59 protein-coding genes and 2 pseudogenes (1 of these 61 only partly in view) are annotated in these 57,221 nt (G+C 69.6%); 32 read left to right on the plus strand and 29 right to left on the minus strand.

The window, feature by feature from the left end:
- From OO68_RS36225 to OO68_RS42695, 14 genes are all read left to right on the plus strand, one after another.
- Positions 1-967 carry the 3' portion of an NUDIX hydrolase gene (locus OO68_RS36225; protein WP_033313624.1) on the plus strand. Its footprint begins 161 nt before the window's first position, so 967 of the gene's 1,128 nt are visible here — the last part of the coding sequence; its start codon lies beyond the left edge, outside the window; its stop codon occupies positions 965-967.
- Positions 968-1,024: 57 nt separating this feature from the next.
- Positions 1,025-2,515 carry an NUDIX domain-containing protein gene (locus tag OO68_RS36230; RefSeq protein ID WP_033313625.1) on the plus strand — a complete coding sequence of 497 codons (1,491 nt, stop codon included), beginning with the start codon at positions 1,025-1,027 and terminating at the stop codon, positions 2,513-2,515.
- Positions 2,512-3,780 carry a M15 family metallopeptidase gene (locus OO68_RS47995; RefSeq protein WP_245237310.1) on the plus strand — a complete coding sequence of 423 codons (1,269 nt, stop codon included), beginning with the start codon at positions 2,512-2,514 and terminating at the stop codon, positions 3,778-3,780. Before OO68_RS36230 ends, OO68_RS47995 begins: the two co-directional genes overlap by 4 nt.
- A 204-nt stretch (positions 3,781-3,984) precedes the next feature.
- Positions 3,985-4,812, plus strand: coding sequence for an NUDIX domain-containing protein (locus OO68_RS36240; RefSeq protein ID WP_033313626.1), 828 nt, complete (start codon positions 3,985-3,987; stop codon positions 4,810-4,812).
- A gap of 29 nt (positions 4,813-4,841) precedes the next feature.
- Entirely contained in the window at positions 4,842-5,990 is a 1,149-nt protein-coding gene (locus tag OO68_RS36245) for a hypothetical protein (RefSeq protein ID WP_245237313.1), read from the plus strand.
- The gene (locus OO68_RS36250) at positions 5,977-7,026 is read left to right on the plus strand and encodes an enolase C-terminal domain-like protein (protein ID WP_033313627.1); all 1,050 of its coding nucleotides are present in this window, start codon (positions 5,977-5,979) and stop codon (positions 7,024-7,026) included. Before OO68_RS36245 ends, OO68_RS36250 begins: the two co-directional genes overlap by 14 nt.
- The gene (locus OO68_RS36255) at positions 7,026-7,475 is read left to right on the plus strand and encodes a hypothetical protein (protein WP_033313630.1); all 450 of its coding nucleotides are present in this window, start codon (positions 7,026-7,028) and stop codon (positions 7,473-7,475) included. Before OO68_RS36250 ends, OO68_RS36255 begins: the two co-directional genes overlap by 1 nt.
- A complete protein-coding gene (locus tag OO68_RS36260; protein WP_245237315.1) occupies positions 7,472-8,173 on the plus strand; it encodes an HAD family hydrolase in 702 nt (233 codons plus the stop codon). Before OO68_RS36255 ends, OO68_RS36260 begins: the two co-directional genes overlap by 4 nt.
- Entirely contained in the window at positions 8,170-8,952 is a 783-nt protein-coding gene (locus OO68_RS36265; protein ID WP_033313631.1) for a class I SAM-dependent methyltransferase, read from the plus strand. The genes OO68_RS36260 and OO68_RS36265 overlap by 4 nt, the downstream gene beginning before the upstream one ends.
- 418 nt (positions 8,953-9,370) lie before the next feature.
- Complete coding sequence (locus tag OO68_RS48000; protein WP_245237317.1) at positions 9,371-9,799, plus strand: phytanoyl-CoA dioxygenase family protein; 429 nt, start codon at positions 9,371-9,373, stop codon at positions 9,797-9,799.
- Between the two features lie 14 nt (positions 9,800-9,813).
- The gene (locus tag OO68_RS36275) at positions 9,814-10,467 is read left to right on the plus strand and encodes an L-threonylcarbamoyladenylate synthase (protein ID WP_033313632.1); all 654 of its coding nucleotides are present in this window, start codon (positions 9,814-9,816) and stop codon (positions 10,465-10,467) included.
- The gene (locus tag OO68_RS36280; protein WP_051814932.1) at positions 10,457-12,577 is read left to right on the plus strand and encodes a phosphoketolase family protein; all 2,121 of its coding nucleotides are present in this window, start codon (positions 10,457-10,459) and stop codon (positions 12,575-12,577) included. The genes OO68_RS36275 and OO68_RS36280 overlap by 11 nt, the downstream gene beginning before the upstream one ends.
- On the plus strand, positions 12,574-13,425 hold the full coding sequence (locus tag OO68_RS36285) for a phytanoyl-CoA dioxygenase family protein (protein ID WP_033313633.1): 852 nt from the start codon (positions 12,574-12,576) through the stop codon (positions 13,423-13,425). Before OO68_RS36280 ends, OO68_RS36285 begins: the two co-directional genes overlap by 4 nt.
- A gap of 59 nt (positions 13,426-13,484) precedes the next feature.
- Positions 13,485-13,883 (plus strand): P-loop nucleotide/nucleoside kinase family protein, encoded by a 399-nt coding sequence (locus OO68_RS42695; protein WP_245237319.1) that lies wholly within the window; start codon positions 13,485-13,487, stop codon positions 13,881-13,883.
- 93 nt (positions 13,884-13,976) lie between these two features.
- Here the strand turns inward: OO68_RS42695 and OO68_RS36295 are convergent, their stop codons facing one another.
- The 4 genes from OO68_RS36295 to OO68_RS36310 all read right to left on the minus strand — a co-directional run bounded on the left by OO68_RS36295 (position 13,977) and on the right by OO68_RS36310 (position 17,608).
- Complete coding sequence (locus OO68_RS36295; RefSeq protein WP_033313635.1) at positions 13,977-15,425, minus strand: amidase family protein; 1,449 nt, start codon at positions 15,423-15,425, stop codon at positions 13,977-13,979.
- Positions 15,422-16,630: an MAB_1171c family putative transporter gene (locus OO68_RS36300; RefSeq protein WP_033313636.1), complete on the minus strand. Its 1,209-nt coding sequence runs from the start codon at positions 16,628-16,630 to the stop codon at positions 15,422-15,424. Before OO68_RS36300 ends, OO68_RS36295 begins: the two co-directional genes overlap by 4 nt.
- Complete coding sequence (locus OO68_RS36305; RefSeq protein WP_242435748.1) at positions 16,627-17,103, minus strand: hypothetical protein; 477 nt, start codon at positions 17,101-17,103, stop codon at positions 16,627-16,629. The genes OO68_RS36300 and OO68_RS36305 overlap by 4 nt, the downstream gene beginning before the upstream one ends.
- A 73-nt stretch (positions 17,104-17,176) precedes the next feature.
- Entirely contained in the window at positions 17,177-17,608 is a 432-nt protein-coding gene (locus OO68_RS36310; RefSeq protein WP_245237322.1) for an XRE family transcriptional regulator, read from the minus strand.
- An 887-nt stretch (positions 17,609-18,495) separates the two neighbouring features.
- On the opposite strand from OO68_RS36310, the gene OO68_RS36315 reads away from it, so the two are divergent.
- From OO68_RS36315 to OO68_RS36350, 8 genes are all read left to right on the plus strand, one after another.
- Positions 18,496-19,389 (plus strand): helix-turn-helix domain-containing protein, encoded by an 894-nt coding sequence (locus OO68_RS36315; RefSeq protein WP_033313637.1) that lies wholly within the window; start codon positions 18,496-18,498, stop codon positions 19,387-19,389.
- A 2-nt stretch (positions 19,390-19,391) separates the two neighbouring features.
- Positions 19,392-20,108, plus strand: coding sequence for a zinc finger domain-containing protein (locus OO68_RS36320; protein WP_033313638.1), 717 nt, complete (start codon positions 19,392-19,394; stop codon positions 20,106-20,108).
- Positions 20,109-20,264: 156 nt separating this feature from the next.
- Complete coding sequence (locus tag OO68_RS36325) at positions 20,265-20,906, plus strand: WhiB family transcriptional regulator (protein ID WP_033313639.1); 642 nt, start codon at positions 20,265-20,267, stop codon at positions 20,904-20,906.
- Positions 20,903-22,555, plus strand: a complete 1,653-nt coding sequence (locus OO68_RS36330; protein ID WP_033313640.1) for a hypothetical protein — start codon at positions 20,903-20,905, stop codon at positions 22,553-22,555. Before OO68_RS36325 ends, OO68_RS36330 begins: the two co-directional genes overlap by 4 nt.
- Entirely contained in the window at positions 22,552-22,743 is a 192-nt protein-coding gene (locus tag OO68_RS36335; RefSeq protein ID WP_033313643.1) for a hypothetical protein, read from the plus strand. The genes OO68_RS36330 and OO68_RS36335 overlap by 4 nt, the downstream gene beginning before the upstream one ends.
- An 85-nt stretch (positions 22,744-22,828) precedes the next feature.
- Positions 22,829-23,065 (plus strand): hypothetical protein, encoded by a 237-nt coding sequence (locus tag OO68_RS36340; RefSeq protein ID WP_033313644.1) that lies wholly within the window; start codon positions 22,829-22,831, stop codon positions 23,063-23,065.
- Positions 23,062-23,688 (plus strand): hypothetical protein, encoded by a 627-nt coding sequence (locus OO68_RS48005; protein ID WP_245237324.1) that lies wholly within the window; start codon positions 23,062-23,064, stop codon positions 23,686-23,688. Before OO68_RS36340 ends, OO68_RS48005 begins: the two co-directional genes overlap by 4 nt.
- On the plus strand, positions 23,685-25,424 hold the full coding sequence (locus tag OO68_RS36350; protein ID WP_033313645.1) for a relaxase/mobilization nuclease domain-containing protein: 1,740 nt from the start codon (positions 23,685-23,687) through the stop codon (positions 25,422-25,424). The genes OO68_RS48005 and OO68_RS36350 overlap by 4 nt, the downstream gene beginning before the upstream one ends.
- A 124-nt stretch (positions 25,425-25,548) precedes the next feature.
- Here OO68_RS36350 and OO68_RS36355 read toward each other — a convergent pair whose 3' ends face one another.
- Positions 25,549-25,911 carry a hypothetical protein gene (locus OO68_RS36355; protein ID WP_157852798.1) on the minus strand — a complete coding sequence of 121 codons (363 nt, stop codon included), beginning with the start codon at positions 25,909-25,911 and terminating at the stop codon, positions 25,549-25,551.
- A 310-nt stretch (positions 25,912-26,221) separates the two neighbouring features.
- Between OO68_RS36355 and OO68_RS36360 the strand changes: the two genes are divergently transcribed.
- Both OO68_RS36360 and OO68_RS36365 read left to right on the plus strand, forming a co-directional pair.
- Positions 26,222-26,665: a hypothetical protein gene (locus tag OO68_RS36360; RefSeq protein ID WP_033313649.1), complete on the plus strand. Its 444-nt coding sequence runs from the start codon at positions 26,222-26,224 to the stop codon at positions 26,663-26,665.
- Entirely contained in the window at positions 26,641-27,288 is a 648-nt protein-coding gene (locus OO68_RS36365; RefSeq protein ID WP_051814933.1) for a hypothetical protein, read from the plus strand. The genes OO68_RS36360 and OO68_RS36365 overlap by 25 nt, the downstream gene beginning before the upstream one ends.
- 534 nt (positions 27,289-27,822) lie before the next feature.
- On the opposite strand, the gene OO68_RS36370 is transcribed toward OO68_RS36365, so the two are convergent.
- From OO68_RS36370 to OO68_RS36380, 3 genes are all read right to left on the minus strand, one after another.
- On the minus strand, positions 27,823-28,608 hold the full coding sequence (locus tag OO68_RS36370; RefSeq protein WP_245237326.1) for an SPDY domain-containing protein: 786 nt from the start codon (positions 28,606-28,608) through the stop codon (positions 27,823-27,825).
- 50 nt (positions 28,609-28,658) lie between these two features.
- A complete protein-coding gene (locus tag OO68_RS36375) occupies positions 28,659-28,949 on the minus strand; it encodes a hypothetical protein (protein WP_033313651.1) in 291 nt (96 codons plus the stop codon).
- Positions 28,950-29,057: 108 nt separating this feature from the next.
- A complete protein-coding gene (locus tag OO68_RS36380) occupies positions 29,058-29,411 on the minus strand; it encodes an SPDY domain-containing protein (protein WP_033313652.1) in 354 nt (117 codons plus the stop codon).
- A gap of 394 nt (positions 29,412-29,805) precedes the next feature.
- On the opposite strand from OO68_RS36380, the gene OO68_RS36385 reads away from it, so the two are divergent.
- The 6 genes from OO68_RS36385 (at position 29,806) to OO68_RS36415 (ending at position 37,180) form a co-directional block, all read left to right on the plus strand.
- Complete coding sequence (locus tag OO68_RS36385; RefSeq protein ID WP_033313653.1) at positions 29,806-30,072, plus strand: hypothetical protein; 267 nt, start codon at positions 29,806-29,808, stop codon at positions 30,070-30,072.
- Entirely contained in the window at positions 30,069-30,644 is a 576-nt protein-coding gene (locus OO68_RS36390; protein ID WP_033313654.1) for an RNA polymerase sigma factor, read from the plus strand. Before OO68_RS36385 ends, OO68_RS36390 begins: the two co-directional genes overlap by 4 nt.
- A 242-nt stretch (positions 30,645-30,886) precedes the next feature.
- Positions 30,887-33,784 carry an ATP-binding protein gene (locus OO68_RS36395; RefSeq protein ID WP_033313747.1) on the plus strand — a complete coding sequence of 966 codons (2,898 nt, stop codon included), beginning with the start codon at positions 30,887-30,889 and terminating at the stop codon, positions 33,782-33,784.
- A 438-nt stretch (positions 33,785-34,222) separates the two neighbouring features.
- Complete coding sequence (locus OO68_RS36400; RefSeq protein ID WP_033313655.1) at positions 34,223-34,732, plus strand: hypothetical protein; 510 nt, start codon at positions 34,223-34,225, stop codon at positions 34,730-34,732.
- A 474-nt stretch (positions 34,733-35,206) separates the two neighbouring features.
- Positions 35,207-35,719: a hypothetical protein gene (locus tag OO68_RS46490; protein ID WP_157852799.1), complete on the plus strand. Its 513-nt coding sequence runs from the start codon at positions 35,207-35,209 to the stop codon at positions 35,717-35,719.
- Positions 35,720-36,916: 1,197 nt separating this feature from the next.
- The gene (locus OO68_RS36415) at positions 36,917-37,180 is read left to right on the plus strand and encodes a hypothetical protein (RefSeq protein ID WP_157852800.1); all 264 of its coding nucleotides are present in this window, start codon (positions 36,917-36,919) and stop codon (positions 37,178-37,180) included.
- 320 nt (positions 37,181-37,500) lie between these two features.
- Here OO68_RS36415 and OO68_RS36425 read toward each other — a convergent pair whose 3' ends face one another.
- Positions 37,501-37,734, minus strand: coding sequence for a hypothetical protein (locus OO68_RS36425; RefSeq protein ID WP_157852801.1), 234 nt, complete (start codon positions 37,732-37,734; stop codon positions 37,501-37,503).
- A gap of 158 nt (positions 37,735-37,892) precedes the next feature.
- Here OO68_RS36425 and OO68_RS36430 point away from each other — a divergent pair, with 158 nt between their 5' ends.
- A complete protein-coding gene (locus OO68_RS36430) occupies positions 37,893-38,072 on the plus strand; it encodes a hypothetical protein (RefSeq protein ID WP_033313662.1) in 180 nt (59 codons plus the stop codon).
- A gap of 155 nt (positions 38,073-38,227) precedes the next feature.
- Here the strand turns inward: OO68_RS36430 and OO68_RS43260 are convergent, their stop codons facing one another.
- From OO68_RS43260 to OO68_RS44795, 7 genes and pseudogenes are all read right to left on the minus strand, one after another.
- Positions 38,228-39,061 carry an alpha/beta fold hydrolase gene (locus tag OO68_RS43260; protein WP_051814934.1) on the minus strand — a complete coding sequence of 278 codons (834 nt, stop codon included), beginning with the start codon at positions 39,059-39,061 and terminating at the stop codon, positions 38,228-38,230.
- A gap of 554 nt (positions 39,062-39,615) precedes the next feature.
- On the minus strand, positions 39,616-39,795 hold the full coding sequence (locus tag OO68_RS46495) for a hypothetical protein (RefSeq protein ID WP_157852802.1): 180 nt from the start codon (positions 39,793-39,795) through the stop codon (positions 39,616-39,618).
- 357 nt (positions 39,796-40,152) lie between these two features.
- Complete coding sequence (locus tag OO68_RS36440) at positions 40,153-40,728, minus strand: YbhB/YbcL family Raf kinase inhibitor-like protein (protein WP_033313663.1); 576 nt, start codon at positions 40,726-40,728, stop codon at positions 40,153-40,155.
- A gap of 116 nt (positions 40,729-40,844) precedes the next feature.
- Positions 40,845-41,021, minus strand: a pseudogene (locus OO68_RS48010) (MBL fold metallo-hydrolase); the annotation flags it as partial.
- Between the two features lie 33 nt (positions 41,022-41,054).
- Entirely contained in the window at positions 41,055-42,392 is a 1,338-nt protein-coding gene (locus OO68_RS36445; protein WP_245237329.1) for an MFS transporter, read from the minus strand.
- Between the two features lie 118 nt (positions 42,393-42,510).
- A complete protein-coding gene (locus tag OO68_RS36450; protein ID WP_063739355.1) occupies positions 42,511-42,969 on the minus strand; it encodes a MarR family winged helix-turn-helix transcriptional regulator in 459 nt (152 codons plus the stop codon).
- A 600-nt stretch (positions 42,970-43,569) separates the two neighbouring features.
- Positions 43,570-45,159, minus strand: coding sequence for an SDR family oxidoreductase (locus OO68_RS44795; protein WP_078625680.1), 1,590 nt, complete (start codon positions 45,157-45,159; stop codon positions 43,570-43,572).
- 1,333 nt (positions 45,160-46,492) lie between these two features.
- Here OO68_RS44795 and OO68_RS36470 point away from each other — a divergent pair.
- Positions 46,493-47,242 carry a Crp/Fnr family transcriptional regulator gene (locus OO68_RS36470; RefSeq protein WP_033313667.1) on the plus strand — a complete coding sequence of 250 codons (750 nt, stop codon included), beginning with the start codon at positions 46,493-46,495 and terminating at the stop codon, positions 47,240-47,242.
- A 624-nt stretch (positions 47,243-47,866) separates the two neighbouring features.
- On the opposite strand, the gene OO68_RS36475 is transcribed toward OO68_RS36470, so the two are convergent.
- The 13 genes and pseudogenes from OO68_RS36475 to OO68_RS47030 form a co-directional block, all read right to left on the minus strand.
- Entirely contained in the window at positions 47,867-48,889 is a 1,023-nt protein-coding gene (locus OO68_RS36475) for a SpaA isopeptide-forming pilin-related protein (protein ID WP_033313669.1), read from the minus strand.
- A 116-nt stretch (positions 48,890-49,005) separates the two neighbouring features.
- Positions 49,006-49,536 carry an SPDY domain-containing protein gene (locus OO68_RS42705; RefSeq protein WP_245237331.1) on the minus strand — a complete coding sequence of 177 codons (531 nt, stop codon included), beginning with the start codon at positions 49,534-49,536 and terminating at the stop codon, positions 49,006-49,008.
- Between the two features lie 222 nt (positions 49,537-49,758).
- Positions 49,759-50,247, minus strand: a complete 489-nt coding sequence (locus tag OO68_RS36485; RefSeq protein WP_033313670.1) for a hypothetical protein — start codon at positions 50,245-50,247, stop codon at positions 49,759-49,761.
- Positions 50,248-50,276: 29 nt separating this feature from the next.
- The gene (locus tag OO68_RS36490; protein ID WP_033313672.1) at positions 50,277-51,146 is read right to left on the minus strand and encodes an SPDY domain-containing protein; all 870 of its coding nucleotides are present in this window, start codon (positions 51,144-51,146) and stop codon (positions 50,277-50,279) included.
- Positions 51,143-52,372 carry an ATP-grasp domain-containing protein gene (locus OO68_RS36495; RefSeq protein ID WP_245237332.1) on the minus strand — a complete coding sequence of 410 codons (1,230 nt, stop codon included), beginning with the start codon at positions 52,370-52,372 and terminating at the stop codon, positions 51,143-51,145. Before OO68_RS36495 ends, OO68_RS36490 begins: the two co-directional genes overlap by 4 nt.
- Before the next feature lie 52 nt (positions 52,373-52,424).
- Positions 52,425-52,721, minus strand: a complete 297-nt coding sequence (locus OO68_RS36500; protein WP_033313752.1) for a hypothetical protein — start codon at positions 52,719-52,721, stop codon at positions 52,425-52,427.
- A gap of 37 nt (positions 52,722-52,758) precedes the next feature.
- Positions 52,759-53,994 (minus strand): MFS transporter, encoded by a 1,236-nt coding sequence (locus OO68_RS36505; RefSeq protein ID WP_033313674.1) that lies wholly within the window; start codon positions 53,992-53,994, stop codon positions 52,759-52,761.
- A complete protein-coding gene (locus OO68_RS36510) occupies positions 53,991-54,470 on the minus strand; it encodes a hypothetical protein (RefSeq protein WP_033313675.1) in 480 nt (159 codons plus the stop codon). Before OO68_RS36510 ends, OO68_RS36505 begins: the two co-directional genes overlap by 4 nt.
- The gene (locus OO68_RS36515; RefSeq protein WP_033313676.1) at positions 54,467-55,309 is read right to left on the minus strand and encodes a winged helix-turn-helix transcriptional regulator; all 843 of its coding nucleotides are present in this window, start codon (positions 55,307-55,309) and stop codon (positions 54,467-54,469) included. The genes OO68_RS36510 and OO68_RS36515 overlap by 4 nt, the downstream gene beginning before the upstream one ends.
- 42 nt (positions 55,310-55,351) lie before the next feature.
- The gene (locus OO68_RS36520; protein ID WP_033313677.1) at positions 55,352-55,765 is read right to left on the minus strand and encodes a hypothetical protein; all 414 of its coding nucleotides are present in this window, start codon (positions 55,763-55,765) and stop codon (positions 55,352-55,354) included.
- A 10-nt stretch (positions 55,766-55,775) separates the two neighbouring features.
- Positions 55,776-56,220, minus strand: a pseudogene (locus tag OO68_RS42710) (hypothetical protein).
- Entirely contained in the window at positions 56,217-56,699 is a 483-nt protein-coding gene (locus OO68_RS36530) for a hypothetical protein (protein WP_033313678.1), read from the minus strand. Before OO68_RS36530 ends, OO68_RS42710 begins: the two are co-directional and overlap by 4 nt.
- 96 nt (positions 56,700-56,795) lie before the next feature.
- Positions 56,796-57,116, minus strand: a complete 321-nt coding sequence (locus OO68_RS47030; RefSeq protein WP_033313679.1) for an SH3 domain-containing protein — start codon at positions 57,114-57,116, stop codon at positions 56,796-56,798.
- Between the last annotated feature and the right edge of the window lie 105 nt (positions 57,117-57,221).

Consider the following 57,221-nt stretch of genomic DNA (forward strand, 5'->3'; position numbering starts at 1 on the left):
GCTGCCCGGAGGCGTCGTCGAACCCGGCGAACACCCGCACATCACCTGCCGACGCGAGATCACCGAGGAACTGGGCCTGACGGACCTGACCCTGTCAGCCGTGCTCGCCGTCCACTCCTTCTCCCCGCACCACCCCGACCTTCAGCCCGGCACGCACTGCCCCGGCGAGGTCCGGTTCGTCTTCGACGGAGGAACCCTCACCCCCGACCAGGTGGAGGCGATCCGCCTGCCGCGCAAGGAGCTGTCCGAGTTCGCCTTCTTGGAGACCCGAGACGCAGTGCAGCGGCTGCGCCCCGTGGACGGGCAGATTATGCTCGCCGCCTACCGTGCCCGGCTCGGGAACACCGCCACCGCTCACCTCGCCGACGGCCGGCACATCCTCGACGTCCCGGCGCTGGACCGTCATGACGTCCACGTCCGCTACCGGCCCTTGTGGGACAGCCCTCTCCACCGCGGCCCCGTCCCCGAGCGGCTGCCCGTGCAGCAAGCCTGGGCGTGGTGCTTCGTCCCCGACGGCCGGGTCGTCCTGGTGGCCGACCCCGGCCCGCGGGGTGCGCTGCCGATGCTGCCCGGCGGCACCGTGGAGACGACCGATGCGACGCCCGAGGACACCTTGCACCGCGAAGCCGCCGAGGAAGGCCAGCTCACCCTGGCCGATCCGGTGCGACTGGGCTGGGTGCTGGACGAGACCGGCGAGGTCTACGGCGGAGTGGGGTCCAACGCCCGGCTCCGCCTGGCCGCCCGTGTCAGCGGCATCGGGCCGACGGCCGTCGACCCCGCCTCCGGCCACCCCTTCGCCCGCCTGCTCGCCACCCCCGCCCAGGCAGCCGCCCTGCTGGGATGGGGCCCGCCCGGAGCGCGGCAAGCCCAGCTCGCGGCGGAGACGGCACGAGAGCGGTGGGGCCTGCCCACCACTCTCCCCGCCGCCATCGAGGAGATCCCGGCGGAGGGGATGCGGCTGACCTGACCCGAACGAGCATCCCGCCTCAACACGTCCCGCTCCACGCCCCTTTGAGGTAGCCCCATGCCGTTGTCGCACGACCACATCCGCACCACCGTCGAGACCTACCTCGCTCGCCACCCTCACGAGCGCGACCAGCTCGGCGGCCTCCTGGACGCCCTCGACCGTCCCACCGACATCGCCAGCCGCTCCACCTTCACCGGACACGTCACCTGCGGCGCGATCGTCGTCGACGCGCTCGGCCGTGTCCTGCACGTGCTGCACCTGGCGAGCGGGAAGGTTCTCGCCCCCGGCGGACACGCCGAGCCCGCCGACGAGTCCCTGGCAGGGGTGGCGCTGCGGGAGCTGCACGAGGAGACCGGGATCCCGCCCCAGGCCGTGACACCGTGGCCCGGCTACGAGGCCGTGCCGTTCGACATCGACATCCACGACATCGACGCCCGCCCGGGCAAAGGCGAACCCGGCCACCAGCACTTCGACCTCCGGTTCCTCTTCCGCCTGTGCACCACGACCGAGGTGCCGCTGGTGCTGCAGGAAGAAGAGGTCGGCGGCATCGAGTGGCGGCCCGTGGACCGGGTGTCCTCCCCCTCCCTGCGCGAGAAGCTGCTCAAGCTCACGCCGGAGACCGAACCGGAGAGAGCCAACGCCTCCGCCCTGATCTACAACGACCGCGGCGAGTACCTGCTCCACCTGCGCGACTACTTCCCCGGCCGGATCTGGGAGCCGGGCATGTGGTCCCTGCTGGGCGGTGGCCGAGAGCCCCAGGACGCCACCCTGGAAGACACCGTGCGGCGCGAGCTGGCCGAGGAAGCCAGCCTCGACATCGCCGACCTGACACCGTTCGGCACTGAGTACGCCTCCGACGACGCCGGCGCGACCGTGCCCATCGCCATCTACGCCGGCCGCTGGAACGGCGACCCCCGCGGCCTCCGCCTGACGGAGGGGGTGATGCTGGCCTGGTTCGCCCCCGACGACCTCCACCGCCTGCGCATCGCAGACACCACCAGCGACCTCGTACGGCGCCACGCCGCCAGCCGCCCGGCCAGCGCTCCCAGCACTGCGTCGCGGAGCGGACTCTCATCGCACGAGCGCCGCCCAGCTGCCCCGCACGGCACGGTCCTCAACGTCATTGGCGTCCACCTCTACCTGGAGCGGCCCGACGGGACGGTGCTGCTCGGGCTGCGCCACCCCGACTCCGCGTTCGCGCCGTCCACCTGGCACGTCCTGGCCGGCCACTGCGAGCAGGAGAGCGCCATCACCTGCCTGATCAGGGAGGCACGGGAGGAAGCCGGCCTGCTCATCGAGCGCCAGGACGTCGAACTCGTCCACGTCGTCCACCACATCGACCGCGCCGGGGACCGGCCCCGCATGGGCCTGTTCTTCCGCGCTCGCACCTGGACCGGCGAGCCGGAACTACGCGAGCCGGACAAGTGCACCCAGTGGAAGTTCTGGGACCCCGCCGCGCTGCCCGACAACCTCGTTTCCTACACCCGCCAAGCCATCGCAAAGATCCAGAACGGGGACCTGTACAGCGAGACGGGATGGCCCGCATGACCGGCACACCGAGCGGCGCACACCGTCGTGTGCCCACTGCAACTGCGGCCGGCCGTGAGGACACCCGCCTGGTGGTGATCCGCGGCAACTCGGCGTCAGGCAAGTCAAGCGTGGCCCAGGGCCTGCGAGATCACTACGGCCGCGGTATCGCGATCGTGGGCCAGGACGTGATCCGCCGGAACGTGCTCAGGGAACACGACACCGCGCGCGGCGCCAACATCGCCCTGCTGGGGAGGATCGCACGCGAAGCACTGAACGCCGGCTTTCACGTGGTGCTTGAGGGGATCCTGTACGCCGATCGCTACAGCCACATGATCACGTCTCTGGTACGGGACCACCGCGGCGTCTCCTACTGCTACTACCTGGACGTGCCGCTGGAATCGACGTTTGTCCGACACGCGTCGAAGGCGGATGCCGCGTACCTGGCGCAAGTCACCGACAGCCACCTCGCCTCCTGGTACCGCGAGCTGGATCTGCTGCCCGGCGGTCTGGAGACCGTGATCCCGGCCGACAGCACGCTGCAGGACACCATCGCGCGAATCGTGGGCGAAACCGACCTGGCCTCTGCCTTCCCAACCTCGCCGCCGCAGTGCAAGCCGTCGCAGGGAGACTCGATGAGCAGTCTGGTGTTGATGTCCGATCCGCAGGTCGCCGCGATCCCGGTGCGCGAGTGCGGGGAGCCGCTCGTCGACGTGCGTGACCACAGCTTCCGCGTCGATCCCCGCAAGCAAGATCCGCTAGGCGCGTTCGCCCACGTCCGCGAGGGCGTCCTAGCTCGGCTGGAGCACGCCCGCTCGCTCCTGCCCGCTGGCACCGACCTACTGTTCATCGAGGGCTACCGGCCGCTGACACTACAGCAGCGCTACTTCACCGAGTACCGGGACGAGCTGGCCGCCGCTCACCCCGACTGGACAGCTGAGCAGCTGTACCAGGCCGCCAGCCGGTACGTGTCACCACCGGAGATCGCGCCCCACTCCGCGGGCGCGGCCGTGGACGTAACCCTCGCCGACCAGGACGGTCACGAACTCGACCTCGGTACCCGCGTCAATGCCTCCCCCGAGGAGAGCGACGGTGCCTGCTTCACTCACGCCCCGAACGTCAGCGATCGTGCGCGCCACCACCGCATGCTGCTGCTCAACGCCATGGAGAACGCAGGCTTTACGAACTACCGAACCGAGTTCTGGCACTTCTCGGTAGCGGACCGGTACGACGCGTTGATGCGGCAGGAGCCGCACGCGCGCTACGGACCGATCGAACTGCCGTAGCGCGCTGGCATCCTCGTCCACTTCATCGCCACCCACGCCGATCCGAAACACAGGAGCGCGGGCACCGGACCCTGGCCCGGTTGGGATCCCAAGACCGCGACGGACGGAACGCATCGAACGGAGGCACGTGTGCCTGACGACACCCAGCAGGCGATCCCAGCCGTCCCTAGTCCGGCGACCGGAGGTGAACCACAAGAGCACCACATGCACCTGCTCGGGCGGTACTACCGCCAAGTGGAAGCAGGCCGCAAGACGATCGAAGTGAGGGTGGCCACCCCGCAGAAGCGCGCCGTCGCAGTCGGTGACACGGTCGTCTTCCACGACCGGGACACCGGGCGGGAACTCGACGTCATCGTTAAGCGGATCACCCCGTACCACTCCTTCGAGGATCTGCGCAGCTCGGAGGACACCGTGCGCATCGACCCGGACGGGCCGCCCGGAGAGCTGCTCGCCAACCTCCGCAGCATCTACCCGCCGGCCAAGGAAGCCCTCGGCGTTCTCGCCCTCGCATTCGACCACCGCCCTGCCCGGCCCGGCCGCCCCATGCCGATGACGCCCACGCAGTACGCGCAGACCGTCCCCCACCACACGGTGTACGGCTGCCTGTACATCCGCGACGAACACGACCGGCCGGTCCAGCTCCGCTCGGTCTACGGCTCGAGACTCTGGCAGTTCCCGGGCGGCAACTTGGACGCCCAAGGCGAGGACCCGCTGCAGACAGCACGGCGAGAGGCGGTCGAGGAGACGAGCCTCCAACTCGGTCTGGAAACGCCGAAGCTGCTCCTGACGCACTTCCTGCACGCCGGGCCGCGCCTGCCGCTGAACAAGGTGGGGCTCATCTTCGACGGAGGCCAGCTGACCGCCGACCAGCTCGGCCGGATCCGACTCGATCCCGCAGAGCACGACATGTGGGCCGTCCACGACCTCGCGACCTGGCAGGAGCTGATGGCGCCGCGCGCCTTCGCCCGCCTCGACGCCATCGAACGAGCCCGGCGCGGCGAGGGCCCCACCTACCTGATCACGCACACCTGATCCCCAGCACCTCCACCCAGGAGGCAACCGTGCCCGCCGAACTCAAGTTGGAGTCCTCCATGCCGCATCTCTCCATGCGCCGGTCGATATCCTCGGACGGCGCCGTCGGCACCGACCGCCTGCGTCATCTGGAGCAGGCTGCCTTGCGCCACGGAGTCCCCGTCGAGGACGTGCTGCTGATCGCCGTCAACCTGTACGGGATCACCTCCGACCAGGACCGTCACCGGGCCCGGGTCAACCTTCGCCTCGTGCGCCGCCCCGATGCCCCCTGGCAGATCATCGTCCCGCTGAACCAGCCGGCCAGCCCCTTCCGGCTCCGGAGCGACGAGCTGTCGCTGAACGGCGAGGTGGTCGCGCACGTCGGGCGCATCGATGCCGACGAGGCGGTCGGAGGGTACTTCCGCAACGACGGCCGCGCCGCGACCCTCAACCCCAACGCCCGCAGCCGGTGCGTCGGGTGCGGCTGGTGCCCCAACACCTTGGAGGCCGCCGCCGATCCGAGGATGCAGGAAGACCAGGGGCTCGACGCCCTGCTGCACGCCCTCGGCGAGCAGCATCCCCGCCGCAGCCTGGCCGAGCTGACCGAGGTCACCGTCTCCACCGGCTGTTTCGAGCGGGAGGAGGCGGCCGTCGCGCACCTAACCGCCCTGCGGCCCGCTCTGGAGCGGGCCGGCGTCAAGGCTCGGATCGGCTTCCTCACCTCCGTGCTGCGCAGCGACGAGGCATTCGAGACCATCGCGTCGAAGGTGTCACCGTTCGTGCTCAGGCTGACAGCCGAGCACTTCACCCGGCGGGAGGCACTGATGAAGGCGACCAAGGCCGACCTTCGGCCGGAGCAGATGCCGGGCCTGCTGATGCGGGCGCGGGCGGCGGGGCTGGACACCTCATACACGTACATCGTCGGGCTGGACCCGATGGAGGACCTCGTGCGCGGGGTGAACGCACTGGCGGGCGAGGTCACCGCGTTCCCGAACTTCCAGGTCTTCCAGGCGCACACGGTGATGATGCAGGGGATGCGGACGCCGGGCGCGGAGAGCCTGGAGTACTACCTGCAGGCGCGTACGGCGATCGAGCGGGCCATGGCACCGACCGGGCTGCGGCCGGTGGGCTGGGAGTGCTACCGGCCGCTGTGGTACTTCACCTACGCGGGAGAGGACCTCGTCGATGGACCCCGCTGACGCGGTCATCGACCGGGTGCGGGTAGAGCGCCTCGACGAGAGCGGGGCGGGTCCGTGGAAGGCTGGCGACAGCCGGTTCGCGATCGTGGTCGAGGCCGACGGGGTGACCGGGGTATTCGCCCCGGTCGACGAGCTGCCCGCCGCGCTCGTCGCCACCCGGCTTGGGCAGAGCGCTCTGCGGCACCCCGTGGCCGACCACACGGGTCTGTTGCACAGGCTCTTGGCCGGCCTCGGCCCGCACGCGGCGGGGCTCGGCCGCTGGGCGGTCGGGGCGCTGGACTGCGCGGTGTGGGACCTGCACGGCCGACTCGCCGACCTGCCGGTCGCGGCCCTGCTCAGCGACCGGCCCGCACCGCGAGTGCCGGTCTACGCCTCCTGGCTCTCCCTGGACCTGGCCTCCACGTCGGCCCCCGAGTCCGTCAAGGCCACCGCCGACGGGGGCTTCGCCTTCACCAAGTGGGCCCTGCGCGGCGCTGAAGCCGCCGAGATAGCGCTGCTGGCCGAACGGGCGGCGAAGTGGGCGGGGGGCAGTGTGGCGGTGGACGCCCTGGGTGCATGGGGGCACCTGCGGACCATGGAGGTCGCACCGCTCCTCACTCCGGAAACGGTGCGCTGGGTGGAGGACCCGCTCCCGCGAACCGACCAGGCCGCGTACCGACAACTGCGCCGACAGACGGAGGGGCTGAGGGTCGCATTCGGCGAGCGGCTGTCCCATGCGGAGGACGCCAGGGCCATGCTGGAGCACTGCCGGCCGGAGGCGTTCACGTTCGACGCGGTGTGGTGCGGCGGGATCACCGAGGCGCAGGGCTGGCTCGGCGCCGCACACGACGCGAAGGTGCCCGTCCACCTGCACGGCCGGGCGTTCCTGCCCGCCGTGCACCTAGCCGCCGCGTTTCCGCACGTGTCGGGCGCAGTGGAGTACCAGGTGGTGTGGGAGCCGCGCCGCCAGCGGGCACTGTGCGGCACGCTCCGGCCGGACGGCGGGCACGTCGCTCTCCCCGACCGGCCCGGTCTCGGGATGGAGGTGCGCCGGTAATGCCCAGGCACACGGGCGAGCTGGCGGTCCACGGCCGCCTGGAACAGCGCGCGGAGAAGGTCCTGCTCGTCGTGGACGAGCGGCTTAGCGGACACGACACCTTCCTGTCCACGACCCTTCGCCTCGACCGGCCGGTGCACCTGCCCAAACTCCCGGTCCGGATCCTCACGTTCGACGACGTCACCGTCCTTGCACCCCTCCACCCTGCCCTGCCGCAGGGGCAGGCCGGAGAGGGGTGGAGCGGCACGCTGCTGTTACCGCGCGGCGCGCGCCCGCCGACGATCCCCGACGACCTCGCCCAGGCCGCTGCCGACGCGGGTGTCGACACCAGCAGTTGGTCGCCGGCCGAAGCCCGGCAACTGCTGACCTTCCTCGGCGAGGCTGGCCCTGGCCCCGTGCGCACCGAACGGATCGACATGATCATCGCGGCTCTGGCGGGTCCTGCGTGAGCACGGCGGCCCCGGTGCGGCTGGTGAGCCTCGACGTCGGATACACCCTGGGCGAGCCGTCCGGGACGACGCTGACGCAGCGCCTCGTGGAGCTGTCCCCGCTCCCGGCCCGGCAGGCGAAGAAGGTCGCTCAGCAGATCCTGCACGTCCTGGACCCGCGCAGCGATGCGCCAGCGCCGCAGACGGTGTGTGCCGCTCTGAGGATTGCGCCGTCCGCCTTCCCCCAGGACCACTGTCCGCCCGGCTTCGCCCTGTGGCCCGGCGCGGTGGAGGCGGTGGCACGGATCGCCCGGGTCGTGCCGGTGGTCACCCTGTCGAACGTGAGCCACTGGGACGAGCAGGAGACCGACGTCGCAGCCCTCCTCGCCCCCCACCTCCGGGCCCATCACCCGTCGTGGCAACTCGGGTTCGCCAAGCCGGACCCGCGCGCCGTGGAGACTGTCGCTCGACTGCACGGCCGCGACCCCGCGGAGGTGATGCACGTCGGCGACAGCCTCGACTACGACGTACGCGGGGCCCTCGCCGCCGGAGCCCACGCCCTGTGGATCACCTCGCGCCCGCCGTCGTCCGAGGCACTCCGGCTGCTGGCCGAGTACCCCGGCCGGGTCACGGTCGTACCGGACCTCACCCGTGCGGTCGAGCACATCGAGCAGACCGTCCTTCCGTCAACCCAGATGATCAGGAGTTCTACCCCGTGAGCCAGTTCGACACCACCGCCCCGTACTACGCCGCCTACCGGCCCGGGATCCCGAAGGAAGCCATTGAGCTACTCGCTCAGCGGGTGACCGGCAAGGAGCACCGGGCCCTGCTCGACCTCGGGTCCGGCACCGGGCAAGTCCCCCTGGCCCTGGCCGGGGCGATGACGGAGATCGACGTCGTCGAGCAGGACGCGGGCATGCTCGCCGAGGCCGACAAGGCGCTCGCCGGGCTGCCGGTCACCCTCCGCCTGCACAACGCTCCGGCCGAGGCGTTCACCCCACTCACCTCTTATCGGGCCGACCTCGTCACGGTCTGCCGCGCCTTTCACTGGATGGACCAGGACGTGGTGCTGTCGCGTCTGGAGGGTATGACCGCGCCGGACGCGACCGTCGCGGTCATGGGCGACGGCAGCCTGTGGACCGCGCGCACCGCCTGGACCGACGCCCTGCGCGCCCTGATTCAGGAGTACCTGGGCACGGAGCGGCGGGCCGGGGTGGGCAAGAAGTACGCGGCGCACAACCGGCCGTACCGCGAGATCCTCGCCGAGTCCGCGTTCGGCCAGGTCGAGGAGCACACCGTCGCCGTCGAGCGGGAGTGGAGCACCGAGACGGTGATCGGCTACCTGTACTCGACCTCCTTCGCCGCCCGGCCGCTGTTCGGCGAGCGGGTCGACGACTTCGAGCGCCGCGCCCGGGCTCTGCTCGACGAGCACGCCGCCGCGGGCGGCGGCCTGATCGAGCCTGCCTCCTTCCAGATCGTCCTCGGCCGGCGCGGCTGACCCGCTCCTCCCCCTTCGGGCCGGGGCGGCCCACTTCCCGCCCCGGCCCCGTGTCCCTCCGGAAGGAGATCCACCATGCCCAGTCCTGTGACGTGGAGCGACTACGAGCGGCGCCTGTTCGTCGACGACGGCGTCCTCATACGCCGTGGCCTGGTCCACGGCGTCGTCCTGTCCAAGGCGCGCGCCCTCGTCGGCGGCTGGCTGGCCGAGGTGTACGACCCCGCGCGGCTCACCGCTTACACCGAACGCAGCTTCGCCCCCGAGCTGGAGGAGCACCCCGACCTGCTCGCCCTGTACCGGCGAAGCGGCCTGGCGGAGTTGGCCGGAGACCTGCTGCGGCCCGCGAGGCCCCGCCCCGGTCACCCGGGCGCAGATACAGATCCGGCTTCCGCACGGCGCGCAGCAGCCCGTGAAGCGGATGCACGTCGACGGTGTCTCCTGCCCCCACCTGGAACCGCGCGACCTGCGCACGTTCACCTTCATCGTCGGCGTCGTCCTGGAGGGCAGCGCCACCGCGGACGCCGGCGCTCTGCACTACGTGCCCGGCGGGCACTACCGGATGGCCGACTACTTCGCCACGGAGTGGGTCCTGGGGCAGCCGGCCCAGACTCCCGACGACATCGACGCCCAGGATGGCAATGCTCTCACCGCCGAGCCCGGCGACGTGGTCGTGATGCACCACTTAGTCCCGCACCGGGTCGGCATCAACGCGAGCAGCACCCCGAGGGTGATGGCGTACTTCCGCGTCAGCCACGCCCAGCACCCCGACCTCGCCCTGCGCGCTCTGTCGGACCCGTGGCTGGAGTACCCGGCGCTCGCTGCCCTCGCCCGCCCCGGCACCGTGTGAGAGGGGAGAGCGCCGTGGACGTCCTGACCCCTCACCAGCTCCCCCACGCAGCGCGGCTCCTGGCCGCCGGGGAGATGGTCGCCGTGCCCACGCCCCGCTGGTACATGCTGTGTGCCCGCGCCGCCGACCCCGCCGCCACGAGCGCGGTCTTCCGCGCCAAGCAGCGTCCCACCGCCAAGCCGCTGCTGCTCCTGCTCGATTCCCCGGCCACGGCCGAGATTCTGTTCGACCTGAGTACCGACGCCCGGCTGCTGGCAGGCGGCCTGTGGCCGGGGGACCTCGCGCTGCGTCTTCCGTGGAAGCCCGCGGTGGAGCCTGTCGCGGCGGTCGGCTCCCCGGCGCTCGTCGGATGCCCCGACGGAGTACTGGGCCAGCTCGTCGCCCTGGCCGGCGAACCGCTGGCCGCCGCGGTGTGCAGCATCTCCACCCCCGCCGCCGGCGAGAAGGACCACCCGGCGCTCACTGCCGGCCAGGTCGCCGTCTTTCAGCGGACCATGAGGGCCGGGATCGCCGCGGTCGTCGACGGCGGGATCTGCCCGCACGGCCGGCACATGACCATCGTCGACTGCCCCGCGGTCGCCGCAGCGCGCCTGGAGCGGGAGGGCACCGTCCACGCCCGCGCTGTCGAAGCCGCTCTCGCCCCGGCAGGAGGACCGCATGTGGGGTGACCTCGCCCGCCGGACGAACCGCCTGGTGCCCGACGCGTCGGTGGCCGCCGTCGCCGACGCGCTCGACTACCTCTGTCTCGCCCAGCTCTATCTGCGCGACAACCCGCGCCTGGCCCGGCCCGTGACCCCGGCCGACGTCAAGGCGCGACCGGCCGGCCACTGGGGAGTGTGCCCGCCCGTCAACCGGATGCTCGCCGCCATGGGCCCACTCCAGGTGGCCGTCCCCGCCGGCTACGAGCTGCACGTCCTGCACGGCGCCGGGCACGCCGGCCCCTCCGCCCTAGCCCACGCCTACCTCACCGGCCGACTCGGCCACGCCCACTCGGGCTTGCGCCGGGACGAGGCCGGACTGCGCGCACGCGTCGCCGGATTTCCCCTGGCCGACGTCGGAGGGGAGATCACCCCGATGATCCCCGGCCACCTGCACACCGGAGGCCAGCTCGGCCCCGCCCTCGCGATCGGGCAGGGCACCGTGCTCGACGCGCCCCACCGGCTGACCGTGGTCCTGATCGGCGACGGCGAGTGCGAGACCGGGACGACCGCCGCCTCCTGGCTCGCCACCCGCGCATTGCACGGTACGGGCGACCACGGCACCGTCCTTCCCGTCGTCCTGCTCAACGGGCTGCGCATGGGCGGCAAGAGCCTGCTGTCCACCCTGAGCCGCGCCGAACTCACTGCCTATTTCACCGGCCTTGGCCACCGGCCCGTCTACAGCGACGGGCTCGACATCGGCCAGCTCCGCCAGGCGGTGGCCGAAGCGCTCGGCGCCGCCGCGCCCTTGGGCATTCCGGGACCGTCGAGCGTCCTCGTCCTCACCCTGGACAAGGGCCACGGTGCCCCCGCTCACCTCGCCGGCACCCCGGCGGTCCACAAGACGCCTCTGCGTGACCCGGCCGGTGTGCCCGCCGAGTTCAATGCCCTCGCCGACTGGCTGTCCTCCTACCAGCCCACCCAGCTCCTCACCTCCAGCGGTCGGCCCCGGCCGCACCTGCTGCCCGCGCTCCCGCTGCCCCGGCCCGAGCCCGACGGCCTCCCGGCTCCGCGCGGCTGCGTCGCCGCCTCCGCCCAGGTCGCCGACCGCGCCACCGGCCGCCCGTTCGCGCAGGTGGTCCCCGAGGTCCTGCGGACCCGCGCCGAGCAGGGACCGTTCCGCGTGTTCAGCCCCGACGAACTGGCCTCCAACCGTCTCGACCTCACCGACGAACACGGGCGCCCGGTGCCGTGGACGGTGGAAGTGCTGAGCGAGGAGCTGTGCCACGCCTGGGCCCAGGGTTACACGGAGACCGGCCGGCACGCCCTCGTCGCCACCTATGAGGCGTTCGCACCGATCACCCTCAGCCTCATCCAGCAGCAGCTCAAGCACCGGTCCGTGCGCCGGCACGCCGGGCTCGCCCCGCTGCCCAGCCTGGTCTACCTCCTGACCAGCCTGGGCTGGCACAACACCCTCACCCACCAAAACCCCAGCCTCACCTCGGCACTTCTGGCCGGCGGCGACACCACGCTCCACATCCTCACCCCCGCCGACCCCGCGCGCACCGCCGCCGCACTCACCTTCGCCCTGCGCAAGCTCGACCGGTGCACGATCGTCGTCGCCGGCAAGCACACGACCGTCCACCATCCGCTGGAGACCCTCGACGAGGAACTGCGGCACGGCATCGCGATCTGGCCCCACCTGACCCACCCCGGCCCCGGCGAGCCCGACCTGATCCTCGCCTCCGCCGGCGACCTGCCCGCCGAGGCCCTGACCACCCTCGCCCGGCGGCTGCGCGCCGAACGCTCGGGCCTGCGCCTGCGGTACGTCCACGTCCACGACCTCACGGCCCTCGCCGAGGACGGCACCCGCCCCCTCGCCCTCGCCCCGGACGCGTTCGCCCGCCACTTCGGCACCCGGGCGCCGATCGTCCTGGCCACCAGCGGGCACCCGGCCGACATCCACGCCCTCCTCGGACGCCGCCACCCCGGGCCCCGGCTCACCGTCCTCGGCTACCGCGACCCCGGCCGCCCCGTTTCCCAGACCCGCCTCCGCCAGCTCTGCGGCCTCGACGACTCCGGCCTGTGGCAGCTCGCCACCACCACCCTCACCGGCACCCCGAAGGAGATACCGGCATGAGCACCCCGCTCCCACCCGTCGCCCCCGACGCCGGCACCATCAACGCCTTCGAACGCGACGGGTACGCGGTCGTCCGCAACGCGATCACCCCGGACCTGCGCGACCGGCTCCTGACCGCCGCCGAGAAGCTGCTGGCCAGCGACATCACCCAGGGCCGCGACCGAGGAGGCGACGGCAAGGACGGCTTCCGCGGATGCCTCAACCTCGACCCTGCCTTCCTCCCGCTCCTCGCCAACCCGGCCGTCCTGCCCACCGTCGTCCAGCTCCTCAGCCCGAACATCCACCTGCTGTCGGCCCACCTCATCGCCCTGCCCAGCGGCCCGCCCCGCACCATCCGCATCCCCGGACGCCACGGCTGGCACCGCGACATGTACGGCGTCACTGCCGACCTCGGCTTTCCCCACACCCCCCGCATGGCGATCAAAGCCGCCTACTACCTCACCCCCGTCGTCCCCGACTGCGGGCTGACCATGTTCCTGCCCGGCAGCCACCGCCTTACCGACGAGCCCGCCGTCCCCGCCGGTGCCATCGACCCACCCGGCGCCGTCACCCCCGATATCACCGGAACCGACGCAGTTCTCTTCGAGAACCGGACCTGGCACACCGGAGGCATCAACCTCTCCGGCCGGCCCCGCATTGCCCTGATGCTCCAGTACGGGTATCGCTGGCTTCACCCCGTCGATGACCCGGCCACGGAACTTCGAGCGGACCCCGCTCTCACCTCCATAGAACAGCAGCTCTTGGGCCTGCCCGACCGCCACCCGGACGGATCCCTCGCCAAGGGCAGCGGAGCCGCCCCTATGCGCTCGTGGTGGCAGTCCGGCCCGTCTGTTGCACACTGCCGCTAGAGCCAGGGGTAAGCCTCAACGACCCCACCGGTACGAGCACCACGAGGGAGCACGACATCGTGAGCGAGTCGACCGCCGTCCTGCTCATCGGGATCACCGGCTCCGGCAAGACGCACCTTGCACAGGCCCTCTCCGCGAGGGGCGTTGTCCGTCTCAGCGTTGACGAGGAGGTTCACCGCCTCCACGGCCGGTACGGCGTCGACTACCCCGAGCATGAATATTTCGAGCGCGAGGCACCCACGGTCGAAACCGTACGAGCGCAGCTTACGGAGCTGCTGCGCGTCGGCCGGTCCATCGTCCTCGACCACGGCCTCTGGCGTCGTTCCGATCGCGATGAGTGGAAGAAGACCGTCCGGGCCGTGGGAGGACGCCCACTGCTCGTCTACCTGCCAGCGTCCAAGGAGTCCCTCCTGCGGCGCCTCGCCGCACGCAACCAGCGTCGAGACGCCATGCCTTGACCGTCACTCCCGAAGCCTTGGACGACTTCTTCGCTCGGTTCGAACCGCCTACCGCGGATGAAGACGCAGTCAGCTACAACGGTGACGTAGAGGTCATCCGCTCCATGGTGCGATGACGCCCTCGGCCGTCCCTCCGAGCAGGAGCGCCAGTTGCTCGGCCATCACGAGCAGGGTCCGGTCCGAATAGGCCGGTCCTACGAGCTGCACACCGATCGGGAGGCCGTCGGCGCCGTGCGCAATAGGCGTGACCAGGCTGGGCAGACCGACGTGGCTGGTGAGGTTGGCCCAGCCGGTCTGGTCGAAGAAGCTCCGTTCGACGCCGTCGACCGTGAGAGAACGGCTCCCGGCCGGGATCGCCGCGGTGGGAGCGGCGGGCGTAATGAGGACGTCGTACTGATCGTCGGCGAAGAACCGGTGCCACGTCTGCTGGAGCCGGAGGCGCTCCTCGTTGGCGCGGAGCCATGCGCGGTGTGTCTGCGTGCGGTGGCGGAGGATGGCGGCCCGTGGGCTCGCGTCGTCCGTGTGCAGGTCACGGGCGGCGGCGAGTTCGGCCGCGCCGGCGGCATCGTCGGTGGCGGCCGTCGTGGTGGCGTGGAGGAGCTGCTCGAAGAGGCGGAGGGATTCGGCGAAGCCGACCGACCCCGCGGTGCGGTGGACACTGGCGCCGGCGGAGGCGAGTGTCCCTTCGAGGGCGGCGACAGCATCGGCGATGTTGCGGTCGACGGGGCAGCTCGCGTCGTCGGCCCACACCGCCACGCGGAGCTGGCCGATCGGGCGCTGCGCCGTGGGCAGCGTGACGCTCCAGGGGTTGTTCTCGTCGGGTGACGGTGTCGTCAGTGCGGCGAGGAGCAGGTCGAGGTCGCGGGGATCGCGGGCCAGAGGGCCGGGGGTGACCATGTCGCTGCTGGTGATCCATCCCGGCGGACGGGGGATGTGGCCGCGGGCTGGGATGAGTCCGTGGGTGGGCCGCAGGCCGTAGACGCCGCAGTAGTGGGCGGGAAGCCGCAGGGAGCCGGCGAGGTCGCTGCCGAGGTCGGCGGGGGTCAGGTGTGCGGCGACTGCTGCGGCGGGGCCGCCGGAGGAGCCGCCGGTGGTGCGCTTGGGGTCGTGCGGGTTGAGCGTGGGGCCGAACAGGACGTTGTCGGTGTGCAGGTCCTGGCAGTACGCCGGGGTGTTGGTCTTGCCCATGATGACAGCACCTTGGTGGCGGAGCCGGGCGACCGCATCGGCGTCGCGTGCGGGGACGTGGTCGGCGAGGTCTTCGGCCCCGCTGGTGGTGCGCAAGCCGGCCGTCTCGAAGCTGTCCTTGATCGTGAGGGGAAGGCCGTTGAGGACGCCGGTGCTCTCGCTGCGGGCACGGCGTTCGTCGGCTGCGTGCGCGGCGGCTCGGGCCGCGCTGTCGTCGCGCGTGACGATGGCGTTGATCTGGCTGGCGTCTATCTGGGCGAGGTGCAGGTCGAGCAGTTCGCGGCTGGAGATCTCGCCGCGGTCCAGGGCTCGGAGCTGGACGTGGGCGGGCTGGTGGGTGAGGTCGTTCGTCATGCGGAGACTCGCTCAAGGTGGGGGGCTCGTGCGGGCTGGCGGGGTAGGTGGCGCGCGACGTCGAGGAGAGCGTCGATGTCGTCCGTGGGCCTGGTGGTCTGGCGTTCGAAGTCGGCGAACTCGGTGAGCTGGTCGGGCTCCGGGCGGGCGCCGGCGGCCCTGGCGGCGATTCCGGCGAGGATCTGGTCCGCCGTGACGGCCGCGGACAGATCCTTTCCGTGAAGCCCTCGGGCCTGGTGACGGGCTTCGCTGGCCTCGCGGACGGCGGCGTCGAGGTACTGGCGGATCACGAACCGGCCGTCCCGGATCTCGACTGCTCGGCGGTAGAGCCGGATCGAGATGCGGCGGAAGTGGCGCCTCTGGGCCGGGGCGACCCTGTCGATCGGCAGCTCGATCTCGGGCGCCTCGCTGTAGAAGGCCAGCCACAGGGGGCGCAGGCCGTAGTAGCTGCGGTACTGCTTGATCCGGTACCGGACGCTCTGGGCCTGGTCGCTGATGGTGGGCACGAGCCAGCCGATCAGCGTGAGCATGGCGCCGACATCGCCGCAGGTCCAGGCGAAGCCCTCCCATTCTGTTAGGGAGGTGTTGAAGGCGCCGGCGATCACGTTGCCGATGCGGACGGCACTGTATCCGAGGGTGACGGTCGCACCGAGGGCGACGATCCGCAGGCCGACGCGGACGGACCCGCGAATGCTGCGGCGGGCCAGGCGCCAGCAGGCCCGGGCGAGGAAGACTTCGCCGATGGTGTAGGCCGTGACGTACAGGGTGAGGTACGCGGCGTACCAGTCGTCGTGCGCGTAGGAGAGCGTGAAGTCGATTGGGTGCGGCGCGTTGGGCGTCAGCAGGGCGAACAGCACCAGCAGCCCGGCGATCACCGCGAAGCCGGCCCAGAGCCAGCGGCGACTGCGCCGGCGGGCTACGTCGGGCGGGGATCCCCAGTAGGTGAGGACCGCCTGTTGGCAGACCAGGAGCGCGACCACGCAGCCCTGCGCGAGGGGCACGGAGATGTTGACGGTGCCGAGCACGCGGTCGAGGTAGTTCCACATCGGCGTGATGGAGAACAGGAACGAGAGCCCTGACAGCAGGAAGACAGCGGCCAGCGCGGCGGAGGCGGGGTCGCGGCGCCGGGTGGGCACGTCCCGCAGGAGGCAGAGGAAGCCGAGCGTCGCGACGACGAGGCTGATCGGGTGGAGTAGGTCCTTCACGGCCGGGCCTCCCGTCGGCGCAGCAGCGTGTGCGTCACACGATCCTGTACTTCATCCCCGGACGACTCGTCGCTGCGCAACCACCGGTCGATGATCCGGCGCTGGAGCAGCGATGCCAGAAGTTCGGTGTCTCGCTCCTCGTCCTCGTCGTACTTTGTGCGCCCCAACATCATCTGCACAGTGGCCGGGTCCACGCTGGTGATGAAGGCCGGAGCCAGCGCGGAGACCGGTCGGTTCTCGTGGTGGCCGAGCAGTAGGTGGCTGAACTCGTGGGCGATGATGTGGTCCTGGTGCAGGACGCTGGTCCACGGGTCGTAGAAAACGTGGACGGCACTCTCTGTAACGGCACATGCCCCGCACACCGAGGGCGCCTGCTCCCGGGGCTCTAGGACCACCGTCCGTCCCGTGCGGCGAGAGACCTCGTCGCTGAGGTCGCGGATATTGGTGACGTGCGGGAGCTTCAGCTCGGCCAAGAGGTCAGGCCGGCGCAGCCTACGTGCAGACCACATTGCTTTCCTTGATCATTTACTACTGAACTGCGGCCGTTTACGCGCCAGTTGAGGGCGGCAACCCCTCGGATTTTCGTACGCTCTCAACGATCCCCAGGACGGCATCCTTTCCGTCTGCGGAGACGTCGGACAGGCGAAGAAGAACGTTCTTGATCTTCGCGTCGCGAAGTAGCGCGAGCAACTCAAGTTCCTGCACGGTCTTTTCGGCGACAGCATCGTCGAACCAATAGGCGGGATCCACGCCGAAGAACCCTGCGAGCGCTTCGAGATGACGCTTCGTCGGGTTATCGCGCTGCCCGGTCCGCAAGAGCCACAGGTACTGCCCCGACAGCTTGCCCAGCCCTCGCTTCTCCATCAGTTCGGCCACTTCAGCGTTGCTGTAAGGGCCGCGATCGGGCGGGTGCACAGTGTCGAACAGGCGGTTTAGGCGATCCATGAGCCCCTTGGGGCTCACCTGACCTTCGGCCACTCTTTCATGATCCTTTCCAGTGCGGGCTTCCTCGCAACTCGAGCCACCCTACCCCGCCATAAACACCAGTTTGACGCGCTGATCACACGTATGGAAAGTTCTTCCCCACCAGCACGTTTCCGTGTGGCGCGTACCGCCTGCTTCAGGTCGACCTGTCCGTTTCTGCCGACAGGAGTACGTCGGGCGACGTGGCGCAAGCCACATTCGCCCAGCGACAAGTCACGTCTGGCAGGCCGTATTTGATCTTCGACCGGAAAGCGCGGAGGCGACCGTGGAAACACCTCATCCACATCGCATTTCCGTTGTGGGGAATAGCAGACTCCCGCTCCAATTCGGACACAATGGCACGCTCTCGGCGTACGGGGCAACCGCGGCAACGGTGCGCTTCGATGCGAGGACGGACCCCGCCAGGCCCTGTGCGGACGGCTGCGGCACAGGACTGTTCGGCGACTCTCTGCAACCAGTACAGAATTTAAGAACCAAGTCTGGATCTTGACACCGGTCCGTGCGTATGTTCGTCGTCCCCGGGCAGCCCGCCTGCGGCGACGAACGTGAGGAGACCGCGAGCACGGAGTGGACCGCGAAGGTCCGCAAACAGCGACGGCGCCCGAGAGCGGTAACTCACGGACGCCGAACGCTAAGCGGCATACCCGCCCCGGCAAGGGCGGAGATTGCCCACCATCACCACGCTGAGTCCTTCCGAGGGGCGCGTCAGCGTGGCAACACTGCAAAGGGGAGTATCGCATGCCTCCTGCCCTGCGCAAAAGGCCCTTGCGCCTGGCCTGCGCGGCAGCCACCACCGCCTCGGCGCCTCAGTGCCCCGAGCCGGACCGCACCACCGTGGCTCCGGCGAGCAGCCGGACCCGCCCGCTCGTCTGGAGCGGCCGATGAGCAGCGAAGCCCGCGAGTGGGTGTGGGAGCACAGCTCCAGCCGAGGGGCCGCGCGCCTGGTCCTGCTGTCGATCGCCGACCGGGTGGCCGACGAGCAGTGCATCTCCTGGGCCTCGCTGTCCAGCCTGGCCAAGCGGACCCGCGCCTCGGTCTCCACGGTGCGCGAAGCCGTCGAGCGCCTGCTCCTGGCCGGCGAGCTGGAACAGCTCGATGACCTCGTCGGCCCGCAGCGCAGCACGGTCTACCGCCTGCCTCTCGCCGCCGAAGTGGTCGCCGCCCAGCGCGATCAGCAGGAGCAGGAAGACAGCGACACAGCAGCAAACGAGCCCGCGGGCCCCGCGAAGCTTCGGCTCTCGGCTCTGCGGCGGTACGGAATCCGCCCGCGTGAGGTGCCGGAATCCCCCGCGAGGGTCCGGAATCCGGCAGTACCGGAAACCGGCAGGTCGAGGCGGAAACCGACACAGCGACGTACCGGCCACCGGCACAGCGATGTACCGGCTACCGGCACACAGAACCGTAGTGAACCTGATTTGAACCGGAGGTACAGCAGTAGTGGTGCTGCCGTCCTCCCGGCTGCCGAGTGGCAGGTCGACTCCGCCACCCACACCTGGGCCCGCCAGCAGGGACACCTCGATCGCCTCGGCGAGCAGGGCCTGCGGGCCGCCGACGCGAAGTGGCGTGCACACCGGGCGGGCCATGCTCCGAGGGCGGCGGAAGCCTGGGCTGCCGACTGGCGCTCCTGGGTCGCCCGGGAGCACGCTCCCAGCCGACCGAACCTCTACGCCGTGCCCGGCAAGAACACCGCCGTACCGGGGGGCATGACGCGGACGGAGGCCCACACCGCCGCCCTGCTTGCCGCCCTCGACGAGCCGACCGGAACGGAGGGCTGACCGTGGACCGCCGCGAAATCGCAGCCCTGCTGGCCTACATCGGCCGACTCGACCCCCGCACCATCCGCACCGACCAAGGCGAGGCGCGCGACCAGCTCGCCCAGTGGCACGAGCTGCTCGGCGACGTGCCGATGGCCACCCCGCACGGCTGGGACGTCCGCGTCGCCGCCCGCCAGCACATCCGCACCTCGCCGTACCAGATCCTGCCCGCGGACGTGGCCCGCCCCTGGGAGAGCTACCGGCGCGACCGCCTGGCGAGGCACTCCGATCCCACGCCGTCCGTCGACCCGGACGACCAGGCCGCCTGGACCGCAGAGCTGGCCGGCACCCGCCGCGCCGTCGCCGCCGGCACCGCCCAGCCCGCGCAGGCCCGAGCAATCACCAGCGGTCGCGACGGAGTCGACCCGAAGCTGGAGGCGCGGCTGCGGGAGATCGGCTCCTGCATACCGCCCGCCGCCCGAGCAGCCCTCGCGCCCTACCGACCCGCCCGCGCAGCCCGTGAGGCCGATGTCGCGCAGGGACTGCCCGATGCCCTGAGCGTGCGGTGCGAGTGGTGCCTGGCCCAGCCCGGCGAACCATGCCGCCGCCGAAGGATCGGCCCCGACGGCGGAGCCCGCGGAACCGCCCCGCGCGCCACCCCGCACCCCGGCCGCCTCAACCTCGCCACCGCCCAGCAGGCCCAGCACACCGAGCAGGCCCAGCAGCCCGCCCTGGCCTGACCGGCGCACCCGGCGCGTGCACCCCGTCCGCTGCACCGCCACCCGACACGTCCCGCATCGGCTGCGACGCACGCCCCACGCGCAGCCAGCACCCGACGCCGCACCCGCCGAGCACCGCCCTAGCCGGCCGCCGCGGCAGCACATCGGAGACCCGCCTTGCGCCACATCACCACCCACGACGCGCCGGCCACCGGCCTGCGCGGCATCGCAGACACCAGCTGGCACGCCCGCGCAGCGTGCCACGGCATGGACGTCGAAGACGCCGACGCCGTGTTCTTCCCCGGGCCCCGGGACCACGAGGAGATCGCAGAGGCGAAGGAGCTGTGCGGCTGGTGCCCCGTACGCCGCGAGTGCCTGGACTTCGCCCTGGAGAACGTCCTCAAGGAGGGCGTCTGGGGCGGCCTCACCGAAGCCGAGCGGCGCCCGCTGCACGACGGACTGCACCAGCGCCTGGACTACCGGCGCGTGACCGCCTTCTTCCAGGGACGCGCCGTGCACCTGACCGAGGCCGAGCGGCAGGTCGTCATCGACCACGCCTACGTCCGGGGCTGGCAGCCCGACCGGCTCGCCGCCGCCCTGCAGATCAGCCACAAGCACGCCCGAGACCTGATCCGGCAAGCCGCCAACAAGGTCCTCGACCGCGACCGTAACTACGGCGTGCCCCGCCCCAAGAAGAAGCGGAAGAAGACCTCCAAGACCAAGGGCACCCCCGCGTCCGCAGCTCCCGTCACGCAGCAGCCGGCAGGCCGCCCGGCGGCGTCGCCCCCGACGCACGCCCCTCTCGGAAAGGCAGCATGACCCACCCCGTCCTCGCCTTCGGTGCTACTTCGGACCTCCCTCTCCTCCTCGCCGCCGTCGTGCCCGCCACCCTCGCGCTCGTGCTGACTGCCTGGACCATCCGGCGCCGGGGATCTCGCTCGCAGAAGCCTCTCGGCGGCCCGGCGGTCAAGGTCGCCGCTGTCGCCGCCCTCGGCTGCACCGCCTACAGCGCCGACACCTCGTGGCGGTTCGCGGCCGACTACCTCGACATGGCCGGCGCCGCCGAGCGCGCCGGCATGTTCGCCGCCGCCGAACTCGCCCTGTTCGCCACCGCGCTGATGGCGCGGCAGAACCTCGCCGTCCAGGGCGCCCCCGGCCTGCCGGGCACGCTGGTCTGGGTGATCACCACGGTGCAGGTGATCCCCGCCTACGCAGAGAGCGGCCCCATCGGCGGCACGGTCCGCGCCTTCGTCGGACCAGTCATGGCGGCGATGCTGTGGCACCTGGCCATGGGCATCGAACTGCGCCTGCGCACACCCGGTGCCGCCTCAAAAGGACTGATCGCCATCCTGGGCCGGGAGGCACGCGAGCGTCTCCTGTCTCGCCTCGGCATCGCTGCGCGAGACCGCGACGCCGCACAGATCACCCGGGACCGGGCCACCGCCCGTGCGGTCACCCTCGCCGCCCGCCTCGCCGAGCGCACACCCGAGCAGCAGCGGAACCGTCGAGGCCGGCGGCTGACTCGACGCCTGTCGAAGGCGGTCGGCAGGGCTTCGGTCGGCACCGACCCCCTCCAGCGAGCACAGCTGCTCGACCAGCTCGCCGCCCGGCGACACGCGCTCGCGCTCGCCACAGTCCCGCTCCCTTCTCCCTGGTCCCCGGCGCACAGCAGCGCATCAGCGGCCACGGTCCCCGCACAACCGACATCGAATGTGCCGGTCCCCGTCCCCGGTCCCGACGGTTCCGACGAGCCGGTCCCGGACCGAGGACCGACGCCTCCTCGGGGACCGGTCCCCGAGGAGGCGGACCCTGAAGCCAAGGTCGGCGCGGGGACCAAGGGCGACGAAACGGGAACGACCGCGGGGACCAAGCCCCCTGAAGACGACGCGGTCCCGGGGACCGGTCCCGCCGATCCAGAAGCCGCAGGGCGGGACACAGCGGCCACGAGGACCGACCGCAACGCGCGAGAGGTAGCAGCTCAGGACCCAGCTCAGGACCCAGATTCTCATCGGGGACCGAGCCTCGCGAAGTCGGGGACCGAGAGCGCCGAGGACCGAGGACCGACCGCCACCGAGTCCGGGACCGAGACCACCCAGGACCGAGGACCGACCGCCACCGAGTCCGGGACCGAGACCACCCAGGACCGAGGACACAAGGTCCCACTCCGCCGGAAGCCGGCCAGGAAGTCCCGGACGAAGAACAAGGACAACCGTGCCCGGTCCCGCTCTCCGCAGACGGAGCGCCCGGCACGCGAGCTGGGCGAGTCCGAGCGCCAGCTTGTCCACGAAGTGCGCCCCCATGTTCCCGCCTTGCTCGAACGGGACGGCAACGGAGCGATCACCCGGGTGCAGCTGCGCGAAATCATCCGCCGCCAGGGCCTGACGGGTGTCGGTAACGACCGACTCGGCCTCGTCCTCCAGGAGCTGCGGAACGAGGACATCACGACGACGAGGAGCACCGCCCGATGAAGACCTGCCACCAGTTCAACACCGTCCGCGCGGAGTACGAGCGAGAGATCGGGTTCATGCTCGCTCACTCCGAGCGGCACGCAGGCAGGTCGGCGGCGAAGTCCAGCGCGAAGCAAGCTGCCTCGGCGAAACAGCGGATGGCTCGCGCGCTCAACAGCCACGTCGGGCGCTGCCCCGAGTGCGACTGAACCGGCAAAACCCCAGTTCAAAGCCCATCCCCGCAAAGGTGGCCCGGCTCCGTGCCGGGCCACCGCCCCGCTTAGGAGGTACGCCGTGATTCCGCGTCCCCCTCGTTCTTCCGAGCCCACCGTCGCCGAGGCCGATGCCTGGGCGGAAGTCCTGGTCCGCCGGGAACTACTACACGCCGTCGTCCTCACGCCGACCGGGCAGTGGCTCGTCCAGGACCGCCCCGACGGGCCAGTCCTCGTCCTTGCCAGCCCAGCCGATGTCATCGCGCTGGCCGCAACCATCCAGCAGCGCACCCGCTCCACGAGGCCCGAATCCCGATGACGAACGCACGCAAGAACGGCAACACCCCGGAACCTGATCCCGACTCCAACTCGGTCTCGCGGCGAGCAAGTTGGGGCGGAAGCGTAGCTTCCGCCGAACCCACCCCCGAGGGGGCGGGAGAGGACCTGCACCGGGGGGCGCAGGTCCTTGAGGCTTCGACCGGGGGCGGATCGAAGCCAAGGCAGGAGGAGAAGCAGGCTGAACCGCGTGTACGCCGACAGCACGCTCCTCGCGCCCGCCAGCGTCCGCGCCAGTCGCCCGAGAAGAAGCGCCTACACCAGCCCAACACACGTTTCAATGATGATGAGTTCGCCCTGATCAAGTCCGCCGCCGCCCAGTGCAATCTGTCCCTCGCCGGGTTCCTCGCCCGCTCCGCGCTCGCCGCCGCCCGCGACCTCAACCGCACCAGCGCCGAGATCGCCGACGAACGCGAAGTCATCACAGCCCTGTTCGACAGCCGACGCCGGCTCGGCTGGGCCGGCAGCAATCTCAACCAGGCAGTCAAGGCGCTCAACTCCGGTGCAGACGTTCCTCAGCTCGAAGCGGCCGTCGCCGCCGTACGGCGTGCCGCCGACACCGCCCACGAAGCCGCCACACGGCTGATCGAGCACCACGGCTCATGATCCCCAGCGTCAACCCGTCCGGGTCGGATACCCGAGGTCTCCTCTACTACCTCTACGAGACCGGCAAGTACGAGGATCACACCGATCCCCATCTCGTCGCCTCCTTCGACGGCATGTCCCCCGACCCCGGCCGCGACCCGAGCGCCACCCTCACAGACCTCCAGCAGCTCCTGGACCAGCCCGTGATGGCCCTCACCAAGCACGCCCGCCCGGCCAAGCACGTGTGGCACACCTCCGTACGCGCCGACCCCGGCGACCGGATCCTGTCCGACGAGGAGTGGGCCGACATCGCCCGCCGCATCGTCGCCGCCACCGGCATCGATCCCGGCGACGGACAGCCCGGCTGCCGCTGGGCAGCCGTACGCCACGCCGATGACCACATCCACATCGTCGCCACCCTCGTCACCGAGGACGGCCACCGCCCCGACGACTTCCGCTCCGGCGCCCGCGCCCAGGCAGAAGCCCGGCTCATCGAGAAGGAACTCGGCCTCCGCCAGGTCGCACCCGGCGACGGCACCGCAGCCCAACGGCCCACCAGCGCCGAACGCCACAAAGCCGAGCGGCAGGGTCGCGAGCGCACCGCCCGCGAGGAACTGCGCGAAACCGTACGACGGGCGGTGGCCGGCGCGAGGAGCGACGAGGAGTTCTTCGACCGGCTCGCCGCCGCCGGCCTCCTGATCCGCAAGCGCGCCGCCCCCTCTGGCGATCTGCTCGGATACAAGGTCGCTCTGACCGATGACCTGAACAAGGACGGCGAGCCGGTGTTCTACCCCGGTGCGCGCCTGGCCCCCGACCTGTCGCTGTCCCGCATCCGCGAGCGCTGGGCCGGTGACGCGCAGGACGTTCCGGCTGCCCGGCGGGGGGATGCGATCCGTACGGGGCCGGGCAGTCCGGCCGCCGCACGCCGCGGAACGGCCTCGGCCGTGTGGCAAGCCGTGCTCGTCGTCGAGCACGGCGAGGACGCGGTCGCCGCCGCTCACATCGCAGCGGCCGGCGAGGTACTGGATGCCCTCGCGAAGACCTCCGCCGCCCACACCCGCCGCGAACTGCGCGACGCTGCAACGGCTTTCGAGCGGGCCTCGCGCTCTCACGTCCGCGCCGTGCGCGGGCACGATCGAGCCCTGCGGCAGGCCGCCCGCGACCTTGTACAGGGCGGCCCGGCCCTCGGCCGCGGCGAGGACGGTGCCACTACGGCTATGGCGATCGACATGCTGTTCTTCCTCATCACCACCGCCGCGCACTGGCATGCCAGGAAGGGACACGCCCAGCAGGCCGAGGCCGCTACTCAGGCCGCCGCGCACCTGCGCGCCGCCTATCAGGCCGCCGCCGCCCAGCCCCTAGGCGTGCTCTACCAGCGTGGCCGGCGTCTGAGCCGGCCGATGCTCCAGCGGCAGACCGTGCTGCTGCGCGAGGCGCTGCCGGAGCTGGCCGAGCAGATCCTCGCCGAGCCCGGCTGGTACGCCCTGGCGGCGACCATCGCGGAAGCCGAAGCCGCCGGCCACAACGCGGCCCTCCTTCTGTCCGACGTTGCCGGCCGCCGCGAACTCGGCACCGCGGACTCCGTCAGCGACGTGCTCGTGTGGCGGCTGCGGCGCACGGCAGACCTGCCCGCCGATGCCGCTGGCGTGCCCCGGAGCCGCGTCGCAATAAGCCCATCCGAGGCCGCCAGGCCGGCACCCCGGTCCACCTCGCCTAGGAACCCACGAGACGGGGAGGCATCGGGTAACACACTGTGAGTGGTGGCCATCGTCGAGAGCAGGATGCTGCCGCCTGCGGATCGTAACCCGCTTGCCTCGTGGGACGTCCCAGTCGTAGCGGACGTACGAGGAAGGCGTCTCTAACGCAAACGGTAGGGCCGGGTTACCGGAGGGAAGCGTCTCCTTGGATGTGGCCGGCCTTCTCGGTCAGTGCGTCGAGTCGCTGATACAGCCTCGTCGCCTCCGGGAACCCGTTCCCTCCCCGAGCCATCGTGCTCGTGAGCACTCTACTCAGTGCCTTCATGTCGGCCACCACACTCTGGGCAACGGCAGTCACGTCGGATGCTCCCTCCACCGCCATGTCCAAGCTCTTCCTCTCAAGGTGCTGAATCCCGTTCATGAAGCGCTCTCTGGCTTCGCTTCGCTCCTCGTCAGTTACCGACGCATCTGTGCAGCCACGCAACGCGAACGCACCCACTTCATCCGCTAGGGCGCGAGCCGGATGCAGAAAAGGCTCGGTAGACATCGCGTCGCACCTGCCGAAGCCACAGTTCGCAGCTGCTCGATGCCTGCTTGTCCGCCTGGTACGTAGCCCCTTTGACGGCTATGCGCGCCGCGCCCCAGCCTCCGACGGCACCAAGGGCTGCCGCGCCGATCGCCCCGACGAATCCGACTACCGCAGCGTCCATGTCACGTCCCCATCCCCAAAGATCCCGCTGTTGAGGCTAGTGACCTCGCGCAACGTAACTGTGAACTTCGTGAATTGAAACCGCCGGGCGTGGGGCACGATCATGAAGCGCGCAGGACGAGGTGCCGAGGTAGAGGAGGACGCCAGGGTGTTTCACCGGATACGCCGCAGGGCCAAGGAGCAGAGCGAAGCTCAGAAACAGTGCGCCGAGCTGTACGCGCAGCTGCAGGGCCAGGTCCCGCCCGGCTTCGGAGTGCCGGCGCCTGAGCCGGAGTCCGCCGAGCCGGCCGTCATCGTGGACGACTTCCTCCCGCCGGAACTGCGGGTGCCGAGCCACGACCAGGTCGAAGGCAAGATGATGCCGTGGAAGCAGCCCCTCGTCCTCGACGGCGAGATGGCCGCCTGCACCGAGTGCGGCGCATACCGGGACTGGCTCATCCTCTCCACCCGCGGTGAGATCTGGCTGCGCTGCCGGGCCGGACACCAGCAGCAGGAGACCCGCATCGACACCGCCTGGTACAACCGGCACTCCGGACCGGCGGACGCGACACACGCCACGTTCGAGGACTGCCTGCGCCACCTCGGGCACTGACCACCACTCCTACGACCCCACCGGGCCCGCGGGCCCGCACTGACCACCCGTCGCCTAGCACCAAGGGGTCAGTTCCGTCATGCGCGTTCGCGTCGCCACCACCCCGCCTGCTCGACCCGCGCGACCTCGGCAGCGGCTACCTTCCCAAGCCGGAGCGTCCGGCCCAGCACGACGACGTCACTGTCACCGGCTGCCCGGCCCTGAGCGAGCTGGGCGGCGACGCGGCGACTGGCGGCACGCTCGCCTTCCCGCACAAGGCGAAGGCGGACTTCACCTACGGCGGCAGCTCCTCGGAGATCTCCGAGGAGCTGTACAGCGACAGCGCGAAGAAGCTCTCCGACGGCATCGACCGGATCTTCGACGCCATGACCGGCTGCCCGACCTATCAGGTCGTCGCGGGCGGCACCCCGGTCGACGTGACCTCGCAGAAGCTGCCCGCACCCCACGCCGGCGGTGACGAGCAGTGGATCCAGCTCCTGACGTTCATCGCCGAGGGACGGAGCACCGTGGTCAAGCAGACCGCGATCCGCGACGGCAACCTGCTGCTGGTCGTCTCCGGCTCCCCGGCTCTGGTCGACCGCCACCTCGACAAGGCCCTCGCCAAGGCCAGGGCAACAAGCTGACCTGCGTGCACGTCACGCTGCTGCCTCCGACCACCGCAGGTCGGGGGCAGCAGTGCGTTACTGGCTGACGCGTTGAGCGGCGCGAGCGGCTTGGCCTGGTACCCAGGCTCGGACCTGGCCGGGCTGGACGTAGAGCATGTTCGGGTTATGACTGTGCGGCCCGTAGCCGCTGGAGGCGTTCACGAGCAGGTACGCGCCTGCGGGAACGTGATAGTTCCAGAACCAGGCGTCCTGCTGCCGCCCGGTGTCGCACCAGGTCACGACAGCTTTGGAGCCACGGCGGCCGTGCTGGTAGACCCGCGTCACCTGGAGGAGTTGCCCCTGCCCGGAGCTTCAGTGCTGCTGAAATGCCTGCCACTGCGCCGCGAGGGCAGCCGTGCGCTTGCGGCGTGAACGGACCGTCAACATCAACGGGCGGCAATTCTTCCTGGGCATCGAAGACCGATCGGCCACTTCACCCGAGAAGCAAGAAGGTCCGGCACCCCCAACTGAGAGGGTGCCGGACTGCGATCGTCGAGAGTTGTGCGCGGGACGTTACATGGCCGGCGCGCGCAGGAGGCGCTCCTGGGTGGCCTCGGGCAGTACCCGCCGCAGGACCGGTGCGGTCGAGCTGAGGGAGGCGGCGAAGGCGGCGACGAGATCGTGCGGGACGCTGGCTGCGAACGATGCCGCCCACAGACACGGTGCGCCGAGCGCGGGCTCGGCCCACGCCTGCCATCCGGCCGGTCCCGTCTCGTCATCCTCGGCGGACAGGGCCCGCGGGTCGGCGTCCTGGATGAGGGGCGGGACCTCGCCGAGGCAGATGTGCGAGGTAAACGTCGGGTCTGTCGCCGCCGCCTCGGGCTGGTCGATGTCGCGGAACCATCCGTGGGCGGCGACAGCGTCAAGGACCAGTTCGGCTCCGGCGAGCGGCACGGCAGGCTGGTCGCTTGCGTCGAGCGCGATGAGGAAGTCGACCACCGCCTCGCCGGGGACGTCACGGGTGAAGTAGGCCGACCACTGGGCGAGCGGGCTGCTCGCCTCGGCTCGGGCGGAGATCTGCCAAGCGATCGGCAGCTCGCCCAGGTGGAACGGCTCGTCCGCCAGGCCCCACTGGGCCCAGCGCAAGGCGTCGGGACTGACGTGCAGGACGGTGCTGCGCAGGACTTGGCGGTCCTCCGGTGCCTCGTCCGGCTCGTGCCGTCCGCGGACGATCGTCAGGCTCGTCCAGCCCAGGCCGGCGAGCGCGTCGGCGACGACGTCGTAGAGGCGTCCGTCGTCACCGGCCAGGTGCCGGGGGCCGACCCAGAACGCGGGTTGGCCGCCGCGCGGGGTGGACAAGTCGGGCGGGGAGTCGGGCTGCAGGGCGCCTCCAAGGGCTCGGTGCGGGTCTAGTTGCCGCCGGCGCGGCGGCGGGGGCGGCGCGGGGGCGCCTGGACCGGGCCCTGCCACGTCAGCTTGATGGCGACCTCCGGCGGAAGGTGGCCGAGCTGTGCGTCCTCGTCACGCCCTTCGGCGAGGTATACGACGGTCCGGCCAGTCTCGTCGACCGACTGCAGGACCTGCGCCAAGCGGTGCGCCATCGGGAAGAACGGGTTCATGGCCTGGCGGACCGGTGTACTCCGGTCGCAGCCGGACAACAGGTCGATGAGATCACCGACGGTCATCTCCGGGGACGTCACGAACAGCCTCCTGGGGTGCGGGGAAAACGGGGCAGTGGAACGGGACGGGCTGGCCTTCGGTACGGCCAGCGCTCACAGGGGGGGGACTACGTGTCGGTGTCCGCGCTGTCAGAGGCGGCGTGAGGTCTCCAGCACGCGCGCTACGGTGGCGGCGACGATGTCGGCCGGCGTCTCGGTGTCGAAGGACAGGTGGTAGCCGCGGACCTTGGCGGTTCCGGTGACAGCGATCTTCCATCCCTCGCCGTCCGTGCCGGGGCGGCCGAGCGGGAACCATCCGAGGTAGAACCGGCCGTCCTTGGAGCTGACGTGCACATCCGCGCGATCATCGACGATCAGGTGGAAGTCCTCGGCGGAGAACTGGTCCATGACCAGGGTCGGCTGACCGGGGCCGAGCTGCCACTGCCGCGGTCGCAGGGCTTCGACGGTGGTGGAGAAACCGGGGCCCGCAGGGGCTACGGTCACGGGCAATCACCTCTCTGACCTGGGGCTTCTTGCAAGGTCGTCTACGTTGACATGCCCTCGCGCCCGTTGGCCAGTCTTTCCGTGATGTTTCCTGTCTGCCCCCGGCGAACTGATGGATTACCGCCTTGCAGGGTCCCAGATTTCACTTCACAGTCTCAGGCCTGACTGCATATCAGCAGGACATATGAAGCGGTATTGAGACGGAAAACTATGGTGCCGTAGACGTGCAGCAGCACCAGCCACTGCGACTGTCGGTCAGATGTGCGGACTCACTGTCTAAATCGATGCGGGTGTTCGAATTTCCTTGCATCCCGGGGTGAACCCTGCCGTAGCGCGTTGACCATAGCCGTTGACGGCGGCTAAACACTTCGGGTGGGGCGAGAGATGAACAGGCATGAACGCCATCACAGCCCTGGTGCAGGGGTTTGAGGAGGCAGCCTTCGTGCGGCACGTGTTGCCGTGGCAGTCTGCCTGCTGCGTCTTACTCATCGTTGGAGTGGTGAAATTCCTTTCGGAGAGGTCGCGCCGCAAGACCCTGCTGGCCATCACCACGCAGGCGCCGCCCGGCACCGTAGTGACCCAGGAGGGCGGCATGGGGGGCCCGAAAATGTGCATTCAGGTCGGAGTCGGGGCAGTGCCGCTTCTGGAGCGGGACTCATGACGCCCCGAATCCCGCCGAGGCACCAGGATGAGATTGCGGCCCTGTACATGCAGTTCCGCGGTGGCATGGTCAAGTTCGCGGACCGGTTGCTCGGTAGCGATCGTCACATGGCTCACGACCTGGTTCAGGAGACATTCAAGGCCGCTGCCCTGCAGTGGGGCACCTTGCGTACCCGTACCGAGCGCCTTCAGCGGGCGTGGCTGTACCGAGTGCTGAAGAACAAGGTATTCGACCAGTGGGGAGCAGCCAGACGCTTTGTAGACAGCGTCAGCGGCCAGGACATGGTGACCGACCTGGATACGCCACGGACGGCGATCTCCAATCTCCTTTTGCAGAAGTGCTGGAAGGTCATCGACAGCATGCCTTGTGCTCAACGACGGGTGGCACTCATGAAGTGGCAGGGCGAGTGGACCAACCGTGAGATCGGCGCACACTTGGACATCGCTCCGAGCACCGTACGGGTCCATCTGAGGAACGCGCGGAACACGCTGGTCGCGGAACTGGGGGACGAGGTCGTCTTCCCATCTGAGTGGAGGGACGACGACGATCCAGGAGAGGAGGCAGCAGGATGAGGAACGCCCAGGACTGGTCGGACGTGCCCAACCTCCCGTCTCGATCAAGCATGTCCGTCAGGGCTGACGCCCTCCTCAAGCAACTCGACCGCGTAGTGGATGCGCAGGTTTCGACGCAGAGTGCTACTGAAGGCTTGAATGAGTTTAGGAAGTGGATGGCCGAGGAGAGGCCGTTCCTCCAGGAGCAATGCGAGCAGTCGGCGCCGTTTTCCGAGGATCAGCTACATGAAGCGGCAGGGCATATGGCGCATGAGCTGCGGCAACCGATGGCCCGGGACGACTTGTTGCTGGAGCGCCACGAGGAATTTTACGCAATCGACGAAGCATTGGCGGAGCTGGGCAGAACCACCGACGGCGTGCGACGACCGCGGCGCACCGGACTGCTCGCCTTCACCGGCCCGGCCGGACTGGGCAAGACGGCGCTCATCGCGGAAGTGCGCGCCCAAGCCGCGGCACACGGGTTCACGGTGCTCTCGGGCAAGGGCGGCGAGAAGGAGCAGGCGTTCGCGTTCCACGTGGTGCGTCAACTGGTGCAGCCCGCCTTGGCAGCGATGGACGAGGCGGAGCGCCGTGCCTTCCTCTGTGGTTGGTACGACATCGTCGCCGCCGCACTCGGACTCAAGGCACCAGAGCCCGCTCGGGCACCGGACCCGACCGGCGTGCGCGACGGCCTCGACTGGGTCATGACACGCCTCACGGTCAGGAACGCGCCCGTCGTCCTGCTCTTGGACGACATGCACTGGGCCGACGTCGAGTCTCTGAACTGGATCGCTTCCTTCGCCCCACGAGCCGAAAATCTCCCGCTGCTGATCGTCTTCGCCTACCGGCCGGACGAACTGCCGGCCGAGGCCACCACTTTCCGCGCGCTCATGGAGCGTCACAGGAACCGTCCCTACGCCCTGAAACCACTCACGCCGTCCGGCGTGGCACGAATCATCAGGGAGAAGGTGAGCGAGGGAGCCGCAGACGTGTTCTGCAAGGAATGCTGGATGGTGACCGGAGGGAGCCCGTACGAGGTCGTTGAACTCGCCATTCGGCTCGGCGAACGTCAAGTAGCAGGCATGCACGATGAGTTGCCCGTGGTGCGGGAACTAGCCTCGGCAATCAGGGGCCGCGGGCTGATCGAGCGACTGCAAGGGCTCGGTGCGGCGACTGTCCGCTTCGCGTGGGCCGCCGCCGTTCTGGGCACCCCCATCTCGCCGGATCTCGCGGCTACCCTCGCGGTTATCAATAGCGAGGAGGCTGCCGATGCCATCGGGGCACTGCGCGCCGCACGAATCCTGGCAGACACCCCCGGACAGGGCGGTGGCCTGGAGTTCGTACATCCGCTGATCGCCTCGACGATCTACCGGGCCATTCCCACGGCCTTGCGAGTCGCTATGCACAATTTCGCGGCTGAAGCCGCCCTCGCTACGGGGTTCGGTCCCACCGCCGCTGCCCAGCATCTGCTGGAGGTGCCCTGCGAGGGCAGGCCCGAAGTAGTCGAATGTCTGCGGGATGCCGCGCGGGAGTACCTTCGCGCGGGGGCGCCGGAGGCCGCTCGCCGAGTCCTGAGCCGGGCGCTGCTGGAGCCGCCCCTCCCGGAGAACCGTGCGGCGATCCTCCACGAACTGGCCTGCTCGACCTCCCTGATCGATCCCAGGGCCACAGTCAGTCATCTCCGGGCAGCTCTGTCAGAACCCGGAGTTGACCCCGATCTGAGGGCCTCCATTGTCCATCGGCTGACGCAGGCGCTGGCCCACACCGACCAGGTAGCCGAGGCGGCGGCGCTGGCCGCCGACGAGGCACGACAGGCGACCAACCCACGCATCCGGCTGCGTATGCAGGCCGATCACTTCGTATGGAGCGCGCTCCGCATCGACGAGCCCGACTCGCCCGCCCGCTCACGCCGGCTGGCGCGGCTGGCCGAGCGCCTGACCGGCCGCGGCCTGGAGGAGCGGTACATCCTGGGCCTGCGAGCCTGGGACGCCATGATGCGTGGCGAGCCACGGCAATCCGTCCTCTCGTATGCGGAGGATTCCCTGCGCGGCGGACTGAGCTGGACTGATGAGAATTGGGGCTTCGAGGTACCCGTTTCCGTCGCCCTCGTCTTCATGTATTGCGACCAGCCACGACGGGCCGAGGAGCTGTTCGCCGAGGGGATGGCCGAGTGCGAGGCCAAAGGCTGGCGCGGCTCCCACCTGGCTGTCGGACAGACCCTCTTGGCCTACATCCTCTACCGTCGCGGCTGTCTTACCGAAGCAGAGGCACTGGTACGGGAGGGCCTACGCACTGCAGACCGGGTGGAAGGCGCGGTGCCCGCCCAGTGGTTCGCCATCGGCATCCTCATCCAGACCCTTGTCGCCCTCGGGCGGACGGCGAACGCGCGTGAGCTCGCCAATTCCTACCACTACGGCGAGGTGGTTCCGAATGCCGTCATCTACCCGGAGCCCCGCACGGTGTACGCCGAACTGCTCCTGGCCGAGGGGCGGCTGTCCGAGGCAGAGTGCCTCCTGTCCGACGTCGGGGACTGGCTGGAGTCCCGGAACTGGCGCAACCCGGCCTGGTGCCCCTGGCAGTTGCACCTGGCGTCCGCTCTCGCCTCCACCGCTCCCGACCGGGCGGTCCGCCTCGCCCGGGAGGCCGTCCAACGGGCCCGGCACTTCGGTGCGGCCTCCGCGATCGGCCAGGCACTCCACACCGAGGCCGAAGTGACCGGCGGACGGGCAGCACTCGACCTGTACGCCGAGGCCGTCGACCACCTGGAACGGTCTCCTGCCTCGTACGAGCTTGCCCGGGCCCTGGTCGGATACGGCGCCGCCCTGTACCGGAACGGCCAGCCACAAGAAGCCGCAGACCGCCTCTACCAGGGCCTGGAAGCAGCTGTCCACTGTGGCGCCGAGGCACTGGCCGACCACGCCAGAGAGGAACTCTCGGCAGCCGGACTGCGGCCGCTGCGCCACGTGCAGAGTGACACACTCACCGCTCATGAACGACGCGTTGCCGAAATGACGGCCCAAGGCCACCCAGCAGCGGTGGTCGCAAAGCAACTGCGCATCACCGAACAGGGTGTGAAGCGACTCCTCTCCTCTGTCTACCGCAAGATCGGCACCGACAACACCGGTCTCGCCACAGACCTAAATACACTCTCCCGCTTGTAACGATGCCGCGCAGCGCCCGTCGGCCCAACGGTCAGGCCCGAAAACGGGCGCCGCGCGACTCGTGTCCGTAGTCCGAGCCGGGCGTCCAATCACCCGGCAATTCACTCTGCTTGCGGACTCAACGAACGAGGCGGACCAGGAGTGAGGAAACAGTACTGTTTCGCCGCTTAGGAAATGACACAAAGCTGAGACAGTACTCAGACGCCACGGCGTGAGACTGTCCCAAAATGTGCAGGCCATCGCGTCGCTGCATGACACGGAAGTTGAGAACACACCTCGGTGCGGGATCTCAAATTCGGCTGCACAGTCTCATTGCCCCGCTTCATATCGGCTGCACTTATGAAGCAGTCGTGAGATTTCGCAGGTCCGCGACCCGCTCATTGGGCGTCGTCTCGGTTCGCCGTTCTGAGGGCTCCCAAGCCTCGTAAGCTCGGCGACGTGACTCCTGAGATCGATCCCCACGATCCCCGCTGGACGCTGCTTCCCGCGACCCTCACTATCACCGTGCCCCACTCCACCGACCTGGCGGAGCTCGGGCACCGGCTCGTCAACGCGGTGTGCACGGCTTCGACGACTGAGGACGAGCTCGGTCCGGCCCGGCCACTGACCCTCTCCTTGTGGCAGTTGGAGCTCCAGACCGCCATCGTGGCCCAGGTCATGGCGCGGGCCGAGCGCGCCCGCCGACTTGACGTCATGGACGGCCGAGAGATCGTCCGCTACGGCATGGCCCTGTGCGCGCTGAGGCTCGACGAGCCTGAGGGCTGGGCCGGCTTGGACACGCTGGCGCGCGTCAAGCGCGCCGTGGACATCGCTCTCGGGCAGCCCGACGACCCACTGCTCCAGGCTGTGGTCATGCCGATCTCCGAGCGGGAGTTGCGGGAGACTCTGACTGAGGAGATCGCCCTCTTCGAACCAGCCACGCGATCGGACCCTGTCGATTACCGCTGACCCACGGTGATTCGGTGGCCAAATCTCAGTACCGGTGGCCAATCAGCCACCAACCTGAAAGGGGCCGGTCAGCCTGTTCACTCTTTCGAGTGCGTCAGACGTGATGCAGCCTTCCCCATGGACAGTCTCCTAGCAGCGCGTCTAGTCAGCCACGGGGAGCAATGATGACCAGCCCAGACGTCACGCTCAGCCTCCGATGCCGCGATGGTGCAGCGCACGAAGATCGATGGACGAGAGTTTCAGCCGATCCCACGCACCCTGCCCCGTGATCGCACTGCACGTGCGACCCCGAAACGTGCGCGCACGGGAAGACCAGCCCCTAGACTGCGCGCTATGTCCGATGCCGCAGAAGCCACGCCTCACGTCCGTGGGTCGTACGCGCGCGCGACATCTATCAAGCCTCTCGCTGATGTCGATCTGCTAGTTCAGTTGGGGCCCATCCCGGGGGCGAGCCCTCGGGCCACGTTGCGGAACTTGCAGCTCGCCGCAATTCAGCTGCATGGCAAGCTCATCCGCCACGGGATCGTGGAGTTCCCAGCTGGGTCAGGAAAGTCCCAATCGCTGGGCGCGCTGCTGCGCAGGGCCCTGGTCCTCAGGGACGCGAAGGCGATTCTTGACGAGGCGCAGGATCAGCGGGCAACTGCTGATCTCGCCCAGCGTCTTCTCTCTTCCGCCGAGAAGGACACTCGGCTTCCGTCGATCACAACGCCAGTGAGTCGTTCGACGACGATCTGGGGAGCCGGCCCCGTGCCAGCTCCCGACGAGTTGGCGGCGGCCAACGAGGCCGTCTCGCTGTTTTGGCTCGTCGCAGTAAACCTGCTCTCCGAGCATCTTGCCTCAGGCCGCTATGAGTTGGGTTCTCACGCACCACCACATGAGTCCTCACCATGCGGGGTGATCGGCCTATCTGCGCCTCGGGTACCGCGGGCACCGGGAGGACTGGCTGATCTGCCGGTTCTTTCCCACATGTGCGTGCTTGCCGCCTGAGCTGTTCGGCTACGGGCGCCTGACGCCCGTAGTTTCGAGAGGTACACCAGTGGACGGCCTCACCTTGTTGGTGTTGGCGGTGGTTGGGCTCATCACTCTTGTGCTCGTGATGGGCGAAAGACTGGCCAGCGACGTCGAGCGGTTTTTCACTACGTGGATCGGCGTCTTCCAGCGACTCCGTGGTCTTCTTCGGAGGCGGCCCCCTCCGAGTGGCCACAACAGCGAGGACGGTGATCGCTGAGCGACACAGGGGACCACCACCGGCCTGTAGCAAGCAGACCGTCCAGCCCACACCGATGAACTCCTACCCTCAAGGTTGCCCAAGCCAGCTGCCTCGTCGTCGGCATCGGATCCGGCAGGGGCGAGTGGCGCCTGCCTCGGTGCAGTTCGTGGTCGACCGTGAGGAAGAGGTCATCGTCAGGCCGTACGGACGCCCCGACCAGGACGGTGCAGTGCCCGTACGCGCCGAGGGCCTTGCTGCCGGCCGCCAGCTGCGCCCACCCCTCGCGGAGTCTTCTGAGTCCAACGTCGCCGCCCTTGGCCTCGATCAGCCAGTACAGCTCCTCCGTCTCGTGGAGGACCCACAGGTCGGGCAGCTTCTTTAAGAATGCCGCCGGCTACCGGCTGGGCATGAAGATGACCGAGTGGGCCTGCCGATCGCTGCTGGGCCTTCTGCGGAGATCGAGGTCGACACTGCCCAGGACCGCGGGGCCTGGCGACTCGCAGTCAGACCGTACCGGGTGAACAGGTTCTCCAGCCCGGCACGCCGCTCGACGTACGACTCGCGCGGTCGGCGGGGACGGGCACGGTGCGCAGCTGCGCGGTGGGAGCCGGGATGCCGGGGTGTCACGGGGTGTGCGCCGAGGTAGGCGTACAGCGGGGAGACGCGGGCGACGCGAGCGCAGTGCCAGGAAGGCGAGCATCTGGGCGCGGGCGGCACCGATGAGCGCGTCGTCGCTGTCGCCGAGGCGATCGCGCGCTGCGCTCGGTGCCGTGCGCGTAGACCGGATTCCAGGTCAGGCGCCGACTCTTGGCCCCCGGCAATCGCCATCGCCCGGCGCACCCCAGGACTGCGCGCCGAGGACCAGCCGCGCTGCGGCGGCGCCGGAAGCCGGCGGCGGCCTTCGGTGAGGGAGCGGTACCGGCCGCCGCGGTGGCCAGTCCGCCCGCAGGTCCTTGCAGGATCTGCTGCGGATCGTGCGCGCCCTGCCTGACCAGGGCCGGCTCGACGGGCGGCTGACGGACTACCTCGGGCAACGTGGTCACGGCGTCAATGCTCAGCAGGCCGGACGCCCCGGGTATTCCGACCGCGAGTTCCAGGCGGTCATGGCCGCCGCCCGCTCGGACGTGGTCGCAATCCGCGACCGGCTCGCAGGGGGCGAGCGGCTGCTGGAGCAGTTCCTCACCGAGCCCGAGACTTGGCCGCCGCCGAGCGAGATCAAGGGGCGCGGCTGGAGATGATGGCGCGCACCGGCCGGGTCCAGGTGGACTATCGAGGACTGCCGGTGGGCGGCTTCCCGTTGGCCTGCTACGCCCTGGCGAGGCAGCTGTTCGTGGTCGACCAGGACCTCGCCCCGCTGCTGTGGTACGCGGCTGGCCTGAGCGGCCGCAACCCGGAGACCTTGAAGGAACTGCCCGCCACGCACCGGGTGGTGGAGAAACGGGCGGTGGCGGTGATGACGCTGACCAAGCGGCGCCGGGGCAAGGCCAACTCCCGCAGCACGATGCACTGGAGCGTCGATCCGGATCCGGCCCCGGCAGCTGAAGGCGATGGGGAGTTTCTACCTGATGCTGCACCGGATGATGGCCCGCAGCCGGGCGTTCTCGGGCACCTCCTCGGTGTGGTCGATCTGGGCAGGCAACGGCCGCAGCGCCGTCCGGCATGCCGCCACCGGCGGACACACCGGCCTGTTCGACGCCGAGCTGGCCCGCAAGCTCAAGCTCGGCGCGTGGGCGCAGCGCCACGGCTTGGTCGCCGACGACGGGGCACCGCTGGAGATGATGCTGACCCGCATGAAGAAGACGGTCGAGGCCCGCACGGCCAAGCGCGTGGGCGGGCATCTGCCGTCCGCACGGCTGACCAACACCGCGCAGACCTCCTACGCGCCCTACCTGCGGGCGGATCCGTTCATCACCGAGTGGGCCGCCGAGGTGCTCACAGAGGCGATCACTGATGCCGAACGGCACGCCCGCGAGGTCGTCGTCCGGCTGGGAGGGGCCGATGCGGGCGGTGCGCCAGCACACCGCCATCACCGCCGCCCTGCCCCACCTGGCCGCCGAAGGACACGCGGCCGTCCTGCTCGCGCGCCCCGGGGCCACCGGGTGCGGGAGCACCGGAGCGCTCCTAGCCTGAGGGAAACCGCAGCTCACAAGGGAGGGCGGCCGTCATGCCTCTCTGGAAGGGCCACATCAGCTTCGGTCTCGTGTCCGTGCCCGTGCCCGTGCCCGTCAGCCTGGTCCCGCCGAACCGAAGCACTACCAGCAACAACAACTACCAACAGGTGGGCGTCATCGTTCTGCGCCCGCCGAGCGAATCGCGACCTTGGTGACGAACTCTGCGATCGAGTCGTTCACGACCGCCTCTGCCTCGTCCATGATGAAGTGCCCGGCATCGCGAACGAGGACGGATCGGAAGTTCGCGATACGACCGGCAAGGTCGTCCAGGTATGGCGTGGAGGTCTCGTCGCTGCGAACATGACGCATTGGGGTTGTGGCGTCGACGTAGGTCGCCTGCAGGGCGAGGACGGGAACGGTCGGCCCAATGCGGTCGATCGCAGTGTCGTACTCGTTGATGTCCCAGTGCTCGATGGCCTGACCGTAGCTCACAAGCTCCGGGGCAGGCGTGTGATCGATTTCCGCGAGCATCTTGGCGCGGCCTTTCGCGTCCAGGTCGCTGTGCAAGGCTGCGAAGGTGTCTCGCAGGAAGCCCTTGAACTGCTCGTCCGCAAGAGCAGCAGGCTTGTCGGTACGATCGGCCCTCCTGCCCCCGTCGAGGAGAACGACACCGAGCGTGCGATCCGGCCGGTCTGCAGCTATCTGCAGCGCAACGCGGGAACCGAGGCTATGACCGGCCACAACGACATCTCCGAGCTCGAGCGTCTCGATGAGGTCCTCGATGTCACGCGCCGACTGGTCGATGCTGAAGTCCGCATACTCGCCTGAGGATTCGCCATGACAGCGCTGATCCACGGCGATCACGGTGAACCGATCGCTCAGCCCGCGTGCCTGCGCGTCAAAGTCGGAACGGTTGCAGAAGCTGCCATGCACGAAGATGATGGCCGGTCGCTTGTCCCCATGGCTGTCGTAGGCGATGCGCGCGTCGGGGAAGTCGAGAAATGTCACTGTTGTGTCTCCAGTTCGAGATGGCGGGCGGCGCGGGTGCCCGCGCGTCAACTCGGTTGCGCGAGCGGGTTGCTTGTCGAGGCCCTGAAGGTGATGGCCGACTATCTCCTCAGCGGTCAATGAGCTGCCGCGAGTTCATTCGACGTCCGTGAGGACCACCTCGCCCATCCGGGCGTTGAGCACGCCGGTGAATTTCCTGATGCTCCAGCAAAAGTGCTTCCACCTCTTCGGTGGAGGCGTGCTCGCTGTCGAGCAGCGTCTGCCATGCCGTTGCCGGGAGCCGCCCGGGTGACACGGAGACGAGGCGGCGCAACGAGGGGAAGGCGGCTGTGGTCACCGAACCGTCCGCGCCGACCTGGAGATCGGCCGCGGCGTTGGAGAGGATGGTCTCGAAGTCGATGTTGAGGAAGCTCGGCTGGATGACGAACCTTGGCCTCGCTGTGCGAGAGCGGGTGGGTGAGTAAGCCCTTGAACCGTGCGTTGATCGACACGACCACGGCGCCGAGCTGGTAGGCCGCGAACACGGTCACCGCCCATTCCAGCGGATTCGGCGTTCACAGCGCGATCACGTCGCCCTTGCCGATGCCGTAGGCGCTGAGTCCGCCCGCCGCCCTGGCGGTCAGAGAGCGCATCTCGTCGAAGGTGACACGCTGATCCTCGAACACCCATCCGCAGCCGCCGGGCCAGCGTTCCGCTGCGGCGTCTATGGCGGCACCGACGGTCAATTCCGTCAACGGCAGCGAAGCTGGAGGCAAAGGCACGGACGTCATTGCGAGCGGCACCTCCCCTCTGGATCGATCGGGAAGCGGCGGCCGTCAGGGTGACCGTCGCTGATGTCGATGTTGGAGTCCAGCAGTACTCACGGGCAAGAGATTTAGGTTTCTGGCAGTCCCTCTGTCCGCGTACAAGGTCACGCGCAATGACCCGTACAAGGCCACCTACAAAAGTCGGGTGCCACACCGAGGGGGTCGGCCGATAGCTGCCGAGCCAGGCCGGGCCGTTTCGTTGACTGCTTCCACGGTGTGGGCAGTGTGGACTTGAACCCGACGTATGAAAGGTTCTGGCGTGGCTGTTGCTCCGCCGGTTCAATGTCACCGTGTGTAGAGACCGTCGAGGCGGCCGCGGGCCAGGACCGGGCCCCTCACGGTGGCGAGCACCGTTCGGGGCTTGGCTGTGTCCAGCGTTGCGCCGCCTACCGCCGAGGTGATGGCGGTGGGCAGGGCGAACAGTTGGAAGACGTACCGGTGCACGCCATGTCCCTTGATCGGTTCGGGGCCCATGTAGCCGCGGCCCATTGTTGAGCGAAGTACCCGCACTCCCTGGACCGGACTGCCTGCGGCGTTCAGAGCTCCGGTGGGCAACGTGACGAGATCGGGTTCGAGTAGGGCAGCACAGTGGACGAACGGGGTGCGGGTGGGAGAGTCGATGTCCTCGACGACCAGCAACAGTTCGGCGGTGCCTTCAGGTGTGTCGTTCCAGGCCAAAGCAGGAGAGCGGTTCTCGCCGCCGGCGCGCTTACCGACGTGAGCTTTAGGGATGACGCTCTCGTGTGCGAAGTTGGCGCTGTGAAGGCCCAGCACCTCGGGGCCAGCCATGGCGGGGAGGTTCCAGGCCAGATTGGCTTCGCCGGCGCGCTTGTTCTTCAGAAGGGTTCCGAGGATCGTCACGACAGGTCCTTGTTGTAGTACGCAGGGGTGGGGCTGTTCGGGCGCGTTGCATGCCGAGCTGGCTATGTCGGGCGTGATGCTGCGCGCACGCGGTTGTCGGTTGGGCCGGTCCCTCATCAGCGGACGGCCGTGAAGTCGGTCGGCCTCGGCCCTGGCAGCCGCGTGCGTTCTGTCAGGGCTCGCAGCCGCTGGGACATCTCGTTCACGGTCAGGCGGCAACGGCCACCGTGGCCTGGCAGGATCCATTCGAATCGCAGGCGTCCGGCCGTCCTGGCCAAGGAGGCGGCCGACTCGGTGTCAACAGCTTGACGCACAGAGGTATGCGTCTACGCGGATGCCCTCCGGGGAATGGTGCGGTCCACGACAGAGACCAGGAGCAGGACCAGGCTGACGCCGATCATGATCCAGGCGATGAGGTGGATACCGGAGTCGCTGACACTGGTGTGGAAGACGAGTCCGATGATGGCCGAGGAGGCGATCGAGCCGAAGTATCCGAAGGTGCGCAACAGGCCGGAGGCAGTGCCGAGTTGCTCGGGTGGGGCCTGGGCGTACAGGGCGGTCTGATTGCCCGCGGCGGCGAATCCCACCGCCAGCCCGAAGACGATCGTGATGATCACGACCCAGCCGATCCAGACCGAGGCGCTCAGCGCCAGCACCCCGGCCGCGCCGATCAGGCAGACGGTCGCTGCGGCGATGACGGGGCCGCGAACGAGGTTGCGTCGGGAAACCGGCGCAATGATCAGTCCGGAGACCAGCGTCATGGGAAGCAACAGCAGACCGGCCTGGGATTCGCTGAGTCCCCGTACGCCCGAAGCCCACTGGGTGATGCCGTACAGGACCACGTACTGACACAGCAAGGTCAGCCCGTAACGCAGGTAGGTACGGGAGAGCGGCTTGTTGGCGGCGAGCATCCGGACATCGAGGAAAGGCACCGGCGCGCGCAGCTGCCACCACACCAGGACGATCCACAACGCGACGGAGATGCCCAGCAGGAACCAGTGCGCGGTGGGCAGGAAGAAAAGGAACAGCAAGAGCGAGGTCATTGCCGCGGCAAAGCCGGCGATGCCACCGACGTCCAGGCGAACGGCCAGCTCACGCAGTCGGGGCCGATGCTCGAGCGGCCCGTCGGGCGCGACCCAGACCAAGGTGGCGACAAGAGCGAGCAGCGCGACCGGCACATTGACGAAGAACACCGAGCGCCAGCCGAGCGTGCTGACCAGGAGTCCTCCGACTGGCAATCCGAGAGAGGCGGTGGCGATGCCGGCGATCTGCAGGCCGCCGAGCACACCGCCGGGCGGTCGGCTCAGGCCCGCGTCGCGCGCCCGGCGCTGGATGAGCAGCATGGCGGTCGGGTAGGCGCAGGAAGTGCCCAGGCCGATCAGGATGCGGCTGACCATCAGCGTGAGCAGATTTTGGGCAAATCCGCCGAGCAGGCCGCCGGCGGCCACCAGGATGATGCCGGCTATGAACACGCGGCGCGGCCCGAGGACCTCGGCGGTCTTGCCGGCGGTCGGCTGAGCGACAGCACTGGCCAGATAAAGGGCGATGACCAGAACCGCCGTCTGACCGATCGGCACGCCCAGGCCGTGCGCGATCGGAATCAGGGCGGTGGCAATCAGCGAGCTGTTGATGGGGTTGAGGGCCGAGCCGATGAACAAGGGCATGGTGAACCGCCACGAGAACGGGCGGTCCGGCGGGGGTTCGGTGTCGCGCGGGGCGACGGAGGCGTGTGCATCAGGTGGTACGGGCATGGCAGCTCCCGGTGGTGTCTGTTAGTTGGTGCTAGAGCAGGCCGGCGAGCCGCTCGATCAACGGGGCTGCGGCGGACAAGGTCTCGATGTCCTTGTCGGTGAAGGAGTCCTTGAGAGCGGCCGTGACCTTGTCGTCCACGGCGTTGCGTCCCGATTGGATGGCCGTCCGGCCCTCCGCTGTGAGGCTCAGGATCGAGCGGCGTCCGTCCGTGGCGTCCGGGTTGCGCTCGACCAGGCCCAGTGCCTCCAGGCTCGCGATCGTCGCCCCCATCGCCTGCGGGGTGATCCGCTCTCGCCGGGCCAGGGCCGAGGTCGTCATCGGGCCGAGCCGATCGAGCCGCGACAGCGCGGTCAGCTGCGGATTGCTCAGATCACCGATCCTCGCCACCTCCTGGAAACGGCGCGTGAACGCGCTGATGGCGATCCGTAGGCGGTTGGCGGTCTCACGGACGTCCTGCACCTCGCCGGTGCGGCTCTCAGCGGAACTCATATATTAAAGCTAGGCTTAACAACCCAGGTTTGCAAAACCCAGCCTTCATAAATCCAAGGTGCCTGGTCCGCACGGTGACCCAGACGTGGGCGCCGACGCGACTGCAGGCGACGATCACCTGCCGGCCTGCGGAGTCGAGACGGTGGACTGGATCGGATGCAGGGTGCGCCAGCCCTTGAACCACCCACCTCGACGCCCTGCTTGACGTACCCGTGCACTCGGCCGTGAGGAGGAGCGATGTCGACGCAGGCCCGGACGTCGGGGCCGGGCAGCAGTGGGTGGGCCGGGCGAGTTAGGAAGTCGCAGTGCACGCGCCCAAGCGACGGGCTCCAGGTTCACGCCGCAGAAGTCGGTCTCGCCACGCATGCTCGCCCACCGCGCGAGCGGCAGCTGGATCTCGAAGCCGGCACAGTCAGCCTTGTGCGCGACCGACCACACGGTCGGCCAGTCGATGCGGTGCCCGCTCTGGAGCGCATCTCTGGTCTTGAGGCGACGGCGTGACGGACAAGGCATGTGCTAGCCCGTCACGACGTCGGCCATGGGCGGGGCAGCGCGCTTCAGATGAGAAGGCCCCTGCCGGTCCCCTCATGGGCGTTGCGGCTACGCCTCGCTGCCGAGAGCCGATCGCATGAGCTCGGCGATCCGCTCGTAGTGCTGCTCCGAGGCTTCCTCGTGATACGACGCGTCGAGGACGGTGAACCCGTGGAACGTGTCCGGGAACGTCTCCGAGGTGAACTCGGTACCAGCGTCGGTGAGGATCCGATCGAGCTTGGCGATCTCCTCCGAAGGCATGAACGGGTCGTCTGCGGCGTGGCCGAAGAAGTAGCTGGCGTTGGTGCCGGCGGCGACGGTTGCGGGACTTTCCGGCTTGCCCGAAGCCAGGTGCGGCCCATGGAAGGTCGCGACCGCAGCGACCTGCTCGGGGAGATGTCCGGCGGTCCAGACCGCCAACGGCCCGCTGAAGCAGTAGCCGACGCAGCCGACCTTGCCAGGCCGTGTGGTGGGCAGCTTCGCCAGAGCGTCCAGGTAGAACTCGGCGTCACTCTCGAGTAGGTCCCTCGTGAGGTGCGCGCTCCGGTTCAACAGGGTCGTCAGGTGGTCGGGGTTGGCGGCCGACAGCGGTGGGTCCAGCGGTGCGCCTTCCCGGTAGGTCAGGTTGGGCATCAGAACCGTGTAGCCCGCGTCGGCCACACGCTGGGCCATCGCCATGAACACAGGGCGCACACCCATGACGTCCGTGTACATGAGCACTCCTGGCCACGAGGTGGAGTCCGAGCCGCGCGGGGTGAAGACGTAGCAGTCGGCTACGCCGTCGCGGGTTGTCACGTCGACGGTGGCCGCCGGCCGCACAAGGGGCTTCAGCCGCTTGTTGATCTCACTGTTGGAGGGTTTGGATGTGTTCTCCTCCTCACCGAAGAAGACGCCAAGGCCAATCGTCTGGCCGCCGTCGACGACCACTTCGGTGCCGGTGACGTAGGCGGAGTCGTCCGAGGCGAGGAACAGCGCGGCCGAAGCCACCTCCTCGGGCTGCCCGACCCTGCCGAGCGGCGATGACCGGACCTGCCACTGGATCGAGCTGTTCTTGTCCCGGATGTGTCCCCCGGTGGGCGGAGTGTCGATCAGCCCCGGGACGATGGTGTTGACCCGGATACCGTGCGGGCCGCCCTCCATCGCCAGGTGCGGCGCGAGCGACGAGACCGCGCCCTTGGCGGATCCGTTCATGCTCAGCGCGACCGCGACGACCCGGCGCGACATGATGGTGCCGGTGTTGATGATCGAGCCGCCGCCGCGGGCGACGAGGTGCGGCCATGCCGCCCGGGTCGGGAAGACCACGACATCCAGGGCGTTGCGGACGTTGAACCGGTAGTCGTCGATGGACCCCGTCATGAAGGGCCCGGTCCTCGTGCCGCCGGCGTTGTTGTAGAGGATGTCGATACCGCCGAACTGTGCGACCGACTCCTCGACCCACGCGGAAACCTCGTCGTACGAACCGAGGTCCACCGGGGCCTTGGAGAACATTTTCCCGCCGAGTTCCTCGACCATGCGCGCGGTTTCCTCCGCCCCCTTCACGTCGAGGTCGCATCCCGCTATTGCGGCACCTTCCTTCGCGAAGAGAAGTGCCGCCGCCCTGCCCAGACCTGAACCAGTCCCGGTGATCAGCGCAATCTTTCCTTCAAGGCGTCCAGTCACGATTCTTGAATCTCCCTAGCGTCAATGCACATCAGCGTTACTGAAAGCCTTCACTTACGAACGCGATTTATGGTTACGCCCAGCACGGGGTGAGCCGAAAGTGCGGGCCCCTCCTCGAGTCGAGGGCCGCTGACGCACCTGCACCTTTGAGACCCGGACGGTCCCGCGCTGGCCATGTGCCCATCGTCTGCCCGCCGAGCTCGGGTGAGAAGTAACCTGGGTCACTGGTCAACGCGGGAGGGGAGCTGTACCCGGCGCGGTCGCGTCCCTCACGGGCACGGTGCGGCACCGGCGGCACCCCGGTGAACGACGCCCGCGTCACTCTCGTCGACGAGGCACGCAACATGGTCGCCATCCACACCACCAAAACGGACGGCGGGTGCACCTTCGCGGACCTGTCCGGCCCCACGTACACCGCCTCAGCGCATTGCTCCCCTTGTCTCGGTGCGCTCGACGACCAGTCCCTAAGCCGCCTCGGTGACACGCGTTAATCGCACATCGAAAACGGAGAACAAGACATCTGCGAGAGATTCGACCCCCATGCACAGGATGTCCCGCAAGGGCAACGTTCCTTCATGCCGCTCCTGAACGAAACTGCGGTCTGAACCATTTTCACGAAGCCCTATCGCCCCCGCCGGACCACCGGACCCTTGACCGTAGAACACGCCCTCTGAGCACTCCTCGCCGACGGCGGGGGCACAAGATGCGCGACCGGCCGTACCGCCCCCGAGACAATTCCCTTGCCGGAAGACTCGAGCGGGTCGACGACTGGAAGGGCGTCGTCTCCCTCATCGGCGAGCACGGTCAGGTCGTCGTGGACACGGCGCCGGGGGCGAGGCCAGGCGAGAGACACCGTCGTGGTGCCCCCGAAGCGACACGCTCGCCATCCGGACGGATCAGGCCGAAGTTGTGGCCGCCACTGTGACCAGGGTCGTCCCGCACGGCAGCGGTCTGGAGGTCGAACTCGCCGTTCGTATCGCAGACGCTGACAGTTCGGGAGCACGTGATACCCGGCACGTCCCGCGCCCCGGGTGGCAAGGTCACCGTCACCATGCCGTCCACCGTGCGCGCGGTGCCGGCCTGATGACCAGACACGACCCCACCCGCGGATTCCCTCGAACTGGCAACTACGGCTTGTAGGCCTGGCCCCCTGTTCCCCCCACCGCCTCATCGACTGCGACGAAGATAGGAGCAAGATCGGCAACCGCGTCGAGGCGTGTGATGTGGTCAGCCAGGCCGGTCACATCCAGCCCTTCTTCCGCCTGTAACGTTGCGAATACGCCGAAGACCTGCAGCCCACCCAGCGTGGGCTGCGGCTCGAAAGGAGAGATGCATGGCGCCGAACGGCCGAGGGCTACTCGACAGCTTCGCCCGCTTCTCGCCTGAGGTCGCCGACGCGTGGCGGAACAGCCACTTCGGCGGCTTCTCACCCGGGGCACGGCAGGCGATGGCGGACACTGCGATCCAGTTCGACCTCGCCGGCGGTGAGTCGGTGCCGCTTACCTCCACTGCTACCGGGTTTCCTGTCGGCACCTGCCAGCCCGGCCTGGTTGTCGACGGGATGCTGCGCGTGTACGTGACCTCGCAGCGCCGCCAGGTCACCACCCGGTACGCCGGCCCGGGAGACGCGTTCGGCATTCCCACCCTGATCGAGAGCAACGACAACGCCCGCATTGAGGCCTCGGCGCAGGCACTCATCGACACACGGCTGCTGTTGTTGTCGCCCGCCACGCTCACCGAACTCGTCAGCCGGGACCTCAGCGTCGCACAGGCCACTATCACGGGGCTCCAGAGTTCACTGCGCGACAACCTATCCCTCGTGGCGGAGAACGTGATCTGGCCACTGCGCCAGCGCCTCGCGCGGCACCTGCTGGACCTGGCCGTGCGGGAGGGCCCGGACGTCGTGGTCCCCGCCACCGTGCAGACGATCGCCGACGCGACGGGCACCGTGCGCGAGGTCGTGTTTCGACTGCTCAAGGAGATGCGCGAAAGCCGTCTCGTCGAGCGTCGCAAAGGCCCCCTTGTGCTGCTCGACCTGCACGCGCTCCATCAGATCGCGATGGGTGATCCGGACGGGGTGTGACCCTGCGCGAGGTCACCGGCCCGCGCCCGGATGGCATGTGCGGACCGGGAGTTGACGGCGATGGTGAGGCGGAGCAGGCGCCGACTGTCCGACCGGCAGCCGACCCCACCACCTACTCCCGTAACCAGGCAACCTATGCCGAACATGGCATGGCGGGGCTGGTGCGACGCGCCACCCCGGCCGGTGCCTGCGAGACGGGGTTGATCGGCGACTTCCACCCTCGCCACCGCCCTGCCATCGGGGCGCGGACCCTGACCGAAAGGCTCCTCAAGGTGGTTCGCTATGGACAACGGACAGCGAGAAACCCTGTCCATAACTTCGGCTCGAACGCGAGCCCGCCAGGCAGCGCCCCCTGCCCGGGCACGCTGTCGCGGCTTGCGCCAGCATCGGTTCCACAGGCGGGCGAAGCCCCATACATCCGTTCTACGGCGCAGGTGAGGGCTCCGCGACCTCGGATAACGACGCTGGCCGACCGGGCATGAGGCGAACCGCGATCCACGATCACAAAGTTCCGCGCAAGGGCTTCACGTCGTATGTCCTGCGGAACGCCCAACAGCTTTGGCGGCGGATGCGCACCAGGCCCCCGGGACTCGGTCCCGGGGGCCTGCGATGGAGGAGGGTCGATCAGTGGGTCTCGGTGTTGTCGTCCGGCTCCGACCCGGTGCCCGTACGGCGGCGCGCGGCGACGACTGCGCCGGTGCCGCCGGCGAGCAGGAGTCCGGCCCCGCCGAGGAGCCACGGGGTGGCGTCGGCACCCGTGTGGGCGAGAGAGCCGGACGGGGCTCTCGGCGACGCTGGCTGCGTACCCTCCGCTGACGGCACGAGCGAGGACTCAGAGTCCGGCTTGCCGGTGGCCGTCGAGTCGGGCTTCGACGCGCCGGAGCTGCTCTCGGTCGGCGTGGACGGGGCGTCGGTCGGCTCACCCGTGGGCTTCTGGGTCGGGGTGAGCTTGGGGGTGGTGACGGTCTTGGCGTTGGTGACGGTCACGGTGACCGGGGCGCCGGGCCCGGCAGTGAAGGTCTTCGCGGCTTTGTAGAGGTCGTAGCCTTCGGGGGCCTTGATCTGCTTGACCCAGAACTCGGCCTTACGGCTGGAGACGGGCAGTTCGCCGGCGGCGGTGCCCTTCGGGCCGGTGGTGAGGGTGAGCATGGTCTTGTCACCGCTGCCGATGTTCACGGTGGAGCCGGGCAGGAGCTTGCCGGTCTTGTCGTCCTTGGCCTTCAGCAGGACCTGGGCGGGCTTGAACGGGTCGACGATCGTCAGGCGGGCGGTGGCGCCGGGGGTGACGATGACGTCCTGGTCGGCGACGACGTCGTGGAGCGGACTGCCGGAGGCCGTCTGCTTGAGCCGGTAGACGCCCGGCGCGAGGTCGGGGAATGTCAGCTTTCCTTGGGCATCGGTCTTCCCGCGTCCGGTTTCCTGGCCGGTGGAGTCGAGCAGTAAGAACACGGCGCCGGGCAGGGGATCTCCGGCCGCATCCTTCGCAGTGATCTCGACGCTGCCCGCGTCCAGGGCCGGTGTCTCGGCAGAGGCGGCCGAGGCCGAGGGGGTCGGTTCGGAGGGCTCGGCGCTCGCGGCCGGCGCCCAGGTCAGGGCGCCGGCCGCCATGACGGCGACAGCAGCGGATTGGACCAAACATGCATGCACGAGGAAGAGGACTCCTTGGGACGGGGAAGGTCATCGGCTGCGGCCAGAGACCGGGGCGGCAGGTGTCGGAGGGATGGGCGTGCTGCCGTGCTGTTGCTTGCCTGTCGGGGTGGCGATTAGAGGGCGCGGCGGGTCTGGACGGGGACGTCCTGGACGGTGCGCTGCAGCGGTTCGGTGGAGATGAGCGAGGCGGTGAAGGCCGCGGCGAGCGTGGTGGGCGTACCGAACGAGAAGCGCGCCGTCCAGTGCGGCTCGCTGGGGTACCCACCCCAAGCCCGCCAGGCCAGCTCGCTGGAACCGCCGGTGGCGTAGCGGTGGCGTACACCGCCGAGTCCCTCCGGGGTGAGGAAGGTCTGGGTGCCGTCGGTCTTGACGGTGTGGCTCCAGCCGCGGGTGAGTAGCGGCGTGTACGCCTCGTACGGTGCCGTCTCGTCCTGGAACAGCTGGTCCTGGTCGCTGAACCTGTCCTCGAGATAGAGGTCGAGCAGCTCGCTGTGGACGTCGTGCAGCAGCTCGGCAGGGGTGGTGGCGTCGAAGGTGATCCGCCAGGCGGGCGAGGTGAACGGGCCCCGGTGGGCGTTGATGGTCCACGTGCCCTTGCCGGGTTGTCGGGCTGGGGGTCGAAGGTGGTCTGCAGGCGTAGGCACGGGCTGAACGCGGCGGCCGTGCCTGCTTCGGTCTGGGCGAACGGCCAGCCCTCCTCGAAGGGGAAGGCCCACACGGCGCGAGGGTCAACGGCGCCGGGGCCAGCGAGGTGACGAGGCAGGACCTGCACGCTCTGGGCCGGGTCGAGGTTCTCAAGGGGGTGGGTGAGCGTGGGCAGGGCTCCTGCGGAGAAAGTACGGACTGCCGGGTTGGAAGGGCGCGGCTCAGCGAGTGCGAGCGCCGCCGCGCGCGGTCGGCGGGGCGGGAGCCGTGTGCGTGCTCCTGCTGGCGGCGCGGTTCGGCGCGGACGCCGCCCATGCCCCCGGGAACCAGACAGCGGTGTATTGCTCGATGGCGTCGCGAAGCCCGGTGAACTCAGCTCCCTCCCACGGTGGTTGACCGGCGCGGTGGTACTTGTTGAAGGTGCCGTGAGTGGAATTGTTCAGGGGCCTGTTGCTTGCCACGTCGCGGCGGTGGAAGGTGCCGTGGTTCAGGAAGCTGAGGCTGACCGCATCGATCTCGCCGCGGTCCGGGTGGACGACCGCAAGGCGTAGACCGCCGTATGTGTCCGCGTAGATGGAGCGGGTGAAGTCGATTCGGAACCGAAGGTGCGTGCCTGGAGTCGGCACGGCGAGGTAGGTGTTGCCCACGACGGTGCTGTCGTGAAAGGGGAGGCGGAGTTCGGCGAAGAACTCAGGGGCCTGCAGGGACAAGGAGGATCTCCGGTCGGGTCAGGAGCGTGCTACCGGCGGCCGGGCAGGGCCGGTCGGCTGGTGGTGCTCCAGCGCGGGACGCTGGCCGCGGGCAGCGCAGCCGGACGGCGGGAGGAGACGGCCCGCTGCACGTCGAGCGGAGTGGGAGCCGGCGGGCCCGGCGGGAGGATCGGGGTGAGCTGGGCCATCCCTTTGATGTAGCTGGAGGTCACCTCGCGCCACCGGGGCAGGGGAGCCGGATCGGCGACGCACTCGGTGACGGCGGTGAGCAGGGCGACCGGGGTGTCGGTGCTGGCCGTGGCGTACCAGACGGGCCGGTCGATGGACTTGCCCGCCCACAGCTGCCAGCGCGCGTCGCGCGTGGTCAGTTCGGCTTCCGGATCGAGGTCGCCGGTGGTGAACTCCATGCCGGCGAGCCCGTCCGGGGCCTGGACCGCGAAGACGCCCCAGCGCGGACGGTCGATCTCCCAGCCCTGCTTCAGAAGCGGCACGACCGCGAGGAAGGGATCGTGCTCGTCGATGCCGGAGTTCGGCCGGGCAAGGTAAGCATCCGGCCCCTGCTCGTACGCCGTGGCCAGGATGGTGGTGAACGCCTGGACAAACTCGGTGGGAACGCGGTCGTTGAAGCAGACGCCCCACGCCGGCGGTCCGAAGGAGTCCTTGTAGGCGTTGATGCGCCAGAGCCCGTCGTCTTCGCCTTCGGGCAGGTAGCCCAGGCGCACGCGCCGGTCGGGAGCGCTCACGCACACGTTGGAGTCCTCGTCGTACCGCAGGTCCCAGCCGAGGTCGAGCAGCGGGGCGAGGGCGGGGTCGCCGGTCCCGGTGGTGGAGGCGAGGTGGCGCGGGGAGACGTAGACGTCGCCGTCGATCTCGTGGTGCGAATCGGGCTGTGGGTTCATCGGTCTGCCCTCGTGGTGACGGTGATTTCGTCGGCGGCTGTGTCGAGGCGTTCGGTGACCTCGGCGGTGGTGCGGCCGGTGACGACGTAGAACCCGGCCCGGGCGGTGAACAGGTCGCCGTCGGGCGGCAGGACGAGCTCGTCGCCGATCTCGCGGATCCACTGCACCTGGCGCAGCCAGGGGGTGTGGGCGGCAAAGGGCTGGTTGATGTGCCGGGCAGTCAGGGTGCCGGAGGCATCCGGGTAGAGCATGCGGATGCCCGCGGCTCCGCTGCGGGTCGGGGTGAGGTCCGGCGCTCGGCCGCAGGCGAGGTCGGCGGCGGCCCGGGGCAGGTCTATGCCGGTGGCCAGACGGACAAGGTGGCCGATCATGTCGCCGCCGATCCTGGCATTGACCTCGATCAGCCGCGGCCGACCGTCCACCAGGCGCAGCTCGACGTGCTGCACACCGTCGGTGATCCCCAGGGCCTTGACCGCAGCAGCGGCGGCCGGGGCGACCTGGGCCAGGAGCGGGTCGGCGGCATCGACGGTGTGCCCGGCCTCGTCGAAATACGGCGCGGGGCCCAGGTGCTTGCGGGTCACGGCGACCGCCGTGGTCGCTCCGCGGTGGGTGACGCATTCGACCGAGAATTCCGGCCCGTCGAGGTATTCCTCGACCAGGACGCCGGTGTCCTCGCGACTGCGGCTCGCACCGGCCGAGGCGAACGCGAACGCGGCGGGCAGTTCTTCGGGCCGGTCGACGCGGATCACGCCGATGCTGCCCGCGAAGGCCGCGGGCTTGATGACCGCCGGCAGGCCGAGGGTCATCGTCGCCAGGCCGGCCTCCAATAGAGTCCGCGCCCTCATCGAGGCGGCCGAGGGAACGCCATGGCGGGCGAACAGGGTGCGGGCGGTTGCCTTGTTGCGGCAGGCCCGCATCACCTCGACGGACGTCGAGGACAGACCGAGCGCGCGGGCGAGACGGGCGGTGGGGACGAGGCGCCACTCGTCCCAGGTGACCACGCCGGCAAGGTCATGGTGCTCGGCCAGCGCCCGGCCGCCGGCGAGCAGCGCTGCGGGGTCGCTCAGATCGACCACGGTGTGGTCGACGATGAACGGCTCCTCCCACGACGGCTCGGTGCCGGTGAGCAGGACGACGTCGTACGCGGCGGCCACCTGCTCCAGGCAGTAACCGCGGTAGGTCTCGTCGCCGGGAGAAACGACGAGCACGAGAGGACGAGCGGACAAGAAGGGGTTCTCCGTATCGGTGGACGGCGGGACGAGGGAAGAGAGGGGTGTCTCAGGCGGCACGGCGGCGACGCAGCTCGAACGCCGCAGCCCAGTGAGGGTGTTCGCTGATCAGGCGGCGGGCGTAGAGGGCGGTGTAGTTGTTGTTAAGCCCGGCGACCCCATGAGGGAGCTGGCGGCGCAGGTCCTCGAACAGGTCCTTCAAGCTGACCCGGGTTGCGCCGGCGGCCAGTCGACGAGCGGCCATGCGTTCCAGGGCCCGGTGGACGTGCGGGTTATGGGCGTCGAAGGCGTGGAACTGCTCGGTGAGGGAGCGACCAGTCGCGCGGTGCGATCCAAGGGCGGCAATGGACGTAAGTTCTCCACAGGCTGGGGGCGCAGCAGGGTCAGGTGCGCAGGGCGGGATCGGTTCGCAGGCGGGCGAAGGCGCAGAACAGACCGAGGGCCTGCAGCGCGGCACAGACGGTGATGACGTGGCCCAGCGCATCGGGCGGAGTGAGCGCGGTGAGCACGCCGGCGACGGGGAAGGGCAGCAGGAGGATGAGGATGGTCGCCGACAGGGTGCTGCCGAACTTCTCCGGAGGGATCAGGCGGGAGCGCAGCGTGCGCAGGACGACCGTCATGCCGCCTTCGCCCGCCATGAGGACCGCGACCAGGACCAGGTAGGACCGGTAGTCGGGAGCCTGGGCAGCGGCGAGACAGCCGAGCGAGGCGAGGGCGGCACAGGCGGCGCCGACCGGCCACAGGCCGAGGCGGTCGAGCGCGAACCGGCAGAGCGTGACGCTGAGGAGCGTCGCTGCGGCAGCGGCGGACCAGACGAGGCCGACTGCGGTGGTGGACTGCCCGAAGTGCTTGACGACGATCACGGGACCGGCCGCTTGAAGAAGGCCGGTGGCCAGGTTGGACAGGGTCAGCCCGGTCACGAGCCAGCCGAGCGCGGGAAGCGAGCGGATGGTGCGCCACCCGGTGAGCAGTCCGGCCCCGGACCTCCCCTTCGCCGCACGGGCCGGTGCCACGGGCGAGTGCGGAGTGCGCAGGGCAAGCAGCGCGGCAAGCAACGAGAGCACGGTGATCACCGCGAGCATCAACGGCGGACCGGCAAGCAGGAGCACCCCGGCGAGCGCCGGACCGGCCAGGGTCGCCGTCTGGTCGATGCCGAGCAGGACGGCCTGGACACGGTGGGCCCGCCGTCCTGCTCGGCGGCCGGCGGCAGCGCCCGCGGTCTCGGCCGCGATATAGCTGAACTCGGTGAGCACGCCGGTCGTCGCCGCCAGCACCATCACGGTCGCGCTCGCCACGGTGCCGGATGGGTGGAGGCGGAGCAGGACCGCGCCGACGGCGAGGGCCAGCGCCCGGCCCAGGGAGGCCAGGTGGAAGACCACCGCAGCACCGCGCCGGTCGACAACCGATCCGGCCCACCCGAACGCAGCCAGCCGCGGTATCCACTCTAGGGCGAAGGCTGCGCCCGTCAGCACGACGGAGCGCGTCGTGGCCAGGACGAGCAGCGGGATGCCGTAGGTGGACATCGCGAACGCCAACGCGTCCGTCGTGCGCGGCAGGTAGATGCTGCGCATCAGCCCGCCGGTGTGGCGTGCGTGCCGGAGCGTGACCGCTTCGCTCACGCGACCGGCTCAGGTTCGGACACCCTGGCCACCTGGAGGTTGTCGGCCAGCCACTGGATCAGGAGCGTGCGGAGACGGGCCAGGCCCGCCTCCGCTCCGTCGGCGCGCTCGGTGGTGAGTGATGGTGACAACAGGGCAAGGACGTGCCGAATGCGGCTGCTGAACGCGCAGACGGGGGCCGGGACGGCGTGACGCCGGGCCCAGCGGGCCATCGCGTCGTACAGGCCGGCCAACTCCATCCCAGCCTCGGTCAGTTCCAAACCGATGCCGGGCGCGATCCGGATAAGACCGTGGGCGCGGGCCGTGTCGGATGCGCTGCGCAGTTGGTGCGTGGGGAGGTCGGGCAGGGTGCCGGCCAGCCGTCGCGGCGGTATGGCGCCGTTGTCATCGATCTCGGTGACCAGGCGGACCAAGGGCCGCGAGGCGAGCAGTTCGACAGCGCGCTGCGCTTCGGCAGAGGTAAAGGGGGTGCTCATCGGCGCGGGCCTCCCGCCGGGACGGCTGCCTTCGGGCGGGTGGTCGCAGCGTGCGAGAAGAGATCCCCGTTGTGCCACGCCGGAGGGGAATGGGGTGTCCGAGCGGGTGGGAGCGCCGTGGGGGCCGGCCGAGACTGGCTGCTGATCCACGGCCTCGGCGCGCGTTGCGCCTGCGGGTGCCCCCAGACCGGGTGCTGGGCCGCCTGGTCGAGGGGCTGCCCGACGGCCCACGCGGACAGGGCGCCGAGCACGGGGCCCAGGCCATCGCCGGCCGCGGACAGCCGGTAGGGCCGGCCCATGCCGTCGGTGTCAACCAGGCCGTCGAAGACGAGCTGCCGCAGAGGCGGATAGATATTGGTCCAGTCGCTGCTGGGCATCACGATTCGGGCCAGAGCCCGGCCGCTGACTTCCTCACGGGACTTCAGCACCCACAGGATGGCGGCGGCATGGCGCCGGGTGAGCAGGGTGAGGCTGTCCTCGATCTGCTCGATCGCGGCCAGCGAGCGGTCCGCCTTCTCCAGGTGTCCCTCGGCCCAGGTAACGATCATCGGCAGGACCGGCAGCAGGGCAACGCCACGTTCGGTGTGGCCGTAGGTCACGTGCCGTGCGGTGTGTTCGGTGCGTTCGACGAGTCCGGCGTCGCACAGCGCCTTGAGTTTGGGGTGGAGCTGGCCGTTCTGCAGCCAGGACACCTTGGCCGCCAGCTCGCTGTAGCGCAGCGGCGGGCCGGAGAGGGCCAAGAGGATCCTCACGCTCCAGCGCGGAGTGATCATGGCGAGGGCCTCGGTGACCCGGGCGATGTCGGCGTCGGCGTCAGGGGGCAGAGCGGTGATGGCCAAGGGAGGAACTCCAGGGTGCATGAAAGGGGAATCGCCTGCGAGTCAGCGGCTGTGCGCCGGACTCGGCGCCGCAAGAGGCGGAGCCGGAGCAGGTGGCGAGGGAGCTGGCGGGACAGGCGTCGGGGCCGGGACGCGGCCCAGGCTCTGCATGACGGCGGCGACCGATTTGGCCTGGACCTCGCGGACGGCGACGGCTTCGGCGAGCCGGCGGGTGCCGTCGAGGAGGTGGGAGACCTCGTGCGGGCCGATCTGCCGTTCGGGGTGGATGAGCCGGGCGAGGTGGTCGCGGTGGAAGTCGATGCTGCGCTCGGCCACGGCAAGGTCGTCGTGCATGCCGAGCAGGGCACAGAGCATGCCGGGCGGCTGGTCCTGGGCGTGGGCTTCGAGGTCGGCGAGCGGTGCGCCGTAAAGGTCCTCGATCCGTCCAGCTATGTCGGTGGACGTGGGGTGGGGCAATCGGGGGCTTTCACGGTCGGCGGGCCCGGGCCGCCCCGGCACGCCGGGGTGCCGGGGCGGCAGATGGGGGCACGATTGCGGTGGCCCTGAGCTGAGCCGTTCGTACGTGCCGGGCCTGCTGGGCGGGCGGGGGCATGGTGCGCAGCAGCTCGCCGAGGGCGGCGCGGGTAGGCGTCTCGGGCCTCCAGTGCCGCGTCCAGCCACTGCGCGTCGAAGCGGAGCTTGTCCGCCGACAGTTCGCCATGGTTGCGGTCCGGATCCATGTCGGCGTGGACGCGGTCGCGGACGCGGGCGACCTGCTCCTCGGTGAGTGCCAGGAAGGACCGCAGTTCCAGGGCCCGGGCGAGCGCGGGCGAGGCATCGTGGTCGGCAGCCGCCTCGTACAGCTCGAGGACCGGCTTACCGAAGACCTTCTGCAGGTCGGCGTCCATGGTGCTGGCCTTGTCCCGGCTCATCGGGCGGCCCTTGCCGACCGCCAGGCCGTCGCCGGTGCGGTTGAACCCGCGGGCCGGTTGGGGGCGCTGGTCTGCACCGCAGGCCCGGTGCGGGGCCGAAGGCGGGCGAGGCGCTCTGCGGCGAGGTCCTTCTTCCCGGGGGCGTTCGGGTCGAGGAGCCATCGCACCACCATCGCCCGGCCGTCGCGGGCAGTGACGGCCGCGTTCACCCGGTGGGCGAGGCCCATCGTCGGGTCGTCGACCGCGCTGGGCTGGGTCTGCAGTGCGGCGAGGAGGTCGTCCTCCGCGCGCTCCAGCACGGACTGGGCCTCGACGAGAAGGCCGTGCCACTTGACGACGTCGGTGGCGTCAGGGTTCGCGGTCGGCGCGGCGGCGACCGCGGCCTTCAACTGGTCCATGCCCATGTCGAAGCTCGCTTCGATCCGTTCGGTGAGCACGCCCACGACATCCGCAGACTCCTCGGATATGCCGTCGGACAAGGGGGATCTCCTGTTCTGGATAGGCTGATGCGTAGGGAATGTGAGGGGCCCCGTACTCGGCGGATCAGCCGCTTGCCGGGAGGTGCTGAAGCCTGGTCAGTCCAGGCACATACGGACGTCGCGGTAGACGTACGTGCCGGAGACCCAGCCCTTGACGCCGGTCGTCTTGTCTGTGATGTAGAGCCAGTTGCCGCTCTTCTTGGAGACGGTGAACTTGTGGCTCTTGTAGAGCACGCCGAGCGCCGTGGACTTCGAGCTGGCCTTGGACCGGATGGTCACGGCCTTGGCGTGCACCGCGTACGGGAGCGGCGGCAGGTTGTGGCAGCTGACGACGGGGGCGGCGGTTGCTGCGGTGGGTACGGTCGCGGCGCTGGCGGAGGTGGCGGACAGCACCGGCAGCGCGAATGCGCCGAGCATCGCCGCTGAAATGGCAATTCGGGTGGAGCGCATGCGGAAGAAGCCTCCGTGAAGGCGTGGGGGAATGTGGGGAAGGGCGCCGAGGGGGTTGTCCCGGCGGCTGTA

This window comes from Streptomyces iakyrus (genome assembly GCF_000717055.1).
Lineage (GTDB): Bacteria > Actinomycetota > Actinomycetes > Streptomycetales > Streptomycetaceae > Streptomyces > Streptomyces iakyrus.

What these genes read in the sequence shown, in the direction of transcription:
- OO68_RS36230 (WP_033313625.1), top strand. Translation starts at nt 1,025, where the DNA reads ATGCCGTTGTCGCACGACCACATCCGCACCACCGTCGAGACCTACCTC.
- OO68_RS47995 (WP_245237310.1), top strand. Translation starts at nt 2,512, where the DNA reads ATGACCGGCACACCGAGCGGCGCACACCGTCGTGTGCCCACTGCAACT.
- OO68_RS36240 (WP_033313626.1), top strand. Translation starts at nt 3,985, where the DNA reads ATGCACCTGCTCGGGCGGTACTACCGCCAAGTGGAAGCAGGCCGCAAG.
- OO68_RS36250 (WP_033313627.1), top strand. Translation starts at nt 5,977, where the DNA reads ATGGACCCCGCTGACGCGGTCATCGACCGGGTGCGGGTAGAGCGCCTC.
- OO68_RS36255 (WP_033313630.1), top strand. Translation starts at nt 7,026, where the DNA reads ATGCCCAGGCACACGGGCGAGCTGGCGGTCCACGGCCGCCTGGAACAG.
- OO68_RS48000 (WP_245237317.1), top strand. Translation starts at nt 9,371, where the DNA reads ATGCACGTCGACGGTGTCTCCTGCCCCCACCTGGAACCGCGCGACCTG.
- OO68_RS36280 (WP_051814932.1), top strand. Translation starts at nt 10,457, where the DNA reads ATGTGGGGTGACCTCGCCCGCCGGACGAACCGCCTGGTGCCCGACGCG.
- OO68_RS36285 (WP_033313633.1), top strand. Translation starts at nt 12,574, where the DNA reads ATGAGCACCCCGCTCCCACCCGTCGCCCCCGACGCCGGCACCATCAAC.
- OO68_RS36295 (WP_033313635.1), bottom strand. Translation starts at nt 15,425, where the DNA reads ATGACGAACGACCTCACCCACCAGCCCGCCCACGTCCAGCTCCGAGCC.
- OO68_RS36315 (WP_033313637.1), top strand. Translation starts at nt 18,496, where the DNA reads ATGAGCAGCGAAGCCCGCGAGTGGGTGTGGGAGCACAGCTCCAGCCGA.
- OO68_RS36330 (WP_033313640.1), top strand. Translation starts at nt 20,903, where the DNA reads ATGACCCACCCCGTCCTCGCCTTCGGTGCTACTTCGGACCTCCCTCTC.
- OO68_RS36335 (WP_033313643.1), top strand. Translation starts at nt 22,552, where the DNA reads ATGAAGACCTGCCACCAGTTCAACACCGTCCGCGCGGAGTACGAGCGA.
- OO68_RS48005 (WP_245237324.1), top strand. Translation starts at nt 23,062, where the DNA reads ATGACGAACGCACGCAAGAACGGCAACACCCCGGAACCTGATCCCGAC.
- OO68_RS36350 (WP_033313645.1), top strand. Translation starts at nt 23,685, where the DNA reads ATGATCCCCAGCGTCAACCCGTCCGGGTCGGATACCCGAGGTCTCCTC.
- OO68_RS36355 (WP_157852798.1), bottom strand. Translation starts at nt 25,911, where the DNA reads ATGTCTACCGAGCCTTTTCTGCATCCGGCTCGCGCCCTAGCGGATGAA.
- OO68_RS36385 (WP_033313653.1), top strand. Translation starts at nt 29,806, where the DNA reads ATGAACGCCATCACAGCCCTGGTGCAGGGGTTTGAGGAGGCAGCCTTC.
- OO68_RS36390 (WP_033313654.1), top strand. Translation starts at nt 30,069, where the DNA reads ATGACGCCCCGAATCCCGCCGAGGCACCAGGATGAGATTGCGGCCCTG.
- OO68_RS36395 (WP_033313747.1), top strand. Translation starts at nt 30,887, where the DNA reads ATGGCGCATGAGCTGCGGCAACCGATGGCCCGGGACGACTTGTTGCTG.
- OO68_RS36425 (WP_157852801.1), bottom strand. Translation starts at nt 37,734, where the DNA reads ATGCGGGTCAGCATCATCTCCAGCGGTGCCCCGTCGTCGGCGACCAAG.
- OO68_RS36430 (WP_033313662.1), top strand. Translation starts at nt 37,893, where the DNA reads ATGCCGAACGGCACGCCCGCGAGGTCGTCGTCCGGCTGGGAGGGGCCG.
- OO68_RS36445 (WP_245237329.1), bottom strand. Translation starts at nt 42,392, where the DNA reads ATGCCCTTGTTCATCGGCTCGGCCCTCAACCCCATCAACAGCTCGCTG.
- OO68_RS36450 (WP_063739355.1), bottom strand. Translation starts at nt 42,969, where the DNA reads ATGAGTTCCGCTGAGAGCCGCACCGGCGAGGTGCAGGACGTCCGTGAG.
- OO68_RS36470 (WP_033313667.1), top strand. Translation starts at nt 46,493, where the DNA reads ATGGCGCCGAACGGCCGAGGGCTACTCGACAGCTTCGCCCGCTTCTCG.
- OO68_RS36490 (WP_033313672.1), bottom strand. Translation starts at nt 51,146, where the DNA reads ATGAACCCACAGCCCGATTCGCACCACGAGATCGACGGCGACGTCTAC.
- OO68_RS36510 (WP_033313675.1), bottom strand. Translation starts at nt 54,470, where the DNA reads ATGAGCACCCCCTTTACCTCTGCCGAAGCGCAGCGCGCTGTCGAACTG.
- OO68_RS47030 (WP_033313679.1), bottom strand. Translation starts at nt 57,116, where the DNA reads ATGCTCGGCGCATTCGCGCTGCCGGTGCTGTCCGCCACCTCCGCCAGC.